Genomic DNA, 44,799 nt, shown 5'->3' with positions numbered 1-44,799 from the left:
AGTGGAAAAAAATTTGATTTTTTGTTGTTTTTTTTTTTTTTGTTTTTTTTTTTGTTGTGGGGGGGGGGGGGGGGGGGGGGGGGGGGGGGGGGGGGGGGGGGGGGGGGGGGGGGGGGGGCGCCCCCCCCCCCCCCCCCGCTTCCCAAGACGGCTTGCCTCGTCTCTCCTGCGTCTCAGAGTTCATCGCGCGTGTAGGACCGGATGACTCGGACGGAGCAATCGCGACAAGTCAATTGGATGTCGAGCCCGATATTCGGCATGAGGTCGAATCTGATCAGATCGTCTGGCGTTCTATAGAAGCGCAGCTCGGCGATCCATGCCGCTTCCAGCATTACATTCACATCGATTTCAGAGCTGGCTATGTCGAGCAGTTCGAGCATGATCAAGTGACCCTGGCTCCCGTCGTTTCTTGGTGGGCCATAGCGATTGTGCAGAACCTCCAATTCGAGATCCACCAATTCTCGCAAGTTTCCAGACGGATCACGCTTTGTCCTTCCCCGCTTGAGACAGAAGGTTCGCACTGCCGAGTCGTGGAAGGAGGGAAAGCCATCAAAAACTTCCAGCAGCGCTTCGCAATTTCGAACGAGTTCCCAGCCGCGACCATCATTCATAATAAGTCTGTCTAACGAGCGTTAATAGGGGACATCGGCAAATGCGCATTATCTCGTACTGCGCCATCGAAATTATGGCCGTGAGCGTCTCCGTGACTTTCATGGTATTGAGCGCATAGGTTGCCATCGCCATCGAAGTAGTCGACGTCAAGTCCATTGGCATTGATGCGGAAGCCGCCCGGTTCGTTTCCCGTCAGCCCGACGCCTCGCGCCGCAACTTCGAAACTGTCGTCGTCGCTCGCATTCTCCGCTTCATAGTCAAACGGCTCCGCATCACCGAAGCTTTCTTCCACCCAATCGCCGCCGTTCTTCTCATCGCTTAGACTGCCAATAGCCCGCGCAATCCTGCCATCCGGCAGCCTGTCACCCGGCTGTGCCAGCCAAGCCGCCATGCAGTCGTCGGCAAAGAGCCGGGGGGCAGGGCGCTGGTACGAGCGAACGGTCTGAGCTGGCGACGCACGCCTGAAAAGCTGCGATGGCGTGAACGTTACCGCACGTGGCTTCGGTATATCGATACCGCCGCTGCGGGAAACACCGCTTCCTCGCGAATCCGGTATCGTCACCAACTCGCCGGATTCGATAGCACGACGCACCTTCCAGCGCGCGTTCGAGACGTCGGCCTCGTCGATGCCTAAGACCGCTTGCAGTTTCGCCATCAACGCCTGATCGCACATCCAGTCAACCGCGTCCGCCAGGAACGTGCGTCTGCTGTCAGCGGCGCGCAGCTTCTCGTCCGCGTTGACAAAGTGTCTGTCGCGCCTGAGGTACAACGTAAGCGACCACTTGTCGACTCTTATTCCGCTATGCACGTGCGCGCGCTCCCCGATATCAGATCGGGAAGACAATTATCATGCGGGGAGGGGCGAAAAATAGTGCGTTAGTCTGAAATTGCATGCGATGGCAGTGAAGGCTTTCGGGGTGTTCGGGAAGCACATGCGCTGATCGGCAACTTGACCGTCGTTCACGAGTGCGGACGGAGCAGCAACCGCTGCTCTGGATGCGCGCAACCGCATGGCCTCGCCGAGCGACATGATCGTGTTTCCATGAGCCTGGCGTCGATCCGTTCGCATGCGCCACCTGCGGCGCGCCCCGCACAATGGCGTGGTGGCGGCGATACGGAACGACCGCTGCTCGGAAACACGAACTGACCACCGCGCTTGAATCTCACAAAGAAGCCCCGCCGTCGCGCAGCGCGGGGCCGTCTTCTCGACGCAAAGCAACGCTCAATCGAGCGCAGCCGCCGGGCCAAAGAACTCATAGCGGCTCTGCGCCTCCGGCACGCCGAGCACCTTCAGATATTTCTTCACCGCCTTCATGAACGACATCGGCCCGAGAAAGTAAGCATCGACATCGCGGTCCGCAGGCAGCCACTGGTCGAGCAACGTTTCGTTCACGAAGCCGACACCGTGCGGCTCGCTGTCGCCGTCGCGCCGGTTTTCATAGCAATAGAAGCGTTTCAGCTGCGGGTAACGCGCGGCCAGTTCGTCGATCGTCTCGCGGAACGCGTGCGCGCCGCCGTGCCGCGCCGCGTGGATGAAATGGATCGGGCGCTTCGTCGTGGCCAGCGCGGCGTGGAGCATCGCGAGCGTCGGGGTAATGCCCACGCCGCCGCTGATCAGGACGAGCGGCTTGTCGCCGTGTTCGAGCTTGAAGTCACCGGCAGGCGGATACAAATCGAGCGTGTCGCGTTCGTGTATTCGGTCGTGCAGGAAGCCCGACACCTTGCCTTCCTTCTCGCGCTTGACGCTGATGCGATATTCGCGGCCGTTGGGCGCCGCCGACAACGAATAGTTGCGACGCAGTTCCTCGCCGTCGATGAAAACGCGCAGCCCGATGTACTGGCCCGGGTGAAAATCGAGCAGACTGCCGCCGTCCTCGGGCACGAGATAAAACGACGTGATTTCATCGCTCTCCGCGACCTTGCGCGCGACGACGAAGCGCCTCGTGCCGCGCCATCCGCCCGGCGCGTGTTCGCGCTCCCTGTAAATTCCTTCCTCCAGGCCGATAAGCAGATCGGCTAGCTGGCCGTAAGCAGCAGCCCACGCCTCGATCACGGCGTCGGTGGCGATGTCTGCGCCGAGCACTTCGCGGATCGACCGAAGTAGGCAACTCCCGACGATCGGATAATGCTCCGGCTGAATATTCAGCGCGACGTGCTTATTGATGATCTGCCCGACCAGTCCGCCGAGCTTTTCGAGTTCGTCGATGTGCCTCGCGTACATCAACACGCCGTTGGCCAGCGCGCGTTGCTGGGCGCCGCTTGCTTGATGCGCCTGATTGAACATCGGACGCACTTCGGGGTGTTGGTTCAGCATGGTGGCGTAGAAGTGGCGCGTGAGCGCCTCGCCGCCGCTTTCCAGAAGCGGCACGGTAGCTTTGATGATGGCTCGGTGTTCTGCTGACAGCATGATGTAGTCCTCGTGACAAGGGCGGAGTTAAGAAGCTCCGCAGGGGGGTTGTGCCGTCTCTTTATACAGCTTCTATGCCAGTATAGAATTGTCGCATTTTCAATGGTTTGCGTATCCTTATGGTCGATTCGACTCTAGTCCAAAAGACTGCCGAAGTAGTCGCGATGACTTCACGCGTCGTCCTGGACGCCCTTGTGCCGCTGATCGAAGACCTGTCGCAAGACATCCCGGAAAGCGAGCGCTACCGCCGGCTGTTAAGCACGCTGCGCGCGCTTTTCCCGAGCGACGCCGCTGCGCTGTTGCGGCTCGATGGCGAAACGCTGGTGCCGCTCGCCATCGACGGTCTGTCGAGCGATACGCTCGGCCGACGCTTTCTCGTGCGCGACCATCCGCGGTTCGCGCGCATTCTGGCGCGCCCGGAGCCGACGCGCTTTCCCGCGCATTCGAGTCTCCCCGATCCCTACGACGGCCTCGTCAAGCACGCGGGCGCACACCTCGAAGTGCACGATTGCCTCGGCAGTCCGCTTTTCATCGGCGGACGTCCGTGGGGCGTGCTGACGCTCGATGCGCTCGACCCCGCGCGTTTCGACGGCATCGACATGGCTTCGCTACAGGCATTTCTGAGTCTCACGGCGGCGACGGTGAGCGTCGCTGAACGTATCGATCGACTAGCGCGCACGGGCGAGGCGGAACGCCAGCGCGCCGAGGTGTACCGGCAGGCGAGCGGCCCGCGCCGCCGCGAGATGATCGGCAGCAGCGCGCCGCAGAAGCATTTGCTGGAAGAAATCGGCATCGTGGCGTCGAGCGACCTGACCGTGCTGATTACCGGCGAAACCGGCGTCGGCAAGGAACTGGTCGCCTCGGAGATTCATGCGCGTTCGCCGCGCGCCGACAGGCCGCTCGTGAGCCTCAACTGCGCGGCGCTGCCGGATACGCTCGTCGAAAGCGAACTCTTCGGACATGTGCGCGGCGCGTTCTCGGGGGCGTCGTCGGACCGGCGCGGCAAGTTCGAACTGGCCGACGGCGGCACGCTCTTCCTCGATGAAGTCGGCGAACTGCCGCTTGGCGTGCAGGCCAAGCTGCTGCGCGTGTTACAGAACGGCCAGTTGCAGCGCATCGGCTCGGACAGCGAGCATCGCGTGGATGTGCGGCTGATTGCTGCAACGAACCGCGATCTGGCCGAAGAAGTGCGCGGCGGGCGTTTCCGCGCGGACCTGTATCACCGCTTGTCGGTGTATCCGCTCGTCGTGCCGCCGCTGCGCGAGCGTGGCCGCGATATTTTGCTGCTCGCAGGCTACTTTCTGGAGGAGAACCGGTCGCGGCTCGGCCTCTCGGGCCTGCGGCTCTCCGCCGATGCGCAGGCCGCCTTGCTTGCCTACCGTTGGCCAGGCAACGTGCGCGAACTGGAGCACCTCATCGGGCGAAGCGCGTTGAAGGCGCTCGCGGGGCATCGCGAACGCCCTCGCATCCTGACGCTGACCGCCGCGGACTTCGGCATCGGCGATACGGCGAGCGTCGCGCCGCCCGCGCCGCCCGCATCCGATGCGCCCGCTGCTGTCGGCTTGCGCGAAGCGGTCACGGCATACGAGCGCACGCTGGTTCTGGATGCGCTCGCGCGCAACCAGCAGAACTGGGCATCGACGGCGCGCGAGTTGGGCATCGACCGCGCGAACCTGAACCGGCTTGCGCGACGCCTCGGGCTCAAATAGAGATTCCGAATCTCGAAAAAAACCACGATCTCCGCAGAGTCAATCTTCAAGCACCACAGAGACCGTCCACCGCTCGATTGAGCATCTCGAAATAATGCGCGTCTTTGACCGAACGCAAAGTTTTGCGTTGTCTTGTCACGCGCAGCGATCGCATGTATTGAGACAATCTGAGGGCTGGAGAAAACGAAGCGTGTCTCCTACCATCTGAAGAGCCAAGCGCAGCCCGCCACCGGCAAGACCTTCAGCTTTGAAGAAGAGCGTCGCCGTGTCCATTGCATGGAATCCGTTGCATGCGACCGGCCGCGCGTCCAAACGAAAACGGCAACCTGAAACGGGGGATACGTGGGAAACGTGGCTCAGCGCAGCGCCTTGTTGCTGATTTCGGCGCTCTTCACGTTTTGCGGCTTCGAGGCGTGCGCCGCGGACGCGCCTCCCGAGCGCGCGCCCGACACCATGCAGGCGCGCGTCATGGGTTGCGCCGCGTGCCACGGCGCGCACGGCGAGGGCACGGACAACGATTACTTTCCGCGCCTCTCCGGGAAGCCCGCCGGTTATCTGTACAACCAATTGCTCGCGTTTCGCGACGGCCGGCGCAAGTATCCGCCGATGAACTACCTGCTTGCGTACTTGCCCGACGCGTATCTGAAACAGATCGCCGATTATTTCGCCGCCGAGCGCCCGCCGTTCCCGCCCCCGTCCGCCGTCACCGTCGATGCAAAGACGCTCGATCTCGGCAAGACGCTCGTCATGAAGGGCGATGCCTCGGGCAAGGTGCCGGCGTGCGTCAGTTGTCACGGGGCGTCGATGACCGGCATGGAGCCGGCGATCCCCGGGCTGCTCGGCCTGCATGCCGACTACATCAGCGCGCAGCTCGGCGCCTGGCGCTACGGCACGCGCTCGACTGTCGCGCCGGACTGCATGCGGCAGGTCGCCCAGCTTCTGAGCGAGCGGGACATCACCGCAATCTCTGCCTATCTGGCTTCGCTGCCCGCGCCGGCCAATCCGACGCCCGTCGCCGCCGGCTCGCTGAAGATGCCGCTCGCGTGCGGTAGCGTCCAACACTAGAGAGGGCCGACGTGCTTCGTTTCAGACAACTTGGGGCGCTTGCCGTAGCGGTCTTCTTCGCGGCGTGCGCCGTGCCGTCCGGCAACGCGCTGGCGCAGGGGAAGACCTCCGATGCCGACACGGTCAAGCGCGGCGAGTATCTGGCTCGCGCGGGCGATTGCATCGCGTGTCATACGTTGCCGGCGGGCAAGACCTTCGGCGGCGGGCGTCCCATGGACACGCCGTTCGGCACGCTCTACACGCCGAATATCTCCTCGGACAAGGAGACGGGCCTGGGTTCCTGGACCGCCGACGAGTTCTACAACATGATGCACACGGGCCGCTCGCGCGACGGCTCGCTGCTCTATCCGGCCATGCCTTTCGCGTCCTATACGAAAGTCACGCGCGCCGATTCGGATGCCATCTACGCATTCCTGATGTCCACGCCGCCCGTGCATCAGCCGAACCGTCAGCACGAGTTGCGTTTCCCGTTTAACCGGCGCGAGCTCCTGATCGGCTGGCGGTCGCTGTTCTTCAGGCAGGGCGAGTATCAGCCCGACCCGAAGCAGTCCGTCGAATGGAATCGCGGCGCGTATCTGGTCGAAGGTCTCGGGCATTGCTCGATGTGCCATACCGCGATCAACGCGCTCGGCGGCAACGTCAGCTCGAAGGCGTTCGAGGGCGGCCTCATTCCGATTCAGAACTGGTACGCGCCGTCGCTCACGTCGAACAAGGAAGCGGGCCTCGGCAACTGGGGCATGGACGACATCGTCGGCTTGCTGCACGCGGGCGTCTCCGACCGCGGCGCGGTGTACGGCCCGATGGCCGAAGTCGTCTACGACAGCTTGCAGTATCTGAGCGAAGACGACGTGCGCGCGATGGCCGTCTATCTCAAGGCGCTGCCCGCGCGCACCGGCGACAAGTCGGAGCCGCCGACTCAGGCCGTGGTCGAGCAGCGGACGAGTCTCTCGCCGCTCGGCAAGAAGATCTACGACGCGCAATGCGCCGTGTGTCACGCCGCGCAAGGTCAGGGCAAGCCGCCGCATTTTCCGCCGCTCGCGAACAACCAGTCGATCGTGATGAGTTCCGCGGTCAACCCTATTCGCATGGTGCTCAACGGCGGCTATCCGCCCGGCACGTTCAAGAATCCGAAGCCTTATGGCATGCCGCCGTTCGCGCAATCGCTGTCGGACGTGGAGGTAGCGGCCGTGGTCACGTATATCCGCACGACGTGGGGCAATAACGGCACGCCGGTCTCCGTGAAGGAAGTCAACGAACTGCGCTCGGCGCCCCTTTACTAGTCTCGACACGACCATGAACGACGATCCGAACGAAGACGCCAGACTCGACGAAATCGTGCGCAGCGGGCCGGGCGGTGCGCTGGCGCTCGCGGGCATCGCGACGGCCATTGTCATCGGCATCTGGTTTGTCTTTTACTTTGACGTATTCCTGCCTCGCGGCGTGATCCAGTGACTCATTGATCCACTACTCATTGACCCATTCAGCAGCGATATATGGCCATTCATCCAGGTTCACATGAAGTCGCGGAGCGCGTCGAGAAACGCTGGGCGATGCTCGTGCTCGCCATCGTCGCCGTGCTGGTCGCGATGGTGGTCTACACCGGCCTGCACTGGGCGATGATGCCGCCCTCGCGCGTCGAGACGGTACGGCCCGAAACGCTGCACGTGTCCGGCGAATTCGTCGAAAGTAATCTCGGCACGGCGCCCGAGGCCGACGGCTCGGTGACGGTGCGCGTCGTCGCGCAGCAGTACTCGTTCACGCCGCAATGCCTGCTCGTGCCGGCAGGCGTGCCGGTCACGTTCCGCGCGACGAGTTCGGATGTCGTGCACGGCTTTCTGATCACGAAGACCAACATCAACTCGATGCTGGAGCCGGGCTATGTCTCGACCTTCAAGACCACGTTCGATGAACCGGGCGACCATCTGATGCCCTGCCACGAGTTCTGCGGCGTCGGGCATCACGGCATGTGGGCGCATGTGAAGGTGATCGATCGCGCCGAATTCATGCAGATGGCCGACAAGCTGCCGGCCCATTCGCGGAGACTGTCCTGTGTTAAATAGCAAGCGCCTTATCCTCGCGCACTTCTGGCTTGCGTTCGCGGCCTTCGGCGTCGCGCTGTTGCTCGGCGCCTGGCAGATGTTCGCGCGCAGTCCGCTGTTCATCGGGTTGCAAAATCCCGAGATCTATTACCGTTCGGTGACGGCGCACGGCTCTGCGATGGGCTACGTGTTCCCGACGCTCATCGCGATGGGCTTCGGCTACGCGGTGAGCGAGCTTGCGCTCAAGCGCGCGCTCGTGGGCGTGCGCTGGGCGTGGCTCGGCTTCTGGCTCGTCGCGGTCGGCTCCGTCATGGCGATGATCCCGGTCGCGATGGGCCTGGCCTCCGTGCTCTACACCTTCTATCCGCCGATGATCGGCAACGCGTTCTACTATCTCGGCGTGGTGCTGGTGGTAGTCGGATCGTGGATCTGGGTCGCGCTGATGTCGGTGAATCTGCACGCGTGGAAGCGCGACAATCCCGGCAAGACCGTGCCGCTGCCGATGTTCGCGACGGTCGCGGGCGCGTATCTGTGGGGCTGGACGGCAGTGGGCGCAGCCATCGAAGTGCTGTTCATGATCCTGCCGGTAGCCATCGGCTGGAAGAGCACCATCGACGCCGGTCTTGCCCGCGTCTTCTTCTCGTGGACGCTGCACGCCATCGTCTACTTCTGGCTGATGCCCGCGTACATCGCGTATTACACGATCATCCCGCGCGCCATCGGCGGGCGCCTGTACAGCGACGCGATGGCGCGCATCTCGTTCATCCTGTTTCTCGTCGTGTCGATGCCGATCGGCATTCACCATCTGTTCGCCGACCCGCAAGTGGGTTCGGGCTTCAAGTTCATGCATTCGGTGTTCACCGCGCTCGTCGCCGTGCCGACGCTTCTGACCGTGTTCACCATCTGCGCGTCGGTGGAAATCGCGGCGCGGCTGCGCGGCGGCCGCGGCGCGCTCGGCTGGATTCGCGCGCTGCCGTGGGACAACCCGATGATGCTCGCCGTCGCGTTTTCATTCGTGATGCTGGGCTTCGGTGGGGCGGGCGGCATCATCAACATGAGCTATCAGCTGGATTCGACTGTCCACAATACGCAATGGGTCACCGGCCATTTCCACCTCATTTTCGCGGGCGCAATCGTCATCATGTACTTTGCGATCGCTTATGACCTGTGGCCGCATCTCACGGGGCGCGCGCTGCGTGACGTGAAACTCATGCGCTGGCAGTTGTGGCTGTGGTTCATCGGCATGATCGTGCTGACGTTCCCGTGGCATTACGTCGGCGTGCTCGGCATGCCGCGACGCATGGCGTTCTACGATTACAGCGATCCGCAAATCGCGGCGCAGGCGGCCTCTGTCGTGACATCGACCATCGGCGGGTTCATTCTGGTCGTGTCCGCCATTCTGTTCTTCGTCGTACTGATACGGGCGCACGGCGCGCCGCGCGTGAGCGTCGAAGAGTTCCGCTTCAGCCGCGCGGTGCACGAACCGCGCACCGTTCCGGTCGCGCTGAACAGCTTCGGACTGTGGCTCGCGCTGATGATCGGCCTCACGCTCGTCAACTACGGCTATCCGATCGCGCAACTCGTGGCGCGCTCCGATACGTCGGTGCCGGCCGTTCCCATCGGAGCGCAGCGATGAGCGACGAACGTCTCTTCACCTTCCGCAATCGCTGGTTCTCGACCAGCGTGATCGGTACGGTCGGCGTCGCGGCAGTGTCGGCGCTGATCGGCTTCGTGTGGCTGCCGTCCGCGCAGCGCGACGCCTCGTTCACCGGCGTGTGGAACGCCATCTGCAGCGCGGCGGGCGTGCCGCGCGTGTGGCACAGCGGTGACACGACCGTCCAGCCGACAATCAGGCTGTCCGCCGTCGAAGTCACGCCGCAAATGCTCGCGCACGCGAGCGCGAACTCCATCGGGCGCGGCGCGACGCTCGCCTTGCGCTGCACGATGTGTCACGGCGAACGCGGCATGAGCGAAGCGAATTCGCCGAATCTGGCGGGGCAGTATGCGTCGGTCATCTACAAGCAGTTGATGGATTTCCAGACGGGCGCGCGCACCAATGCCGTGATGTCGCCGATGGCCGCGAACCTCAGCGATCAGGACATGCGCGACCTCGCCGCCTACTATGCGAGCCTGCCGAGGCCGCCCGCGCAGCGCAAGGTCAGCGATTCGCTCGCGCCGGGCATCGTCTCGCATGGCGCGCCGATGCGCAATGTCGCGCCGTGCGCGGCGTGTCACGGCGGTATCGACAACAAGGCGGGCAGTCCGTGGATCGACGGCTTGCCGGCGGCGTACACGAAGGCGCAACTGATCGCGTTCGCCAAAGGCACGCGCACGAACGACATCAACGAAGTCATGCGCAACGTCGCGCGCAACATGACGCCGGAGGAGATCGATGCCGCATCCGCCTACTACGCGCGCGAGTTGAAGAAGCAGTAGGCCGCAGCGCGGAATCGCCGCCCTGAGCGCAGGGGCTTCGTTGCCGCGCCCGGATGCTTTCTGTATCGTGGACCGTTGAATGCTGGCATAGCAGGAGAGCCGGCACAACGGAAGACGACTACATGAACGCATCGAGCAGTCCCATTCAGACGGATGTATTGATCATCGGCGCCGGGCCCGTGGGCCTTTTCGCCGCGTTCGAGGCGGGCGTCCTCGGGCTCTCGTGTCATATCGTGGATGCGCTCGGGCGCATCGGCGGCCAATGCATCGAGCTGTATCCCGACAAGCCGATCTACGACATCCCCGCGATTCCCTCGTGCACCGCGCGAGATCTGGTCGACCGGCTCCTCACGCAGATTCGCCCGTTCGACGTGCCCATTCATCTGGATCAGCGCGTGCAGTCCGTCGAGCAGCGCGAGGACCAACGCTGGACGGTGCGCACGGAACAGGGCATGACTTTCGATGTGGCCGCCATTCTGATCGCGGCGGGCAACGGCGCGTTCGTGCCGCAGCGTTTGCAATTGCCCGAAGCGGCGGCGCTCGAAGGACGCGACGTGCTCTATAGCGTCGCGCGCATCGCGGATTTTCAGGACCGGGAGGTCGTGATTGCGGGCGGCGGCGATTCGGCGCTGGATTGGGCGAACGCGCTCGCCAGCGTCGCGCGCAAGCTCACGCTCGTGCATCGGCGCAACGGCTTTTCGGCGGCGGCGGCCTCCGTCGCGGCGATGAAGGCGAAGGTCGAGGCGGGCGAGATGAGCTTCGTCGTCGGCATGATCGATTCGCTCGATGCGCCCGATGGCGCGCTGCGCGGCGTGCGCATCAAGCACGTCGAGGGCACGACGGATATCGCGGCGGACAAGCTCGTCGTGCTGTATGGACTCGTCGCGGATCTCGGGCCGATCGCCGGCTGGAATCTCGATGTGCGCGGCGGGCGCATCGAAGTCGATACGTCGAACTACGAATCGTCGCGGCCGGGCATTTTCGCGGTCGGCGATATCGCTAACTATCCGAACAAGCAGAAGCTGATTCTCTCGGGCTTTCACGAAGCGTCGCTCGCGTTGCGCCGTGCCTATGCGTACGCGTATCCGGACAAAAAGCGCACGCACATCCATTCGAGCTACGACGCCAAGCTCGCCGAGCGCGTGCAGGCCAGTGCCACGGACGCCTCGCATCCCGCGGGTTGACGGCAAGCGCGCCGGAATGCGGAGAACAGGGTGATCGGGCGAATCATCCGCTGCCTGTTGCTGCTCGCGTTCGTCGCGGCGCTGGTGCTTGCGTACGGCGTGTACACGCGACGCATCGCCGTGCCGGAACGCTACGATCCGTTCGCGCCGCTCGACGTGCGCGCGCCGCCCGGCCCGCTGACCGAATTCAAGCTCTGGCGCACGACCCGCGACCCGCAACTCTGCGATGCCGCGCTCGCGCAGTCCGGCCTTCAGTATCGGCCGATGGCGGACACGTCCGGGCCGGGCGGCTGCGAGCTGACGAACGTCGTGCGCGTCACGCAATCGGACGACGTGCGCTTCAGCGCGCCGTTTCTCGCGACCTGTCCGCTCGCGCTCGGCATTGCGTTCTTCGAGCATCAGTACCTTCAGCCCGCCGCCATCGACGTGTTCGGCGAGCGCGTGACGCGCATCGAGCATGTCGGCAGCTACGCGTGCCGCAACGTGAATCATCAGAAGGACGCGGGGCTGAGTCAGCATGCAAGCGCGAACGCCATGGACCTGACCGGCTTCGTGCTCGCCAATGGCCGGCGCATCACACTCGCGCGCTGGGAGGACACCGCTTCGCCCGACGCCGTGTTCCTGCACCGCGTTCACGACGGCGCGTGCCATTCGTTCGACACCACGCTTGGGCCCGACTACAACGATTTGCACAAGACGCACTTTCACGTCGACATGGGCCCGTATCGCATCTGCCGCTAACGCACGCGCGAGTCGGAATCCAACGTGAGGTTCGCTAGAATCGGGATGAACGCGGCGTGCGTCATGTGATGCGCGCCGTCCGCATCTCATCTCCTACCGGAAGGAAAGAGCGCATGACGAACCAATCGGCCCCGATACGAGAACCGTATGAACGACGCGCCTTGCTGCTGCATCTGGGCGATGTGCTGGAGACGGTGTTTTGCCTGAGCCAATGCGCCGACGAGTATGCGAGCATCGGCGACGCGGCGCGCGGCAACGACGCGCTCGCGAGCTTCACGCTGCTCGGTTTCGTCGATGCGCGCATGACGCCGCGCGAGTTCATCCGGCGCGCATCGGGCGCGTTTTTCGTGTGGCCGAAGGCGCTGCTCGACGAATCGCTGAATCGTCCGATGCTCGCGAATACCGTGAAGCACGATCTCTTCGAGGACAACCCGACCGGCTGGCGCGCGTATGTGGACGAGAGGCGCAGCGAAGTGCCGTGGTTCGGCGAGGACTTGCCCGAGACCGCTGAGAGCGCGGCGCCTGCGCATGCAGCGCGCGACGACGCGCCGAAGCAGAAGAGCGAGGACGCGCCGAAGCAAAAGAGCGAGACGCAAAAGCCGTCTCGCTATCTCACGTGGCCGTGGCCGAACAAGACGAACTGAGCGCCGCTCGGCTCCTTTAAACGATCAGGGCTTCTTGCCCATGCTGCCCGCGTCGCTATCGAAGCCGAGGCCGTTCGGGCGCTTGGGTGCCGGCGCTTTTCCCGCCGATGTCTTGCCCGGCTGCGTTCTCAGCACGCCGCTCGCGTGCTCGGCCGCAACGGCCGGCGGCGTGACGTTCTGTTCCTGATACGCGGGCGTGCTGTCGTTGTCGAGCCGGCTCGGCTTCGTCTGGTTCGGCTGCGTGTTCTGCTGACCGCTCGGGTGGCCTTCCGGCCGCGCCGTCGGATTCTGCGCGTTTGCCGCCAGCGCGAACGCGGCCCCTGCCAGCATCGCCGCCAGTCGAGCCGCTGCTCCAAAAGTGGGTCTCATCTCGTTCTCCCAATGTTCTGTCCTTTGCCCCCTTAAAAAGCAAGCGGCGGACCCGGCCGCGTGTTCCTTGTCGATGCGCAAGGTGTCGCGTCGCCGGATAAGTACACGCCGAGATCCGTTGTCCGCTGTCAAAGAGGCGCGCGCAGGGCGCCGGGACAATCGGGCTTTCAACCGGGAAAGCGAAAAATGAGAACGAAACTTCGGGCGATGCTGCTGGCAAGCGCAGCGATAGTTGCGGGGACGGCACATGCGAGCCATGCAGCACCGGCCAGCGATGCAGCGATGACCGGCATCGACGCCGGCGACGTGCTCGTGCGGCTGCGGGCGATCAGCATACAGCCGCAGGTGTCGGCGGGCGGCACGCTCGGCTCGCTGGGCGTCGACGTGAACAACGCGATCGTGCCGGAGCTCGACTTCACGTACATGATCCGCGATCAGATCGGCGTCGAGTTGATTCTCGCGAGCTCGCGGCATCAGGTGACATCGAACATCGGCGGACTGGGCGGCGTGGGCGTGCTCCCGCCGACCGTCCTGCTGCAATATCACTTCAATCATCAGAGCCGTGTGCGGCCGTACGTCGGCGCGGGACTGAACTACACGTACTTCTACAACGACAAGCTGAAGGCGGGCGACGCGCCCGTGTCCATCGAGCGCAGCAGCTTCGGCCCGGCGTCGCAGGCGGGCGTGGATGTGGACGTCGCGAAGAACGTCTTCGTCAACGCGGACGTGAAGAAGATCTGGATGCGCACGAGCGCGTCGGCGGGCGGCGCGAATCTGGGTTCGCTCAAGATCGATCCGTGGGTGCTCGGCGTGGGCGTCGGCATGAAGTTCTGACGCGGCAGGGGCTCGCCCGATGCGGATTTTGGCGGAAGATGCCGGTGCTTCTGGCGTGGCGCGGTGCGTGAGCGCGGTATCCTTGACAGCAGGCCCGGCGCAGACTCGCGGCCATACGCGCGAGCGACGCGGTGGCGAGCGAACTGCAACGACTAAAAACACCGCATCGGGGAACGCAGTCAATGAAACCTTCACATCTCGCGGGAATCGCCTTGCTCGTCGGCTCTTGCGCCGCTCTCGCGCAGCAGCCGATGACCTTGCCCGGCCGCAGCCAGAGCGCCGGACAACAGGCCGTGGACAACGCCGCCTGCTATGCGTACGCCAATCAGACGACGAAGGTCAACATGGCGCGCGAGTCGCAGGCCGCGCCGAAACAGAGCACAGCCGACACGCGCACGATAAGCCCGCCGCGTGCCGTCGAACCGCCGCTGCCGCCGACCGCATCGGGCGCGCTCGCGGCATCGGCTGCGTCGCCGGCTTCGGGGGCATCGGCCGCCGTGGCGGCGTCCGGGGCATCGGCGGCGGTCGTCGCGGGCGCATCCGCGCCGCGCGGCGCGTCGGCGCCGATGGCGGCGTCCGGCACCGGAGGCACGGGCGTGGCAGGCATGCCGGCGATGCCGGGCATGGCGAGCGGCGCATCGGATGCGCTCTATGGCGGCGACATGAAGATGCCGCCGCTTCCGCCGCCCGAGCCGCCGATGGTCCGCTACTGGCGCGCATACGGCGAGTGCATGCAAAACCGCGGATACTTCGTGCGATGAGCGCCTGAGCGCGCTCGTGCTTCGTCGCGAGATTGCGGCGAGGCAGGCAACGCCGGGAGCGATGCATGAGCCGCGTTTTCATTCACGAAGGACATTGCGCGTGTGGCACGGTTCGGGTGCGCGTGTTCGCCCAGCCGAAAGAGGTCAATCTTTGTCACTGCATGACGTGCCGCCGCATCCACGGCGCGCCGTTCGGCGTGTACGCGATTTTCGAGCGCGACGCGGTGGAGGTTTCCGGCGACACCATCGCGTGGGAAAGCTCCGCGACGGGCCGCCGCCATCACTGTCCGACGTGCGGTTCGCCGGTCTATCTCGCATTCGATGGCGTGCCGGAGATCGAAGTGCCGACCGGCATCTTCGACGAAATCGGGCTGTATCCGCCCGAGTATGAGATCTGGTGCAATACCGCCGAACCGTGGCACGACGCTCAAGGCCGGCCGCGTTACGTGCGCAGCCGGCCCTGATGGCAATCCGGCAGTCCACAATCGAGTTGACGCCGTCCGCTTCGGCACAGACGGCGCGGCACAACGGATAAAGCCGGGCGCGTTCATTAGCGGGGCGGCACGTTACGATCGGTGCGACGACGCCAGCCTAGAGACTCAGCGGCAACAGTCGGGCTATATCCGCCCGAGTATGGATCTAGTGCAATACCGCCGAGCCGTGGCACGACGCTCAAGGCCGGCCGCGTTACGTGCGCAGCCGGCCCTGACAGCAATCCGGCAGTCCACAATCGAGTCGACGCCGTCCGCTTCGGCACAGACGGCGCGGCACGACCGATAAAGCCGGGCGCGTTCATTAGCGGGGCAACACGTCACGATCGGTGCGACGACGCCCGCCTAGAGACTCAGCCGCAACGAAAACTGCGCGGGCAAGACGATCGAGGCCGCACGGAGCTACGTTCGCAGCCGGCCAGATCAGTGCCTCAGCACTCCACGATCGCCTTCACGACGCCGGCCTTCGGGTCGAGCAACGACGAAAACTGCGCGGGCACATCGTTGAGCGCCATGCGATGCGTGTTGAGCGCATCCGTCGGCACGTCGCCGCGGCGCATCGCGGCGAGCACCGTCTCGAAGTCCTCGGGCGTGGCGTTGCGGCTTGCGAGCAGCGTCGCCTCGCGCTTGTGGAACTCGGGATCGGCGAAGGAGATGCGGTCGGGCACGATCGACACGAGCACGTACTTGCCGCCATGCGCGATAAATTCGAAGCCGCGCTCCATCGCGCGTGAGTTGCCGGTCGCATCGAACACCACGTCGAAGAACTCGCCATCTGTCAGTTGCGACAACTCCTCCTTGTCGCGCTCGCCGATCTGCACGGTGGCGTTCACTTTGAGTTCGCGCCTGCAGAACGCGAGGCGGTCTTCGCGCGTATCCAGCGCGGTGACGTTGGCGCCGCGCAGCCGCGAAAACGTGATCGCCGCCATGCCGATCGGTCCCGTGCCGACCACCAGCACGCGCTGGCCCGGCTGCACGTCGGCGCGGCGCACCGCATGCGCGCCGATCGCGAGGAATTCGACCATCGCCGCCTGATCGAGCGTGACGCCTTCGGCCTTGTGGACGAACTGCGCCGGCAGATTCAGATATTCCGTGAACGCGCCGTCGCGATGCACGCCGAGCACCTGGATATTCACGCAGCAGTTGGTCTTGCCCTGACGGCACGCGATGCACTTGCCGCACGACAGATACGGCATCACATAGACGGTGTCGCCCGCTTTCAGGCCGCTCGCGGCGTCGGCTTCCTCGATCACGCCGGACAACTCGTGTCCCATCACGCGCGGATACGACAGATACGGCTGATTCCCGGTGAAGATGTGCAGGTCCGTGCCGCACACGCCGACGCGCTTCACGCGCAGCAGCACTTCGTTCTCGGCGCGCTGCGGCTTCGCGCGTTCTTCGGCCTTGAGGGTGCCGGGGGTTTCGCAGATGACGGTCAGCATCGTGTCTCTCGTTCGAATAAGGTGGGGCAGCGCATCAATCTATCGGCGCGCCGCCGTTTGGTCAAGCCAATTCCGGAATCGACGAAGTGGTAAGGCCGGTGCATCGGCGGGCGTTTCGCCTTATATTTTCAAGATACCGCACCGGCAACTACCGCGCGTTTTTTTGCGCACCAAGGACGGCACGTGCTTTCACTTCACGACTTTGTCGAGCGGCATCCGCGGCTCTTCGTACTTTCCGGCGCGGGCATCAGCACCGAGTCCGGCATTCCCTGCTATCGCGATCGCGAAGGCCAGCGTACCGGCCGCGCGCCGATTCTCCTGAAGGACTTTCTCGGCTCCGATTACGCGAGGCGGCGCTATTGGGCGCGCAGCCTGATCGGCTGGCCGGTGGTGGCGAGCGCGCGGCCCAACGCGGCGCATCACGCGGTGCGGGCGCTGGCGGCGCGCTCGCGCGTGCATCGGCTGGTGACCCAGAACGTCGACGGGCTGCACACGCGCGCCGGAAATCCGGACGTGATCGAACTGCACGGGAACATTGGCCGCGTGCGCTGCATGGACTGCGGCGCGCGGCACGAGCGGGCGGACGTGCAACGTCTGCTCGAAGCGGCAAATCCCGACTTCGTGGGCTACACGGCGCCTGCCGTGCCGGACGGCGACGCGCTGATCGAAGACCTGGACTTCGGCGCGTTCGACGTGCCCGGCTGCACGCGTTGCGGCGGGCTGCTCAAGCCGGACGTGGTCTTCTTCGGCGAAGGCGTGCCGCGCGAGATCGTGCAGGACGCGGCAAGGGCGCTCGACGGCGCGGACGCGATGCTCGTGATCGGCTCGTCTTTGATGGTGTATTCCGGCTACCGCTTCTGCGAGTGGGCCGCGAAAAGCGGCAAGCCGATCGCGGCGATCAACATCGGCAAGACGCGCGCCGATGCGCTGCTCGCGTTGAAGGTGGAAGCACCGTGCTCCGAGGCGCTGGGCGAGCTGATCGCGGGGCTCGATGCGCGATCCGCAGGCAGCGAAGCCGCGCCTGCCTAGCTCGCCTCGCGCGACAGCACGCCGAGCGCATCGGCCAGTCGCTCGGCATCCGACATCCGCGAGAAGAGCGCGGGCGTCACGCGCACGACGTCTCCCGCGTCGGGGCCGGGCCGCGTCACGGTGAAGATGCCGAAGCGTTCGCGCAGCGCATCGCACGTTGTCCGGGCGCTCTGGCCGTCGAGCCGGAAAGCGGTGATGCCGGCCGTCATCGACGGATCGTCCGGCGTCAGAATGCGCACGCCCGGCAGCGCGCGCGCCGGCTTCACCCATGCATCGCGAAGCGCCCGCAGACGCGCTTCCTTCGCATGTGCGCAGATGCGCGCGTGCAAGTCCAGCGCCGCCGGCACCGTGAGCCACGCGGCGAAATTCGGCGAGCCGGTATGCACGCGCGAGCGAATGTCGTCGGCGGGCCAGGTGCGGTCGCCGAGATACGCATCGATGTTGCTCAGATTTCCGCGGCGGATGTAAATCGCGCCGCAGCCGAGCGGCGCGCCGATCCACTTGTGCAGATTCAGCGCGGCGAATGGCACGTCGAGCGCAGGCACGTCGAAGTCGAGCGCGCCCCAGGAATGCGCGGCATCGGCGATCACGTCTGCGCCCGCTTCTTTTGCCAGCGCCGACAGTTCCGCGACCGGCATCACGAGGCCGGTGGCGAAGCAGACGTGCGAAACCAGCACGAGCCGCGTTCGCGGATGCTGGCGCAGCGCTTCAGCGTAAGTTTCGATGACCGCGCGGTGGAAATCCTCGCCCGCGCGCGGTTCGGGAATCGTGATCCGCACCGGCGTCACGCCGCGCCGCTCGCGTAGCCATTCCATCGCGTCCTTGCCGCACGGGTAGTCGAGGTCGCTGTAAAGCACGGTGTCGCCCGGTGACAGGCCGTTGTAGCCGCTGATGAGCGCGAGCAGCGCCTCCGTCGCGTTGCGCGTCAACTCGATTTCCTCGACGCCGCAGCCCATCGCCGCCGCGACGCGCTCGCGCAGGCCGTCGTGGATCGCGCCCCAGCGCGGGCGCACCAGCGTCGTGGTTTCGTAATTCAGGCGGTCGATCCAGTGATGGAACACCGACTTCACCGGCTCGGCCATCGCGCCCCAGTAGCCGTTCTCCAGATTGACGACCGCATCCGTCTGCCGATACAGCCCGCGCAGGGCGTCCCAGTACGTCTCGTCGGTGGCGACGGCGGCGGACGATGCAGGCGTGGGCGGCAGCGTGCGCAATGCGGCGTCGAATTCGGGCGTGCGGATATCGAGCGGATCGGTCATGAGCAAAGTGAAGGCGGAAAGCCGTCATTATCGTCGACGAACAAGATATGGACGATGACGACCGCAGCCCTTCAGACGAGCGCCCGCCGCGCCGTAATCAAACCTAGAGCACCGCGACGCGATGTCAGCAAACGTTCGCGCGTGCTTTTCACGCCGAAGAGCGTGAGCGCCATTCACATAACGAATTTTCCGGACCTGAGAGAGCCCCAAGCGTGAATCTCCGCAATATCACCATCAAGAACAAACTCATTGCCGGCTTCGGTTTGCTCGCCGTGCTGCTCGTGCTGGTCGCGGGCATGTCGCTGCGGGCGCTCTCCACGGCGACCGACGGCTTCGCGCATTACGTGCACGGCATCAACGCGCGCGCCGACGTGGCCGCGCAGGTCCGCGCCGCCGTGGACCGCCGCGCCATCGCAGCGCGCAATCTGGTGCTGGTCGCGAAGCCCGCCGATGTCGAAGTGGAGAAAGCCGACGTCGAGCGCGCGCACGCGGACGTCCAGGCGCGCCTCAAACAGTTGCAGGACATGGTCGCGTCCGCGAACGACACGAGCGACAAGGCGCGCAGCCTTGTTGCCGAAATGACGCGCGTCGAGGCGCTGTACGGGCCGGTGGCGACCGCCATCGAAGCGCTCGCGCTCGCGGGCCGTCACGACGAGGCCATCGCGAAGCTCGACGATGATTGCCGCCCGCTGCTCGCGCGCCTCGTGAGGGCCACCGAAGACTACGCGACGTACACGAACGTGCGCCGCGACGAAATGGTGCGCGAATTCGAGGCGAACTATCAGGCGCAGCGCAACGTTTTGCTCGCGCTGTGCGTGTTCGGCGGGCTGTTCGCCGTGATCGCGGGCATCGCGGTCACGCGTTCCATCACCGCGCCGATCGCGGAAGCGGTCGGAATCGCGCAGACCGTGGCGCGCGGCGATCTGCGCAGCCGGATCGTCGCCGAGACGAAGGACGAAACCGGCGATCTGCTGCGCGCGCTCGCCGACATGAACGCGCGCCTGACCGATACCGTGAGCCTCGTGCGTGAAAGCGGCGGTGCCGTCGGCAGCGCGGCGAAGGAACTCGCGATGGGCAATACCGACCTGAGCCAGCGCACCGAAGAACAGGCGGCATCCCTCCAGGAGACGGCGGCGAGCATGGAAGAGCTCACGTCGACGGTCCGTCAGAACGCGGACAACGCGCAGCAGGCGAGCTCGCTGGCATCGAATGCGTCGGAAGTCGCGCGCAAGGGCAGCGATGTCGTCGGCCGCGTCGTGTCGACGATGCAGGGCATCAGCGACAGTTCGGCGCGGATCGCGGAGATCACCGGGATGATCGAGGGCATCGCGTTTCAGACGAACATTCTGGCGCTCAACGCGGCGGTCGAGGCCGCGCGCGCGGGCGAACAGGGACGCGGCTTCGCGGTCGTCGCAACGGAAGTGCGCAGCCTGGCGCAGCGGTCCGCGACGGCGGCTAAGGAGATCAAGGAACTGATCGCGGAGTCGGCCGACAAGGTGCGCGACGGCTCGGCGCTCGCGGGCGAAGCGGGCTCGACGATGAGCGAGGTCACGCAGGCTGTCGCGCGAGTGACCGACATCATGGAAGAGATCGCGGCGGCGTCGGTGGAGCAGGGACGCGGCATCGAGCAGATCAATCAGGCCATCACGCAGATGGACGAAGTGACGCAGCAGAACGCGTCGCTCGTGGAGGAAGCGGCGGCCGCGTCGCAGGCGCTCGAAGAACAGGGGCGCAAGCTGAACGAAGTGATGGCGTTCTTTAGCGTCGAAGCGGGCGGTTCGGGTTTTGCGGCGCCTGCGCCGGTTGTCGCGCGCAAGGCAACGCGGCCCACGCCAGTGCGCAAGGAAGTGGCGAGCGTGGCTGCGGATGGCAGTGGGTGGAGCACGTTCTAAACGCGAAGCGACGCGTGGCAAGTCGCTGTGCTGTGCTTCGCGTTCGCATGCACGATCGCGCGCCGGCGGGTCTCGCCGCGAAGCAGACATAGGGCGTTTCCGGCGCGTCGGCGGGTGAATCGTGCTCGCGGCGACGCGCGCCATGCGAAGCGCCAATCGGTGACGCGCATGGCAGTCCACGCCACGCCGCGCTCCACGTTCGCAACGACGAAGACGCACCCTTTAACTCGTCGCGAAGCTCGCTCGTGCGCATTCAGCGCGTCGGCGAGCGAGATGTTGACGGCGACGGCGCGTCGGCAGCACGGATTGCAAGTCACGCCGCGCCGCACGCACGCCCTGCCAATCGACGCTCACGCGCCTCTGGTTTCGCCACGCGGCAGACTCCGGGTGCATTGACGCGCGTGCAATCGGGCTCGAAACGTTGGATGGTCAGGAGGTGCTAACCGACGAAACTCACCGTCTGCGCCCCCGCCGCGTTCATGCATTCACATCCACGATCACGCGCCCTTTGATCTCGCCGCGCAGCAGGCTCGCCGCGCTGTCCGGCGCATCGGCGAGGGGAATGGTGCTCGCGACGCGCTCGATCGTCTCGACGGGCACGTCCGCAGCAATCGCGTTCCACGCCGCGATGCGCCGCTCCCGCGGCACATAGACGCTATCGACGCCGAGCAGCGCGACGCCGCGCAAAATGAACGGCGCGACCGTCGCCGGAAAATCCATGCCCTGAGCGAGCCCGCACGCCGCGACCGCGCCGCCGTACCGCAAGCTCGCGCAGACGTTGGCGAGCGTGTGGCTGCCGACGCAATCCACCGCCGCGGCGAACCGCTCTTTCTGCAGCGGCTTGCCCGGCGCGGATAACGTCTGCCTGTCGACAATATCCGCCGCGCCGAGTTCGCGAAGCCGCGCCGCTTCCTCCGGCCGGCCCGTCGATGCCATTACGCGATAGCCGCGCTTGGCGAGAATCGCCACCGCGAAACTGCCGACGCCGCCGTTCGCGCCGGTCACGAGCACGTCGCCGTCGCCGGGCGCGACGCCGTGCTGCTCCAAAGCCTGCACGCAGAGCATCGCCGTATAGCCGGCCGTGCCGACGGCCATCGCCTGGCGCGTCGTGATGCCCGCAGGGAGCGGAATCAGATGCCCGGCCGGCACGCGCGCCTTCTGCGCGAGACCGCCCCAGTGCGTTTCGCCCGCGCCCCAGCCGTTCATCACGACGAGGTCGCCCGGCTTGTAGTCCGCGTGCGTGCTCTCCTCGACGACGCCCGCGAAGTCGATGCCGGGCACCATCGGAAAGGTCCGCACGACCGGCCCTTTGCCCGTGATCGCGAGCGCATCCTTGTAATTGAGTGTCGAATATTCGATGCGCACGAGCACGTCGCCCTGCGGCAAACGCGACTCGTCGATTGACTGAATGGACGCAACCGTGCGGTCGTCCTGTTTGTCGAGCAGCAGCGCGTTGAACATAGGAGTTCCGTCGAACGTAAGAGGGATGCAGCGGCGGCCGCGCCGCTGCATCAATCAATTGCCAGGTCAGTGGTGTTCGGAGTCGGCGCGCGGCGCCGGCGCGGACTTCACCTTCGAGTACTGGAATTCGGGCAGCGCCTTGATGGCGTCCTTGGTCGCGCCCGGCAGCACGAGCTTGCCGCTCTTCACGTCGAACTGTTCGATCGGAATCGCCACGTCGTGGTGCGACACGCCGAGGAACTGATTGGCCGCGATAATCGCGAACGAGACCGAATGGTCGGGTGCGATGATGATGTCGTGGATCACGCCGACGCGCGCGCCTTCGTCATTGACGACGGGCTTGTTCAGAATCGACTTTTTGACGCTCCATCCGTCGATGATCGCGGTCGAGACCTGGACGGACACGCCGAGCGGCTGCGCGCCCGCGACCTGCGCGAATGAAGACGTGGAAGCAAGGCCGATGGCCGACGAAGCGAAGAGCGATGCCACGAGTTTCAAGTTCATATCTATTCCTCAAAAGATTTGGCAAGACGGTTCTGCGAAAAGGCGCAATAACGGCGCGGTAGCAGTTTGACCGTTTACCGGGGCTTTTGCATGAACCGCGTCGCCGCTCCTTTTCTTTCTTTCCCCACTCAGTGCGATATGTGCTTGAGCGCGTTGCCTTTATGGACCGCGCGCTTGCCGCTCTTGTCGCTTTCGACTTCGTAGTGGGGATCGTCTTTCGACGCGTTGACCGTGTGACCGTCGAGCGTGGTGCGCTCGGAAATGACGCGCACCACGCGGCCGGTGGTTTCGCCCTGCGGCGTATTCCAGCTCACGTGGTCGTGGACTTTCAGCGATCGGCTCATGTCAGGCTCCGTTGAAGTAGACATGCGCAAGCTGCAACGGCCATGCCCGTCGCCCGAAATCAGCGCAGGCGCATGAGCGTCGCTTCGTCCGGCTGGCCGTCGAAATGACGGCGCAGCGTTTCGTCGAAGATCGGCTCGTCGGGCGCGGCGCGCGCGAAAAGCGTCATCGACGAATGGAATTTCATGTGGTCCGGATAGCCGAAAATGTCCTCGACGCTGCGCCCTTCGACGCCATTGACGATGCGCGTCAGCTCGACGAGCCGCGCGCCCAGCACCGGATGCGCGAGATAAGCCTGCGCCTCGGCAAGCGACTGAATTGCGTAACGCTGCGCCATCGGGCTGTGCCCGAGGCCGGCGATCTGCGGAAACACGAACCACATCCAGTGCGTGCGTTTGCGGCCGGCCGACAGCTCGGCGCGCGCTTCATCGATGACGCTTTCCTGCGCATTCACGAAGCGTTGCAGGTTGAACGGATCGCCCATCGATTGTCTTTCTCCCATTGAACGTCACGCGACGGCTTCCTGAATTCGCCGTCTCAACGCCGCATCCGGATAGACGCCGATGCCCGCGCGAACGTTGTCGATCATGTACTCGCGGCGGCCCGTGCCCGGAATGACGCACGTGACCGCCGGATTGCCCAGCACGAATTTCAGCAGAAGCTGTGCCCAGCTCGCGCAGCCCAGTTCGGCCGCGGAAGCCGGCAGCGGCTTGCCGCGCAGTTCGGCGAGCAGCGACCCGCCGCCGAACGGCTGATTGACGATCACCGCGACGCCGCGGTCCGCCGCGAGCGGCAGCAAGCGCGCTTCGGCGTCACGGTCGTTGGCGGCGTAATTGATCTGCACGAAGTCGACGCGCTCGGCGCGCAACACGGCTTCGACCTGTGGGAACGCGCCCGACGTGTAGTGCGTGATGCCGATATAGCGCACGCGCCCGGCGGCTTTCCAGTCGCGCAGGGTGGCTAGCTGCGTGCGCCAGTCGAGGAGATTGTGGATCTGCATCAGGTCGATGCGAGGCGCGGCGAGGCGCTGCATCGACTGCTCCATTTGCGCGATGCCTTCCTCGCGGCCTTCGGTCCAGACCTTAGTGGCGATGAACGCCTTGTCGCGCGCGTGCAGTTCGGTGAGCAGCGCGCCGGCGACGGCTTCGGAGGTGCCGTACATCGGAGAGGAATCGATAACCGATCCGCTGGCCGCGAACAGCACGCGCAGCACGTCGGCGAGTTCGCGGCGGCGGGCGGCGTCATTGCCGACATCGAACGTGCGCCAGGTGCCGCATCCGACGACCGGCAACGCTTCGCCGGTCGAGGGAATCGGGCGCTTGTGAATGGGCTCGATGGCCGCGTCCGTGGCGAATGCGGCAGCAGCGGGCACGGCAAGCGCGGCAGCCGCAGTCGCGCGCAAAAAATCGCGCCGGCCGGGCGAGCGCCGCGTGTTGAGAGGCTTCATGACTCCGACTCCCGCTTTCGTGGTGCAGGAGCCACAGAATAAACCGCGCGGCGCCGACCCGCGCGCTACTTCTTTCTTGCTTCCTCCAGACACGCGGCGAGCTTTTCGAAGTAGGCGAGCGCCTTGGCGGTCGGCACTACCGATTTCGTGCGCAAGTCCGCGCCGGTTTCATCGAGCGTGACGAGACCTTGCTGTTTGAGGCGCGTGAGCTTGCGGTGGACGGTGGCGGGCGCGCCGGCGACCGACAGCGCCATTGTTTCGGTGACCGTCAGCGTGCGGCCCGCGTGCCAGGCCGCCGTCAGCGCTTCGAGAAGGCGCTCCTCGGCCGCGTCGAGCTTCGGCACCGAAGGCAGCGCCTGCACGGCCTGCGCGAGATTCAGAAAGCGAAAGTAAGCGTCGACGAGCGGTTTCTTCGTCATTGTCATGCGCTTGCTCCAGCGTCCAGGGAATTTGACATCGTAGTGCACTGAATCATACTTGTCTGCGCGGGGCGCTCCGCCCACAAAAAACTTATCAAGCTGATAAGCAAATGCTATGATGCGAAGTAATCGAGTTGGCAATGAATTGCTGAATATGGCTGATTGCTACGCGAGAACCTGAGAGAGATGAGAAGCAGTTAAAACAGGCGCCGCCCGGCATTCAAGCCGGGCGGCGTCATTCCTCGACCGGTTCACCAGTCGCTCAAGCGTCGCCGCAACGGCGGGAGTGTCACCATTCCCCATAACGCCAGTTTGATCGCGTAAATCACGATCAGACTACCGGACAAATCTCCCACCACCATGACCACGAAGCGCTTGCCCGCGCCCGCGGCTTCGCCATGCATGGCGAGCCATAACTGATGCAGGGCGGGACTGGCAATCGAATACAGCAGAATAAGCAGCAGAAGTCGCTTCGCCGTCAAATTAGATAACGACGTGCGCAAGCCGAGCGCGCCGGTCGCGAACAGATAAATGAGATAAGGCGCGAGCGCGGAAATCGTGCCGTAGAAAAGCGACCGCACCGGATCGTCGGGAAAATACAGGAAAACACAACTGACCCAGGCGGCGCACAGCATGCCGATTGCGCCGGCTTCGCCGAAGAGCAGCGTACAGAGCAAGCGCATGCCGGCGGGCAAATAAATCCAGTTAGCGCCGGGCACGTACTCGGAATGCGGAAACAGTAATTCATTCCCGACAAGCGTGATAAGAAAGAGCGCGGCCGTGCCCGCGATTATCGGCACGCGTTGACGAATATATTTCATGACATGTGATAGCGGTGAGGCAGGGGCGAGGCCGCATAGCCGCGCGGCTTTCAACGCGGCTGATATGCGCAAACTGCAAACAAGCAGCGCTATTTTATTGATCGATTCCGGCCGCGACATGCCTATCATTTAAGTCACCACCTTTTATGACATCCAAAGAAGCGGTCGATCTGGCATCGTGCGCTGTCATTTCGCTCTCGTTCAGAAAATGCACGTCCAATCCGACGCCCAACTCGCGGTCACCATCGACAATGTTCGCGCATTGCGCATGGCACGGCGGGCACCCGAAGCGCAAGCCATGCTGCGCGAGATCGCCGCGCAGCCCGATGCCGGCGGCGTGTGGGCGGGGCAGATGGGCATCGACATGAACTATCTCGGCATGTTTGCCGAGGCGGAAGCGTGGCTGAAGCGCGGCCTTCACTACCCGATGTCGGACGTGCTCCACTATCAGCTCACCGAAGAGCTGGTCATGGTGCTGCTGAGTCGCGGCAAATATCACGAAGCGCACGAACTCCAGCGCGCCAATCGCGATACCGGCCGCGCGGAGGCGCTCCTCGATACTTTGTTCCGCGGCGACAGGCCGTGGATCGAGCGGCTCAAGCATAAGATGCTCGGCATGGACGAGCCGGTCGCGGGCAAGTCGATTCTTCTGCTCGGCGAAGGGGGCTTTGGCGATTTCGTGCTCTTCTCGCGCTATGTCGATGCCCTGTTGCGCGAGGGCGCGCGCGAGGTGGTCTTCGAGATGTTCGATTCCTGGCGTGATGTCGTGCGGCCGCGAGAGGGCGTGCGCTTTTCGGTTCCGACGGTCGAAGTGCGCACGGTGGAAGCGCAACGCTGCGACCGCGTCGCCTCCGTGTTCCATTTGTGGGCGCGCTATCAGCCTTCGCCCTACGCGCCGCAAGCCGATCCGGCAGCGCTGATCGGCCTCGATGCCGCAAAGCCTCTGCCCCCCGAAGCGAGCGCGCTATTGCACGCAAACGGCCCGCGCCCGAAAGTCGGCCTGATCTGGCGCAGCGCTAGCACTGCGCGCCACGAGCCGTATCGTTCGATGCAGCCGGGCAACCTTGCCAGCCTGCTCGCCGATGCGTCGTGCCGCTTCTACTCGCTGCAAGTGGGCGAACCCGGCGAGGCCGAGCGCGCGCTGATGCAGGCGCACGGCGTCGTCGACATGGCGCCGTATCTGCACACATTCGGCGCTACCGGCCGCGCGTTCGAGGCGCTCGATCTCATCATTTCGATCGACAGCGGTCCGGCGCATCTCGCCGCCGCGCTGAATCGCCCGGTGTGGGTGCTGCTTGCGCAGGCCTGTGATTGCCGCTGGTACGACTGCGCCCGCTTCACGCCGTGGTATCCGACCATGCGCCTCTATCGACAGAAGCAACTCGGCGACTGGTCGCATCCGCTCGCGGAATTGCACGCGGACCTGCATCGCTTTTGCCGCGTCGAATGACGCTTACGGCTTGCGCAACGCGTGAGTGCGCCGAAAGCCGCGGAAGCGTTCGCGTTGGTGCTCTTCGTCGAAATGCGCGCGCGCCGGCTTCACGAGATCGCTGCGCGAGACGATGCCGACAAGCCGCATCGACTCCTTGTCCGCCACGACCGGCAGGCGTTCCAGGTCATGCACGGCAAGGCGCGTGGCAGCCAGACGACACGGTTCGCCGGGCAGCGCGACGGCAGGCGCGGCTTCGTTCTTCTGCGCGAGCGCCTCGCCGACCGTGACGGCGCCCGCTTGCGACGCCTCGCCGAGCGCCGCCAATGCCGCGCGATCCAGCATGCCGACGAGCGCGCCGTCGCGCACGACCGGATACGCCCGGTGCGCCTGCTGCGGCCCGAAATGCCGCGCGAGCACGTCAGCGAGCGGCGTCGCGGCGTCGATGGTGTTCACGTCGCGCGTCATCACTTCATCGACATGGTGACGCTCCAGCGGGTCCACCCCGTATTCGCGATAGATGTGATAGCCGCGCCGCGCGATCTTCTCCGTCATGATCGAGCGGCGCATGACCACGGTGGCGAAGCCGTGCGCGACGAGCGTCGCCGCCAGCAGCGGCAGGAGCGCGTTGCTGTCGTGCGTGAGGCCGAACGCGAAGACGATGGCGGTGAGCGGCGCGCCGAGTGTCGCGCCGAGCGTCGCGGCCATGCAGACGAGCGGCCAGAGCGCCGTGTCGTGGCCCGGCAAGACCGCGCCGAGCACGGTGCCGAGGCCCGCGCCGAGCATCAGGAGCGGCGCGAGCACGCCGCCCGACGTGCCGGACGCGAGCGCCACGACCCAGATCACCGCTTTTACGGCCAGAATCGCGAGCGCCATCTGAATGGCGATGTGCTGATGCAGCAGATCGCCGATCACGTCATAGCCGACGCCGAGCGCGCGCGGCTCCAGATATCCGCCGATGCCGACCACGACGCCGCCGATGGCCGGCCACCACATCCAGTGCAACGGGAGCTTGGCGAACGCATCTTCCAGCTTATAGAGCGCCGCCGACAGACCCGACGCGAGCACGCCCGACAACAGCCCGGCGACGAGGCACGACAGCAGCGAAATCATGTGCGGCGGCTGCGTTTGCATCGGGAAAAGCGCCCCGGTGCCGAACACGAACGCCCGCGCGAAGCCGGCCACGGCGCACGCGAGCGCCACGGGCAGGAAGCTGCGTGGCCGCCATTCGAAGAGCAGCAGTTCCACGGCGAGCAGAACCGCCGCGACCGGCGTGCCGAACACGGCGGTCATGCCCGCCGCCGCGCCCGCCACGAGCAGCGTCTTGCGCTCGGCGGCCGTCACGTCGATGCACTGCGCGATCAACGAGCCGAGCGCGCCGCCCGTCATGATGATCGGGCCTTCCGCGCCGAACGGCCCGCCGCTGCCGATCACGATGCCCGAGGACAGCGGCTTCAGCACCGCCACTTTCGGCGACATGCGGCTCTTGCCGAACAGAATCGCTTCGATCGCTTCGGGAATGCCGTGGCCGCGAATCTTCTCGGAGCCGAAGCGCGCCATCAGTCCGACGATCAGCCCGCCGATCACCGGAATCACGATGACCCAGGCCCCAAGCGTATTGAGCGCGGGCGAGCGGTCCTCGATGGAGAAGGTCTGGAAGAAGAACAGATTCGTGAACAGATGAATGAGCGCGAGCAGCACGACCGCCGCAAGCGTGCTGATGCCGCCGATCACCGCCGCGAGCCCGCAGATGCGCAGCAGCCGGTCGTTCACGGAAAAGTCGCGTTTATGATGATTCATGCCTGTCACTCCAGAAAACTCCGCGAGACTCAGAGATCGATTTGCGGGACGCGGAACGCGCCGTCGAGCGATTTCAGCTCCGCGCGATGCAGGGCCGCGAGGCGCGCGAGGACCTGCTCGCCGCGCGCTTCGAGATGCACGTGCACGTGCCGGCGATCTTCCGCGCTCTGCTCGCGCCGCACGAGCCCGAGCGCTTCGCAGCGCGTGACGAGCGCCACGACGCCGTGATGATGCGATTGCAATCGCTCGGCCAGCTCGCCGACCGTCGCCCACGCGCGGCCCGGAAAGCCCTTGATGTGCAGAAGCAGCAGATATTGCAGCGGCGTGATGCCTTCTTCCTGCGCGGCGCGCTCCGAGAACCGCTCGAAGCGGCGCATCTGATAGCGGAATTCCGAAAGCTGCTCGAAGTCCGGCTTGGTCAGCGTGCGTGCGTTTTTCATTTTTTCTCAGGCGCTCCTGCGCTCACCCGCGAAGCTCTGGCGATACAGCCCCGAGATCAGATCGGTTTCGGTGATCATGCCGAGCAGGCGCTCGTCTTTATCGACCACCGGAATGTGGTGGTGCCCGAAGTCCGCGAACATCGGCACGAGTTCCGCAATGGAGGTGCGCGAGTCGATCGTGCAGACATCGGTGGTCATCAGCGAGCCGACGCGCGCCGGCGCTTGCGCCGGGCCGCGCATGATGCGCTCGACGGCGCGCGCGAAGGCATCGCGCGGCGCCGACCGGTGGGCGGGCGCGAGGTCCGCTCGCGTGACGATGCCGCGCACACGTCGGGTCATGTCGATCACGGGCAGCGCCTTCACGCGATGCCGCGCGAGCAGCGCGAGCGCCTCGTCGACGGTGGTGTCGGGCGTCACGGACACCACGCCCCGCGACATGATGTCCGCGCAACTGAATTCGGTGAAGCGGCGCGCGTAAGCCTGCAACTGCGTTTCGCGCAGCAGCGCTTCGAGATCGTCCGGATCCACGTCGAGCATTTCGCTGCGGCGCGCGAGCACGGCTTCGAGATCGGCGCGCGTGAAGGCCGCGCCGTCCGGCGTTTTCGGCGACGCCTGCGCGACGTGCGGGTAACGGTGCCCCGTCAGCGCGTGATAGACGATGGCCGAGCACAGTAGCGCCGCCGACTGGATGGCCACCGGCGCGAGCACGAAGCCGTAGCCGAGCGCGTGAATCGACGGGCCGCCGAGCACCGCGGTCAGCGCCACCGCGCCCGAAGGCGGATGCACGCAGCGCAGCGCAAACATCCCGCAGATGGCGAGCGCAATGGCGAGCGCTGCGGCATCGACGGGATCGTGGATCAGCGCGGCGCACGACACGCCGACGATCGCCGACACGAGATTGCCGCCGATGATCGACCACGGTTGCGCGAGCGGACTGGCGGGCACGGCGAAGAGCAGCACGGCGGAAGCGCCCATCGGCGCGATCAGCAACGGAATCGCCGAGGTATCGCCGACGAGCAGACGCGCAATGCCGCCCGTCAGCGCAATGCCGATGAGCGCGCCCGCGCCCGCGCGCAGCCGTTCGGTCCATCTGAGCGTGACGGGAGCGGGGAGGAAGCCATGTAACCAGCGTAAGAGGACGGTGCGCGACACGTTTTCAGCGAGGAGTTCTTGTGAGAGGTTCAATGAATCGCGCGTGAGGCACGCGGCGAAGCGTAAAATTATATCGCAACGTGATACAAATTGTCGCGGCGACACCGGCTCGGGTACGATGAACGTTCGCGCGTTTCCTCGTGAGTCGAACATGAGCCGGTTCTTCATGCGAATCCCGTACGCATTGGCGCTGTGCCTGGTCGCGATCGGCGCGTGGGCCGCGCCGGCGCCGGACGCCGACGAGCCGTCCACCGTCGTGAGCGACGTGCACGAGTTCGTCGTCGCGGACGACGGCTCCGTCAGCGAGGACGACCGCACCGTGCTGCGCGCGAACACGGCGGCGGGCGTCGACGAGATCGCGCAGCGTTACGTCTGGTACGACCGCAGCGTGTCGAAGGTGGACATCGTGGAGGCGTATTCCGTCGACGCGAACGGCGCGCGCCACGACGTCTCGCCTGATCAGATCCGCGATATTCAGGAGCCGCGCTCGGCGGGCGCGCCGACGTTTCAGGACGCGAAGCTGCGCGCGGTGATTTTTCCGGCTGTCGGCGTCGGCTCGACGGTGCACCTGCATTCGCGCAAGAGCCAGGCGAGCCCGGTCATTCCCGGCCAGTTCGGCTATTACGTCGAGCCGGGACAGCGGCCGGTGCTGGATCAGCAACTCGTTTTCGATCTTCCCGCGACGAAGCCGCTCTACGCCGATACGCGCGGCTATGTTGCGCGCGCGCCTGTCACCGGAAACGGCCGCACGCGCTATGTGTTCGATTACCGTCGCGAGCAGATTGCGCGCATCGAGAGCGGCTCCGTCGGCTATGCGCAATACGGCGACCGGCTGATGGTCTCCACCTTTCCCGATTACGCGAGCTTCGCGGCGAGCTACCGCGCGTCGGCCGCCGATGCGAGCGCGCGCGATCCTGCCGTGCGGGCGCTCGCTGAAGCGCTGACCGCCAACGACGCCGACGCGCGTGCGAAAGCCCGGACCCTGTACGACTGGGTGCGCCGCAACATTCGCTACGTCGCGATGTTCATCGGGCAGAGTCCGGCCGTGCCGCATCGCGTGACGGACGTGCTCGCGAACCGCTACGGCGACTGCAAGGACCACGTCGCGCTGTACGGCGCGCTGCTCGACGCGGTGGGCATCCGCAACGAGCCCGCGTTGATCGGCCTCGGCTCGGTCTACTCGCTGCCCTCGGTGCCGGGCTACGGCGCGGGCGCAATCAATCACATCATTACCTATCTGCCGGACTTGGGGATGTTTGCGGACAGCACGGCGTCGAGCGTCGAGTTCGGCTTCTTGCCGCTCGCGGACATGGACCGGCCGACGCTCCTCGTCGGTAGCGGCGCGCTGTCGCGCACGCCCGCGACGCAGCCGCTTTCGCGCACGGCGCGGCTTCAGATCGATGTCGCGCCGCAAGGCGAGGCGACGTTCGCGTATTGGGTGCAAGACGCGGGATGGAGCGCCGAGCTGGAGCGCATGAATCTGCGGTTCGCGGGCGCGCAGCGGCGCGACCAGATCGCCGCGGACCGCCTGCGCTTCACGAACTTGCGCGGCGCGGGGGCGTTGACCACGAGCGATGTGGATGCCACCAGCGGCCCGTTCGCGACGACGCTGCGCGGCACGCTGGATGATGTCGTCTGGCCGACCGGCACGACCGCCTTGCCCGCGCTTACGAGCCTGTCGGGCGGCATCGCCACGCAGACGCGCAACTGGCTCGCGGAACGCTCGCGCACGCAGCCGTATCTGTGCGTGGGCGGCGCATACGACGAGGTATCGCAGATCGCGCTGCCGAAGACGATGCGAGTCGCCGAAGTGCCCGACGATCTCGAACTGACGAGCGGCTTTTTCCGCTATCGCTCGCGCTATGTGTTTGATCCGGCGAGCAATGTGATCCAGGTATCGCGCACGCTGGATGCACGCTTCGGCAAGCAGGTCTGTTCGCCGGAAGACTTCGAGGCTTCGTTGCCGGCGCTTCGAAAGATTGAACGCGATACGCAGGCGCAAATCATCGTGAAGGTATCGGCCCAGTGAGAGCGGTCACTGCGTGTCGCGCGCCACGCGAAAACCGTTCTGCGATTGACGCACGCTCGCGCTGTACTTGAAGCGCGTGGCCGATTGCATATAGTCGCCGCCTTCGCGCCAGGAACCGCCGCGAATCACGCGCACCGAACAGGAGGGCTCGTCCCACACGCGGCCATCGGCGGGCGCGCCCTTGTATGAGCTATGCCAGCAGTCGGCCACCCATTCCCACACGCTGCCGTTCATGTCGTAGAGGCCATACCCGTTGGGCGCGAACGAACCCACGGGCACTGGCGCATCCGCGTGATACGGCTCGCCGCAGTCCTTGCAGTCGGCCGTGCCTTTTTTCATCTGATCGCCCCACCAGAAGGTGCTTTGCGTGCCGCCGCGCGCGGCGAACTCCCATTCTGCTTCGCTCGGCAGACGATACGGCTTGCCGCCTACTTTGCTCAACCACTTCACGTAGACCTGCGCATCGTCCCAACTGACGTTGCGCATCGGCGAATTGGGCGGCGGCGGGGCGCTCGCGTTGCTGTCCGGCGCAATGCGGGTGCAGGCGCCCGCATCAGCGCACGCATTCCATTGCTCGACGGTTACTTCGTATTTGCCGATGGCGAACGGCCGCCCGAGCGTCACGCGATGCGACGGCTTCTCGCCGGGATCATCGTTATTGCTGCCCATCGTGAAAGCGCCTGGCACGATCGGAATGAGCAACGGACACTGCGGGCAGTCCTTGATCTCGTTGCCGGTGGGCTTGGCCGTAGTGTTTGTCGGTGCCGCCGAAACAGCGCGCGCCACGGTACTAGCCGGCTTGGCCGGAGCAGATGCAGGAGCAGATGCAGGAGCCGACGCAGGAGCCAACGCAGGAGCCGCCACAGAAGGCCTCGCGCTCGCTGTCGCTTTGAGCCGGTCGATGCGCGCCTTCGCAAGCGCCGCGAAACGCCCGTTCGGATACGACTTCAAGTACGCCTCGTAATCGCTCGGATACGTGCTGTCCTTGATGGACTCCCAGAATGCCAGTTCGTATTGCTCGCTGCTGTCCTTCGGCAGAATGCCGCGCATGCGGATCGGTCCGCCAACGGTGCCGGCGAATTCAGCCATTGCCGGGAGAGCCGCTGTTACGCGTCCCAGCGTGACATGGCCGGTCAATGTCGATGCCACCCACGGCCGCTGTGCGCCACGCGAAGCGTTGGCGACGGCGGACGCGGCAGTATCGAATGAAGCGGACGTTATCAGCTTGTCCTTGCCGAAAGCGCGTAAAAGGGCTGCGGTGTAGCGACCGTTGCGTCCGTCTTCGGCTGCGCCTGCATTGGGTTGCGCGGCGAATGCGATCAGCGTTCGCGGCGGAAGCTGAACAGGTCCGGCCAAGACTTGAGGCGATGAATCGTCTAGGCACATGTCCAGTACGACGATGTTGGTAGCGAGCGGCCTCGCACGCGCCATGCGCGCCGCGAGATCCTGCGCCGCGATGCCTTTCTCGATCAACGCGGAGGCGTCGATGTTGCTCGCATCGATCGGCAAGAGCAGCGCCTGTCCGCGCGCCTCTACGCCGTGCCCGGCGAAGTACACCAATGCGGTGTCGAGCGGACCCAGATGGTCGATGAATGACTGAATGGTTTGCCGCATTGCATCGGCATTTAGATTCGTGCGGCGCGTCACGTCGAAGCCCATCGCGGAGAGTGCCACGCTCATGTCTCTCGCGTCGGTGACCGCGCTGCTCAGTGGCTGCTCGCCGTAACGGTCGTTGCCGATGACGAGCGCGACGCTATGCGCTGAACCGTCGTGATCGATGAGTGCGGGAGCGGGCGACTGTCCGGACTGCGCGAAGGTCGCGCTCATGGCGACGAACACAGTCGCAACGAAGAATATCCGCCACATATTCATACCCTGTCCGTATGGCGTTGAGGGAGACGCACGTGTGCCGCACAAACAACGATAGCACGCTGTCCGCCACGATTTGATCCCCTAAACGTAGGTATCCGCATGCAGCGTCTGCAACCCCTCGCACGCATGTATCTTTTCAAACCGTTAAGTCCTAATCTGAACGCAGAGCTTGATCGTTGGCCTGTGAACGGCCTTTCTTTGAAGAGGCATCCGAAACATGCTGAGAAGAACTGTGCTCGGCGCGCTCGCTTCGATAGCGGCGCTGGCCGCGGACGCGTCGTTTTCCGCCGGGCGTACCCGCAGTCCGGCACCCGCGAACGCAGAGGCGTACATCATCTGGCCGCCCGATGGCGCCGTCCTTTCAGGCGGCAAGCTATGGGTGCGCATGGGCCTGCGCAACATGGGCGTGTGTCCGAAAGGCATCGATATGCCTAACGTGGGCCACCACCATCTGCTGATCGATACGGACCTTCCGCCGCTGGATCAGGAGATTCCGTCGGATCGCAATCATCTGCACTACGGCGCGGGCGAAACCGATGCGCGCATCGAGTTGCAGCCCGGAAAGCACACGCTGCAATTGCTCATGGGCGACTACAACCATGTACCGCATGATCCGCCCGTTTATTCGAAGAAGATCACGATCACGATGAAATGAGCCGAGACGTCGCTTGGTCCGATGCACACCGTCCGGCGCACATCCTGAAGGTACACGACATGAAACGACGCACTGCCGGCGCACATTCGTGCGCACGTTCGATTCTGCTCGCCGCCGCGTTGGCCGCGCCATTCCATGCGAGCCACGCGGCGGGCGGACCGACGCCCGCACCAGCCAACGCGCATGCATATATCGGCTATCCCAACGACGGGCAGACGCTTCCGGCGGGAAAACCCTTCCGCGTGTGGTTCGGCCTGCGGTTCATGGGGGTCGCTCCGCGCGGCGTGAAGTTTCCGAACACCGGACATCACCATCTATTGATCGATACGGATTTGCCGCCATTGGATCAGGAGATTCCGTCCGACCGTAATCATCTGCATTACGGCGCGGGCGAAACGGAGACCATGCTCGAATTGCCGCCGGGTAAACATACGCTTCAACTCTTGATGGGCGACGACCGGCATATTCCGCACAATCCTCCCGTCTATTCGAAGAAGATCACGGTCTACGTCAGGTGAACGGTGTCGGTGAAAGACAAACAGTCGGACTCCGAAGTGTTTGTCTGGAACCGATCACGAACGGGAACCGGCATTGGGCAATTGGAGTGAAAAGCCTTGTACCGCAAGGCATTGCAGGAATCAGCGCAAAGATGGCATACCCCGTGCATTGTACTGGCCCGAGCAAACAGATTGCTCGAACCCACCCGACGCGCAATGCGCACCCAAGGAGAACCACCATGAAGACGCTGACGATCCTCGACATTCCCCTCACCGAAGAACTCGACCGCCGCGCGATGTCGGCTGTACGCGGCGGCACCTCGTTCTATTTTCCCGGCTATGACGTCTCGAAGGTCGAGCTCTCGTTCGATACGCAGCAGTTCATCGGCCAGACGCAGAACACGCAAAGCCAGAACGGCGTGAACGTGGCGTTCGGCGGCAATATCGCGGCCCACGTCGCGCCGAAGCAGCAAGCCAGCAACACCAGCACCATCAACATCGGATCGGGCTTCGAGCTCCGCTGATCGACCGCCATCCACCCTCAAGCCAGGAACCCGACATCATGTCTACGCTGACCATCCACGATCTCGTCCATCACGCCGAACTGGGCCGCCATGAAATGTCCGCGGTGCGCGGCGGCACCGGCTTCTATTTCCCGAGCTACAAGTCGAGCTTCGATCTGAGCGCCACTACGCAGCAACTGACTAATCAGGCGCAGAACACGCTCAGCGCAAACGGCGTGAACAACGCTTTCACGTATGACACGACGGCGAAAGTCGCGCCGCATCAGAAAGCGGACAACACGAGCCACATCAACGTCTATGGGCCGTATGCGTTTTGAAGCAGGAACACGCCGGATAACGGCGGCGTAGGTGTTTCATGTTGTTGGCAGCAGAGGCGGAGCACGGGGAGCTCCGCTGCATCAACCGCCTGTCGCAAGGCGGCGCGGATCGCTCGTCGTTCCCGAGACGGCGAGCGATCCGCACCCGAGCGCGGTGATGGAGTGACGCGCAATCCTCGTACTAGCGTGATCGTCGGAGCAGATCGTGCCAGCTTTATTCCCCTCGTCGCGCCTCATGACCGCATGCTCGATCCTCTGTGCCGCCTTGCTGCTCGCCGGCTGCATCGATGTCAATGTGCCGGTCTATAAGCGGCCCGATACGCCGGAGAAGACGGCGTTCACTACGATGAGCGTCCCCAAGGCTGCTCCCGCTGAGACTATCCGCCCCGATTGGTGGAGGCAGTTTCAAGATCCGTATCTCGACGGACTGATCGACAAGGCGATCAACGGAAACTTCGATATCAAGGTGCTTGCAGCGCGGATTCAGGTAGCCGGTGCGCAAATCGGCGAGGCGCGCGCGGGCGCGCTGCCTTCGATGGATGTGGGCGCGGGCGCCAGTTTCGAGAAGACCACGGGCCAGCCGTTCACCAAGCAATACAACCTCGGCACGCAGGTGAACTGGGACATCGACATCTGGGGCGCCGTGGAAAAAGGCGTGCAGGCGCAAAAAGCCGAGTATCGCGCGAGCGAGGCGGACTGGCGTGCCGGCTATCTCGAACTCGTCGCGAACGTATCGACGACGTACTTCCAGATCCTTCAGTTCGATGACCAGATTCAGCAGCAGACGCTGACCATTGCGACGAACCAGAAAATACTGACGATATTCGAGGGCATGGAAAAGAATGGCCTGGTGCCGCATACGCAGGTGCTGAATCAACGCGCCGAATTGAATCGTCTTATGCGTGATCTGCTCGAACTGCGCCGCGCCCGTGACCTTGCGGACAATGCCCTGGCTACGTTGACCGGCGTGCCGGCTGGCGAATTCAAAGTGCCCGACGGCCAATTGCAGAAGCGCGTGCAGATTCCGCCTGTGCCTTCCGGACTGCCGTCGCAGTTGCTTGCGCGACGGCCTGATCTGATTGCCGCTGAGTATCGCGTCCTCGAGTCTTACGATCTCGTCGGACAAGCGAAGCTCGCTCAGTTACCCACGATCAGCCTCACGGGCCGTGGCGGCACCGCGAGCTTTGCGTTGACGGACTTATTGAAGTCCTTCACGTTCAGCTTCCTACCCAGCATCAATATTCCGATTCTCGACCCGAGCGTGCGCGCGCACGTCAAGACCACCGAAGCGCAAAGCACGGTCGCGGAACAGCAGTATCGAAGCACGGTGATCAACGCGTTCGAGGAAGTGGAAAATGCGCTCGTCAATCTGGATTCGCATACGAAGCAGCGAGAAGAATTGCAGCAGGAAGTCGCGCATCTGACGATCGTCGCCGCGCAGATCGATGCGCAACTCAAAGAAGGCGTGATTTCACAACTCGAAGTGTTCGAGACCGAACGCACGCTGCTCGCGGCACAACTCGCGTTGCTCGCGAACCATCAGCAGATCTTGTCGGACACGGTCACGCTCTACAAGGCGCTCGGCGGCGGATGGCCGGCGGTCGACGTACAGAGCGCCGCCGTTGGAAAGAATGAGTGAATCGCATGGCTAACGATCGTACCGGAATGCGCGACGTCCACACGATGGCGTTCGCTCATCTTAACGCCCAATTGACTAAGCGAATGCGTGTCTTACACTTCCAACAGCCGCTCTTTTCGAGCGGTCCGACGCATCCTGTGAACTGACATGGCTCCAGGCGAACCGATAGCCGAACCGCAGCCGCGCGTGGACGAAGCATTCGATGTCGTCCTTAAGCCGGCGTCGCGCGGCACTCCGGCGCATGCGTTGAGCGAGATTCGCATCGAGGACGACCTGTTCGCAATCGGCCGCGGCGAAGCGCCGTTCGACGAGAGCCCGCCCGAAGCCGTCGCGCAACTGTCGCGTCGTCATGCGCGCATATTCATCGAAAACGGCTGCGTCTATATCGCGGACCTCGGGAGCAAGAACGGGACGACGTTGAATGGCACGCCCGTGCGTGATGTTCCCGCTCGCGTCAGAAACGGTGACGAGATCGCATTCGGTAGCCGGCTCGCGTATCGCGTGCAATGCGTGCCCCGCAGGCGTCGAATTACTGCGGCAAAGCAGGTCGCGCTCACGCTCGTGCCAGTGCGCGAAGAACTCGGTCTCGAACCGATCGAGCTCACGCAGTTTCCTTTTCTCGTCAGCAAGACCGACGACGTCTTCGCGCGTTATCGGCCGCGTTACCCGCATCAGGTCAATTACGTGTCGCGCCGTCACGCGCATGTGTTCATACGGGGCGGCGCGCCGTTCGTCGAAGATCTCGGCAGCACGAACGGCACTTTCGTCAACGGTCAACGCATAGGCGACTCGGCTATCGCACTCAAGGACGGCGACTCGGTGGCGTTCGGCGGCACGCATTTCGTCTATCGAGTGAGTTTGCACGGCGAAGAAAGCGAGTCCACGTTGACTGAAATGGCGGTCGCAACGCAGCCTGACGCGCACGACGAGCGCGACAGCGACAAAACGACGTTCGTCGGCTCTGCGCATTCGTTTCTCGACATCTTCTGCGTGGATCATGTCGAGCCGGGTGATGATGAGATCAACGCCGACGCTCACGCCGACTCCGCTCAGAAGGAACAACGCGGCGAGGCCAAACCCAAACGCGGCAAGTGGGCTCTCTTCATTCGCGAGTTGCAACGGGCGTTCATGGGCGAGGATCAGCGCGCCACGCTGCGCGCACGCGTCGTCACTGTCTGTGTGTTGCTGGCGCTCGTCGCCGGAGGCTTCGCAATTTTTCATGCCGGATCAGTAGAGCGCCGCGCGAAGTCGCTCATGGCAAGCGGCGACTATGCGCAAGCTGCGGTGTTGAGCAACGACTATCTCCGCATGCATCCGCACGACGCGCCGTTCACTTCGATGAATACGGAGGCCGTACTGAAGGCCGGCGTGCCGCGTTGGCTCGCCGCGTTGCGCAAAGGCGATTATGCGCAGGCCGAGAGCGTCATCGCGCAGATGGAAGCGTTGAGCGAGCACAACACGGAGGTCCGTTCCATGCTCGATGAATTGCGCTGGATCGGCAAGCTCGAACGTTTCGTCATGAGCCGTGGCGGCCCTGACGCGCCCCTTCGAATATACGCAGACGAACCGCGCATTGTGGACATCCTGAAGCCTTGGGAAGCGGACGCGGGAAGTCATCAGCGCGATCTGGACCGCATCGCGGGCTACGTGCCCGAGTTCCGCGATCCTTACGCGCTCGCGCTCAGCCATCTGCGCAAGCTGCAAAGCGATGATTCGGTCTATCTCGCGGCCATCGATCGATTAAATGCGAGTGTCGTGAAGAGCCTCGCTACGGACGACCTCGATGCGATTGATGCCGCGTTGAAAGACTATGCAGACCGGTATCCGCGTCTGGGCGGTCTCGAACGCCTGCGCGCCGATGCGAATGCCTACGCGAGCCTCAAGCACGCGATGACCGCAAAGAGCCTCGCACCGCTCGCCGACTGGATCGGAACGACGACATTCTCGACGCCGCCTTTCAAGGACAAGTGGGCGGAACTGAGCGCGCACCAGTTGCCGCCTGCCGCTGTGTTGGCGCAATACGCGGCTGTATCCGATGCCTGGCGCAATGGTCGCAGCGCTCAGGCAATTTACCTACTGACCAAGATTCCGCAGGGCAATTGGACTCCGACCTTGCAGGGCGAACTGGCGCACAAGAAGGCCGTGGCCGCCCAGTTTGACGAGTTGCAAAAGACACGCGGCTCGGGACGCTATGAAGACGCACTGCTTTCGTTCTATGAATCGCTCGACCCACAGAGCGACGGCTTTTTCGTTAAGGCTGTCGCGCCCGACATTGCGGCGCTCAACGGCAAAGCAGCCGCGCGAGGGCAAGCGTTGATGACTCAGGCGCAGACGCTTTGGGAGCAGTACCGGACGAACGGAGGAATAGGCGGGTCGCAACGGCTGGAGTCGGACGTGTCGGATGGCTTTCGAACGCAGGCCAAGCGCTTGTCGGACGCGCGGGACGCTTCGGTTCGTGGCATGCGCATGCTCAGGCAAGCGTCGCAAAATGGCGCGGCGGATCAAGGCAGATGGAATGCGCTGAGCAAAGAGATAGATGACGAAGCGGCTCTGCAACGGCGCTCTCTGCAAGAGCTTCGCATGGTGCTGGATCCGTCGCTGCTGCAAACAAAACTAAATCTGATTGGAGGAACGAGCGGTGAAGCGCAACGCACCCCTTAGGCCATTCTCAGAGGCACTCGGCGATCACGGCGCCGAAGGCGTCGCGATTCTCACCGCGGAGCCGCTCAAGCTCACGCAAGCCGTGGTGCTTGCCATGGTCGCGCTCGTCGTTGCGGCGCTCGCGTGGTCCTTCATCGGTCACGCGGACGTCCTCGTCACCGCGCAAGGCACGCTTGCGCCCGAGTCCGAGGTTAGGCGCTTCTACGCGCCTATCGACGGGGAACTGGCCGACCTCTATATAGCGGAGGGGCAACCGGTGCGCAAAGACGACGTCGTGGCGCGCCTGAACGCACGCGGTGCGATAGAAGCCGCGACGAACGCACTGGAAGCGCAACTCAAGCTCGACGACGCCGAGCGCGAATGGAAGCAGTTTCCCGAGAAGAAGTTGTTGATGGAACGAAGAATCGCCGCGCTCAAGGACCAGATGGAAGTCGAGGAACATCAGCATCAGCAGCGAGTGAGCGAAGGCACGAGCAAGCTCGCCGAAGGGCAGAAGGCGCAGCTTCAGGAGCAGCGCAGCGTGCTGGAGAATGCGCGGCGCGCGCGCGATGCCGCAAAAAGCGAACTGGATCGCTTCGCGCGACTCTTCGCTTTGCCGGGCGGCGGCGGCGTGTCGGAATCGCAAGTGGAAGCGAAACGCAACATCTATCTCGAAGCGGATGGCGCCTATCGCGTCGAACAGGCGAAGCTCGCTGAACTCGACTTTCGCTTGAGCCATGAATTCAAGCAAGCGAAGGCGCAACTCGAAACGAGCGGTCAGGAAGCAACCAGCCTCAGGCTGCAATACGAGTCGGCCATGCGCGAGGTGACGAGCACAGAAGACAAGCTGCGTTTGCAATTGCAGACCGCACGTCTCGTCGCGGACGCCGCCGCGCGCATCCGCTTCGAGAACATCGACAAAGATAACTTCCTGCTGATTCTGGCGCCTGTGTCGGGTGTAGTCACGGACGTGACCTCGACTCAGCCGGGCGACAAGATTCAGGCGAATACGCCGCTCGGCGGCATCGCGCCGGCAAATGCGCGGCCGGTCCTGAAGATAGAGATCGCCGAGCATGATCGCGCGTTTCTGCGCGAAGGACAGCGCGTGAAACTCAAGTTCAATGCGTTTCCTTATCAACGATACGGCGTGATCGACGGCACGCTCGCCTTCATCTCGCCAGCGACAAAGCCGGGCGCAGTCGCCAAGCAACCGGTCTATGAAGGGCGAGTGACGCTGGACCGCGACTACTACCAGATTGCTGATACGCGATATCCGCTTCGCTATGGCATGACGGCTTCCGCGGAAATCGTGGTGCGCGAGCGCCGACTGATCGACCTTGGCCTCGATCCCTTCCGAAGCGTGGCAGGCTAAACCGAACGGAGAACGACATGACGGCGATTGTGCGAATCGACGATGAAGTGGTCGATGTCGACGAATTTCTCAGGCTCCTGAAACTCAACGGACAGTTCGACGGACTCGTCGAGCAACTGGTTCGCGACAAGCTCACGGTGCGCGCGGCGAAGAAGGCAGGCGTCACGCTCACGGCGGACGAGATACAGACCCGTGCCGATCAGTTCCGGCGCATCCGCGGATTGCACCGCGCAGCGGACATGAACAACTATCTTGACGCGCTCAATGTGAGCCTCGACGAATTCGAGGCCTATATCACCGACACGCTCTACCAGGAGAAAATGCTGGAACAGGTGGGCACGCAACGCGCAATCGAAGAGTATTTTCAACTCAATTCGCCGCGATTCGACGGCATCGAGGTGCGTCATATCGTTCTGGATTCCGAAGGAAGCGCGAAGGAGATGATGTCTTATCTCAACGACGATCCCGACAGCTTCGCGGACATGGCGCGCGAACATTCCCTCGCTGATACGCGTGACGGAGGCGGACTCATCGGCCGCGTGATGCGCGGGCAGTTGCGGGCGGATATCGAGGCCAAGGTGTTCAATGCCGAACCGGGCGACCTGCTCGGTCCGTTCGTCTCCGCAGACGGCGCCTCATACGAGATCTTTGCGGTGACGTCAAAGTATCCGGCACAGCTGGACGAGGAGACGACGGCGGAAATCCGTCGGCTATTGCGGGAAGAATGGCTCTTTGCAAGAGCGCAGGAACATGTGATTCAGGCGCGCTGAAAATTGCACACGGACATGGACGCTCCATCAAACCTCGACTCGCTCGCCAGTTTCCTTGCGACAGTGGAGATTTTGTCACCGCTTTCTCGCGATGAAATCGAGCAGTTGGCTCAGCACGCGGAGTCGCGCCGCTACGGCTTTGGCGAAACCGTGTGCAATGCCGGCGACGTGGCTGATGGCCTCCATGTCGTAAGAGCCGGCTCCGTGCGCATATTCACCGAGGAGCATGGCAAAGAGATCAGCATGGGCCTGAAGAAGGAGCGCGAGACTTTCGCCGACATCGCGATGCTGCGGGACTATCGGCATGAGTCGTCCGTGCGGTCTTCGGGCAAGACCGAACTTTTGTTCATTCCTCGTCGCGCGATCGAACCCGTCATCGCGAAGAATCCCGCGGCGCTCGCGTTCGCGACCAGCTATGTCGCCATTGCTTCAGCAGGCGGTTTCGTAGCCAAGCTGTTCGATCTGCGCGGCAAGCTCGACAAGGCAGAACTCGAAGAATGCGTGAGGAGCGTCGGCGTCAAGCGGATCGGTGAAGGCAAGGAGATTCTCAAGCAGGATGCTCGCGACGACAGGCGCCTGTATGTCGTGCGTCAAGGCGAAGTGCGCATCGTGCGTGAAGAAGGCGGGCATCAGTACGTGCTGGCAACGCTCGGCCCCGGCGAAATTTTCGGCGAGAAGGCGTGCGTGATGCGTCAGGAGCAAATGGCCTCGGCCATTGCGAACGCCGATACGCGCCTGCTCGTCATCCCTGAGAAGACAGTGCACTTCATCATCGAGCGCAACGTCAAGCTGCGTGAAGTGCTCGAAGAACGCATCCGCTTCAGCGAGCGCGAGTTACAGCGGCAAAAGAAACTCGCCGAACGCCGTAGCCTACCCGCGATGCTCGATTTGCACAGCAAGCCCGAACTCGGCGAACGGGTCATCAAACGGTTCGCATGGGTGCAGCAAGCCGAGGAGATGGATTGCGGGGCCGCGTGTCTTGCAATGATCTGCCGGCATTACGGCATCGGCATGACGCTCGGAAAGCTGCGCGAACTGGCTAACGTGACGACGCAAGGCGCGACGCTCGACAGTCTCGCGCGCGCGGGCGAGGCGCTCGGCTTCACCACGCGCGGCGTGCAGTGCACCTATGAATCGTTGCGCGGCTTCGAATTGCCGTTCATCGCGCACTGGGAGGGTTATCACTACATTATCGTCTACGGCATCTCGAAGGCGAACGTGTGGGTGGCGGACCCGGCGATAGGCTTCAAAGAGCTGACCGTGGACGAGTTCGAACGCGGCTGGAGCGGTACCTGTCTGGTCTTTTCACCAGCGCAGGATCTGGTGGAGAAGGCGGTCTCCAGTTCGCCGTGGATACGCTTCGTCGGATATATGAAGCCGTACCGCACCATCCTCCTGCATCTCTTTCTCGCCACATTCGTTATACAGGTTCTGGGCGTCATCCCGCCACTTATCATCCAGAACATTCTGGACGGCGTGATCGTTCACCAGAACGTCGGATTGCTCCATGTGCTGATTGCCGGACTCATCATCTCGAACGTCTTCTCGCAACTCATGTCCACGATTCGCGCGTATCTGGCGAACTTCATGATGCGCAACATGGACTTCGCGATGATGTCGCAATTCTTCAAGCATACGTTCTCACTGCCATTCAGCTTCTTCGCCAAACGCAAGACCGGGGACATCTTCGCGCGTTTTCAGGAGAATCACACCATCCGCGCTTTTCTGACTGAATCCACGGTCACGACAGTGCTG

The 44,799-nt window shown here is 64.0% G+C and carries 44 protein-coding genes (1 of these 44 only partly in view); 26 read left to right on the top strand and 18 right to left on the bottom strand.

Features of this window, described 5'->3' with window-relative positions:
• The 4 genes from NCR37_RS16880 to hmpA all read right to left on the bottom strand — a co-directional run.
• The coding region (locus NCR37_RS16880) for a hypothetical protein (protein ID WP_250473993.1) at positions 1–184 on the bottom strand (184 nt) is incomplete at its 3' end.
• A complete protein-coding gene (locus tag NCR37_RS16875) occupies positions 174–611 on the bottom strand; it encodes an immunity 50 family protein (RefSeq protein WP_250473992.1) in 438 nt (145 codons plus the stop codon). The genes NCR37_RS16880 and NCR37_RS16875, both read right to left, overlap by 11 nt.
• 11 nt (positions 612–622) lie before the next feature.
• Positions 623–1,381: a hypothetical protein gene (locus NCR37_RS16870; RefSeq protein ID WP_250473991.1), complete on the bottom strand. Its 759-nt coding sequence runs from the start codon at positions 1,379–1,381 to the stop codon at positions 623–625.
• Between the two features lie 453 nt (positions 1,382–1,834).
• A complete protein-coding gene (gene hmpA / locus NCR37_RS16865; protein WP_250473990.1) occupies positions 1,835–3,019 on the bottom strand; it encodes an NO-inducible flavohemoprotein in 1,185 nt (394 codons plus the stop codon).
• Between the two features lie 119 nt (positions 3,020–3,138).
• Between hmpA and norR the strand changes: the two genes are divergently transcribed.
• The 10 genes from norR to NCR37_RS16815 all read left to right on the top strand — a co-directional run bounded on the left by norR (position 3,139) and on the right by NCR37_RS16815 (position 12,837).
• On the top strand, positions 3,139–4,728 hold the full coding sequence (gene norR / locus NCR37_RS16860; protein WP_250473989.1) for a nitric oxide reductase transcriptional regulator NorR: 1,590 nt from the start codon (positions 3,139–3,141) through the stop codon (positions 4,726–4,728).
• 372 nt (positions 4,729–5,100) lie between these two features.
• Positions 5,101–5,793 carry a c-type cytochrome gene (locus tag NCR37_RS16855; protein WP_502800541.1) on the top strand — a complete coding sequence of 231 codons (693 nt, stop codon included), beginning with the start codon at positions 5,101–5,103 and terminating at the stop codon, positions 5,791–5,793.
• 11 nt (positions 5,794–5,804) lie between these two features.
• On the top strand, positions 5,805–7,073 hold the full coding sequence (locus tag NCR37_RS16850; protein ID WP_502800539.1) for a c-type cytochrome: 1,269 nt from the start codon (positions 5,805–5,807) through the stop codon (positions 7,071–7,073).
• Positions 7,074–7,086: 13 nt separating this feature from the next.
• Complete coding sequence (locus NCR37_RS16845) at positions 7,087–7,245, top strand: hypothetical protein (RefSeq protein WP_250473988.1); 159 nt, start codon at positions 7,087–7,089, stop codon at positions 7,243–7,245.
• Positions 7,246–7,286: 41 nt separating this feature from the next.
• Positions 7,287–7,853: a cupredoxin domain-containing protein gene (locus NCR37_RS16840; RefSeq protein WP_175941646.1), complete on the top strand. Its 567-nt coding sequence runs from the start codon at positions 7,287–7,289 to the stop codon at positions 7,851–7,853.
• Positions 7,843–9,468, top strand: a complete 1,626-nt coding sequence (locus tag NCR37_RS16835; RefSeq protein ID WP_250473987.1) for a b(o/a)3-type cytochrome-c oxidase subunit 1 — start codon at positions 7,843–7,845, stop codon at positions 9,466–9,468. Before NCR37_RS16840 ends, NCR37_RS16835 begins: the two co-directional genes overlap by 11 nt.
• The gene (locus NCR37_RS16830) at positions 9,465–10,268 is read left to right on the top strand and encodes a c-type cytochrome (RefSeq protein WP_250473986.1); all 804 of its coding nucleotides are present in this window, start codon (positions 9,465–9,467) and stop codon (positions 10,266–10,268) included. The genes NCR37_RS16835 and NCR37_RS16830 overlap by 4 nt, the downstream gene beginning before the upstream one ends.
• Before the next feature lie 122 nt (positions 10,269–10,390).
• A complete protein-coding gene (locus NCR37_RS16825; RefSeq protein ID WP_250473985.1) occupies positions 10,391–11,452 on the top strand; it encodes an NAD(P)/FAD-dependent oxidoreductase in 1,062 nt (353 codons plus the stop codon).
• A 30-nt stretch (positions 11,453–11,482) separates the two neighbouring features.
• A complete protein-coding gene (locus NCR37_RS16820) occupies positions 11,483–12,193 on the top strand; it encodes an extensin-like domain-containing protein (RefSeq protein WP_250473984.1) in 711 nt (236 codons plus the stop codon).
• A 113-nt stretch (positions 12,194–12,306) separates the two neighbouring features.
• The gene (locus NCR37_RS16815) at positions 12,307–12,837 is read left to right on the top strand and encodes a hypothetical protein (RefSeq protein WP_250473983.1); all 531 of its coding nucleotides are present in this window, start codon (positions 12,307–12,309) and stop codon (positions 12,835–12,837) included.
• A 24-nt stretch (positions 12,838–12,861) separates the two neighbouring features.
• Here the strand turns inward: NCR37_RS16815 and NCR37_RS16810 are convergent, their stop codons facing one another.
• Complete coding sequence (locus NCR37_RS16810) at positions 12,862–13,206, bottom strand: hypothetical protein (RefSeq protein WP_250473982.1); 345 nt, start codon at positions 13,204–13,206, stop codon at positions 12,862–12,864.
• A 186-nt stretch (positions 13,207–13,392) separates the two neighbouring features.
• Here NCR37_RS16810 and NCR37_RS16805 point away from each other — a divergent pair, with 186 nt between their 5' ends.
• The 3 genes from NCR37_RS16805 (at position 13,393) to NCR37_RS16795 (ending at position 15,265) form a co-directional block, all read left to right on the top strand.
• Positions 13,393–14,040 carry an OmpW/AlkL family protein gene (locus NCR37_RS16805; protein ID WP_250473981.1) on the top strand — a complete coding sequence of 216 codons (648 nt, stop codon included), beginning with the start codon at positions 13,393–13,395 and terminating at the stop codon, positions 14,038–14,040.
• A 182-nt stretch (positions 14,041–14,222) separates the two neighbouring features.
• A complete protein-coding gene (locus tag NCR37_RS16800; protein ID WP_250473980.1) occupies positions 14,223–14,801 on the top strand; it encodes a hypothetical protein in 579 nt (192 codons plus the stop codon).
• A 65-nt stretch (positions 14,802–14,866) separates the two neighbouring features.
• On the top strand, positions 14,867–15,265 hold the full coding sequence (locus NCR37_RS16795) for a GFA family protein (protein WP_250473979.1): 399 nt from the start codon (positions 14,867–14,869) through the stop codon (positions 15,263–15,265).
• A 458-nt stretch (positions 15,266–15,723) separates the two neighbouring features.
• Here the strand turns inward: NCR37_RS16795 and NCR37_RS16790 are convergent, their stop codons facing one another.
• The gene (locus NCR37_RS16790) at positions 15,724–16,734 is read right to left on the bottom strand and encodes a zinc-binding alcohol dehydrogenase family protein (protein ID WP_250473978.1); all 1,011 of its coding nucleotides are present in this window, start codon (positions 16,732–16,734) and stop codon (positions 15,724–15,726) included.
• A gap of 183 nt (positions 16,735–16,917) precedes the next feature.
• On the opposite strand from NCR37_RS16790, the gene NCR37_RS16785 reads away from it, so the two are divergent.
• A complete protein-coding gene (locus NCR37_RS16785) occupies positions 16,918–17,763 on the top strand; it encodes an NAD-dependent protein deacetylase (RefSeq protein ID WP_250473977.1) in 846 nt (281 codons plus the stop codon).
• On the opposite strand, the gene NCR37_RS16780 is transcribed toward NCR37_RS16785, so the two are convergent.
• Positions 17,760–19,022, bottom strand: a complete 1,263-nt coding sequence (locus NCR37_RS16780) for an aminotransferase class V-fold PLP-dependent enzyme (RefSeq protein WP_250473976.1) — start codon at positions 19,020–19,022, stop codon at positions 17,760–17,762. The two genes, NCR37_RS16785 and NCR37_RS16780, sit on opposite strands and share 4 nt — an antisense overlap.
• A 212-nt stretch (positions 19,023–19,234) precedes the next feature.
• Here NCR37_RS16780 and NCR37_RS16775 point away from each other — a divergent pair, with 212 nt between their 5' ends.
• A complete protein-coding gene (locus NCR37_RS16775; protein WP_250473975.1) occupies positions 19,235–20,914 on the top strand; it encodes a methyl-accepting chemotaxis protein in 1,680 nt (559 codons plus the stop codon).
• Between the two features lie 477 nt (positions 20,915–21,391).
• On the opposite strand, the gene acuI is transcribed toward NCR37_RS16775, so the two are convergent.
• From acuI to NCR37_RS16740, 7 genes are all read right to left on the bottom strand, one after another.
• Complete coding sequence (acuI, locus tag NCR37_RS16770; protein ID WP_250473974.1) at positions 21,392–22,375, bottom strand: acrylyl-CoA reductase (NADPH); 984 nt, start codon at positions 22,373–22,375, stop codon at positions 21,392–21,394.
• 66 nt (positions 22,376–22,441) lie between these two features.
• Complete coding sequence (locus NCR37_RS16765) at positions 22,442–22,879, bottom strand: PRC-barrel domain-containing protein (RefSeq protein WP_250473973.1); 438 nt, start codon at positions 22,877–22,879, stop codon at positions 22,442–22,444.
• Positions 22,880–23,007: 128 nt separating this feature from the next.
• The gene (locus tag NCR37_RS16760; RefSeq protein WP_159833678.1) at positions 23,008–23,223 is read right to left on the bottom strand and encodes a hypervirulence associated TUDOR domain-containing protein; all 216 of its coding nucleotides are present in this window, start codon (positions 23,221–23,223) and stop codon (positions 23,008–23,010) included.
• Between the two features lie 59 nt (positions 23,224–23,282).
• A complete protein-coding gene (locus NCR37_RS16755; RefSeq protein ID WP_250474004.1) occupies positions 23,283–23,705 on the bottom strand; it encodes a DUF1810 domain-containing protein in 423 nt (140 codons plus the stop codon).
• 24 nt (positions 23,706–23,729) lie between these two features.
• Entirely contained in the window at positions 23,730–24,668 is a 939-nt protein-coding gene (locus NCR37_RS16750) for an aldo/keto reductase (protein WP_250473972.1), read from the bottom strand.
• Between the two features lie 65 nt (positions 24,669–24,733).
• Complete coding sequence (locus tag NCR37_RS16745; RefSeq protein ID WP_175941611.1) at positions 24,734–25,093, bottom strand: winged helix-turn-helix domain-containing protein; 360 nt, start codon at positions 25,091–25,093, stop codon at positions 24,734–24,736.
• A gap of 245 nt (positions 25,094–25,338) precedes the next feature.
• Complete coding sequence (locus NCR37_RS16740) at positions 25,339–26,037, bottom strand: hypothetical protein (RefSeq protein ID WP_250473971.1); 699 nt, start codon at positions 26,035–26,037, stop codon at positions 25,339–25,341.
• A gap of 79 nt (positions 26,038–26,116) precedes the next feature.
• Here NCR37_RS16740 and NCR37_RS16735 point away from each other — a divergent pair, with 79 nt between their 5' ends.
• Complete coding sequence (locus tag NCR37_RS16735) at positions 26,117–27,358, top strand: glycosyltransferase family 9 protein (protein WP_250473970.1); 1,242 nt, start codon at positions 26,117–26,119, stop codon at positions 27,356–27,358.
• Between the two features lie 3 nt (positions 27,359–27,361).
• Here NCR37_RS16735 and NCR37_RS16730 read toward each other — a convergent pair whose 3' ends face one another.
• The 3 genes from NCR37_RS16730 to NCR37_RS16720 are packed head-to-tail and all read right to left on the bottom strand — an operon-like array spanning position 27,362 to position 30,729.
• Positions 27,362–29,137: a chloride channel protein gene (locus NCR37_RS16730; RefSeq protein WP_250473969.1), complete on the bottom strand. Its 1,776-nt coding sequence runs from the start codon at positions 29,135–29,137 to the stop codon at positions 27,362–27,364.
• A gap of 29 nt (positions 29,138–29,166) precedes the next feature.
• Complete coding sequence (locus tag NCR37_RS16725; RefSeq protein WP_250473968.1) at positions 29,167–29,577, bottom strand: MarR family winged helix-turn-helix transcriptional regulator; 411 nt, start codon at positions 29,575–29,577, stop codon at positions 29,167–29,169.
• Positions 29,578–29,583: 6 nt separating this feature from the next.
• A complete protein-coding gene (locus NCR37_RS16720; RefSeq protein WP_250474003.1) occupies positions 29,584–30,729 on the bottom strand; it encodes an HPP family protein in 1,146 nt (381 codons plus the stop codon).
• Between the two features lie 166 nt (positions 30,730–30,895).
• Here NCR37_RS16720 and NCR37_RS16715 point away from each other — a divergent pair, with 166 nt between their 5' ends.
• Positions 30,896–32,758 (top strand): DUF3857 domain-containing transglutaminase family protein, encoded by a 1,863-nt coding sequence (locus NCR37_RS16715; protein WP_250473967.1) that lies wholly within the window; start codon positions 30,896–30,898, stop codon positions 32,756–32,758.
• Positions 32,759–32,764: 6 nt separating this feature from the next.
• On the opposite strand, the gene NCR37_RS16710 is transcribed toward NCR37_RS16715, so the two are convergent.
• Entirely contained in the window at positions 32,765–34,585 is a 1,821-nt protein-coding gene (locus tag NCR37_RS16710; RefSeq protein WP_250473966.1) for an SUMF1/EgtB/PvdO family nonheme iron enzyme, read from the bottom strand.
• Between the two features lie 262 nt (positions 34,586–34,847).
• Between NCR37_RS16710 and NCR37_RS16705 the strand changes: the two genes are divergently transcribed.
• The 9 genes from NCR37_RS16705 to NCR37_RS16665 form a co-directional block, all read left to right on the top strand.
• Positions 34,848–35,285 carry a DUF4399 domain-containing protein gene (locus NCR37_RS16705; protein WP_175941598.1) on the top strand — a complete coding sequence of 146 codons (438 nt, stop codon included), beginning with the start codon at positions 34,848–34,850 and terminating at the stop codon, positions 35,283–35,285.
• A gap of 59 nt (positions 35,286–35,344) precedes the next feature.
• Complete coding sequence (locus NCR37_RS16700; protein ID WP_175941597.1) at positions 35,345–35,803, top strand: DUF4399 domain-containing protein; 459 nt, start codon at positions 35,345–35,347, stop codon at positions 35,801–35,803.
• A 218-nt stretch (positions 35,804–36,021) separates the two neighbouring features.
• Entirely contained in the window at positions 36,022–36,306 is a 285-nt protein-coding gene (locus NCR37_RS16695) for a hypothetical protein (protein WP_250473965.1), read from the top strand.
• Positions 36,307–36,344: 38 nt separating this feature from the next.
• Complete coding sequence (locus NCR37_RS16690; RefSeq protein WP_250473964.1) at positions 36,345–36,623, top strand: hypothetical protein; 279 nt, start codon at positions 36,345–36,347, stop codon at positions 36,621–36,623.
• A 235-nt stretch (positions 36,624–36,858) separates the two neighbouring features.
• Positions 36,859–38,262 carry an efflux transporter outer membrane subunit gene (locus NCR37_RS16685; RefSeq protein WP_250474002.1) on the top strand — a complete coding sequence of 468 codons (1,404 nt, stop codon included), beginning with the start codon at positions 36,859–36,861 and terminating at the stop codon, positions 38,260–38,262.
• Between the two features lie 147 nt (positions 38,263–38,409).
• Complete coding sequence (locus NCR37_RS16680) at positions 38,410–40,923, top strand: FHA domain-containing protein (RefSeq protein WP_250473963.1); 2,514 nt, start codon at positions 38,410–38,412, stop codon at positions 40,921–40,923.
• Positions 40,901–42,274 carry a beta-barrel domain-containing protein gene (locus NCR37_RS16675; RefSeq protein ID WP_250473962.1) on the top strand — a complete coding sequence of 458 codons (1,374 nt, stop codon included), beginning with the start codon at positions 40,901–40,903 and terminating at the stop codon, positions 42,272–42,274. Before NCR37_RS16680 ends, NCR37_RS16675 begins: the two co-directional genes overlap by 23 nt.
• Positions 42,275–42,291: 17 nt before the next feature.
• Positions 42,292–43,044 carry a peptidylprolyl isomerase gene (locus NCR37_RS16670; RefSeq protein ID WP_250473961.1) on the top strand — a complete coding sequence of 251 codons (753 nt, stop codon included), beginning with the start codon at positions 42,292–42,294 and terminating at the stop codon, positions 43,042–43,044.
• A 15-nt stretch (positions 43,045–43,059) separates the two neighbouring features.
• Positions 43,060–44,799 carry the 5' portion of a peptidase domain-containing ABC transporter gene (locus tag NCR37_RS16665; protein WP_250473960.1) on the top strand. It continues 1,320 nt past the right edge of the window, so the window shows 1,740 of its 3,060 coding nt (coding positions 1–1,740); its start codon is at positions 43,060–43,062; its stop codon lies beyond the right edge, outside the window.

It is taken from the genome of Caballeronia sp. GAFFF1, from assembly GCF_023630705.1.
GTDB lineage: Bacteria > Pseudomonadota > Gammaproteobacteria > Burkholderiales > Burkholderiaceae > Caballeronia.
Note: the sequence above shows the minus strand (reverse complement) of the source record. Positions and strands in the feature narration are given on the sequence as shown.

Bases quoted from the DNA above. Each gene is read 5' to 3' on its own strand.
- hmpA (WP_250473990.1), bottom strand. From the start codon at position 3,019: ATGCTGTCAGCAGAACACCGAGCCATCATCAAAGCTACCGTGCCGCTT.
- NCR37_RS16795 (WP_250473979.1), top strand. From the start codon at position 14,867: ATGAGCCGCGTTTTCATTCACGAAGGACATTGCGCGTGTGGCACGGTT.
- NCR37_RS16670 (WP_250473961.1), top strand. From the start codon at position 42,292: ATGACGGCGATTGTGCGAATCGACGATGAAGTGGTCGATGTCGACGAA.
- NCR37_RS16685 (WP_250474002.1), top strand. From the start codon at position 36,859: ATGACCGCATGCTCGATCCTCTGTGCCGCCTTGCTGCTCGCCGGCTGC.
- NCR37_RS16745 (WP_175941611.1), bottom strand. From the start codon at position 25,093: ATGACAATGACGAAGAAACCGCTCGTCGACGCTTACTTTCGCTTTCTG.
- NCR37_RS16845 (WP_250473988.1), top strand. From the start codon at position 7,087: ATGAACGACGATCCGAACGAAGACGCCAGACTCGACGAAATCGTGCGC.
- NCR37_RS16680 (WP_250473963.1), top strand. From the start codon at position 38,410: ATGGCTCCAGGCGAACCGATAGCCGAACCGCAGCCGCGCGTGGACGAA.
- NCR37_RS16810 (WP_250473982.1), bottom strand. From the start codon at position 13,206: ATGAGACCCACTTTTGGAGCAGCGGCTCGACTGGCGGCGATGCTGGCA.
- norR (WP_250473989.1), top strand. From the start codon at position 3,139: ATGGTCGATTCGACTCTAGTCCAAAAGACTGCCGAAGTAGTCGCGATG.
- NCR37_RS16705 (WP_175941598.1), top strand. From the start codon at position 34,848: ATGCTGAGAAGAACTGTGCTCGGCGCGCTCGCTTCGATAGCGGCGCTG.
- NCR37_RS16825 (WP_250473985.1), top strand. From the start codon at position 10,391: ATGAACGCATCGAGCAGTCCCATTCAGACGGATGTATTGATCATCGGC.
- NCR37_RS16740 (WP_250473971.1), bottom strand. From the start codon at position 26,037: ATGATAGGCATGTCGCGGCCGGAATCGATCAATAAAATAGCGCTGCTT.
- NCR37_RS16815 (WP_250473983.1), top strand. From the start codon at position 12,307: ATGACGAACCAATCGGCCCCGATACGAGAACCGTATGAACGACGCGCC.
- NCR37_RS16725 (WP_250473968.1), bottom strand. From the start codon at position 29,577: ATGAAAAACGCACGCACGCTGACCAAGCCGGACTTCGAGCAGCTTTCG.
- NCR37_RS16800 (WP_250473980.1), top strand. From the start codon at position 14,223: ATGAAACCTTCACATCTCGCGGGAATCGCCTTGCTCGTCGGCTCTTGC.
- NCR37_RS16875 (WP_250473992.1), bottom strand. From the start codon at position 611: ATGAATGATGGTCGCGGCTGGGAACTCGTTCGAAATTGCGAAGCGCTG.
- NCR37_RS16700 (WP_175941597.1), top strand. From the start codon at position 35,345: ATGAAACGACGCACTGCCGGCGCACATTCGTGCGCACGTTCGATTCTG.
- NCR37_RS16715 (WP_250473967.1), top strand. From the start codon at position 30,896: ATGCGAATCCCGTACGCATTGGCGCTGTGCCTGGTCGCGATCGGCGCG.
- NCR37_RS16710 (WP_250473966.1), bottom strand. From the start codon at position 34,585: ATGAGCGCGACCTTCGCGCAGTCCGGACAGTCGCCCGCTCCCGCACTC.
- NCR37_RS16790 (WP_250473978.1), bottom strand. From the start codon at position 16,734: ATGCTGACCGTCATCTGCGAAACCCCCGGCACCCTCAAGGCCGAAGAA.
- acuI (WP_250473974.1), bottom strand. From the start codon at position 22,375: ATGTTCAACGCGCTGCTGCTCGACAAACAGGACGACCGCACGGTTGCG.
- NCR37_RS16735 (WP_250473970.1), top strand. From the start codon at position 26,117: ATGCACGTCCAATCCGACGCCCAACTCGCGGTCACCATCGACAATGTT.
- NCR37_RS16805 (WP_250473981.1), top strand. From the start codon at position 13,393: ATGAGAACGAAACTTCGGGCGATGCTGCTGGCAAGCGCAGCGATAGTT.
- NCR37_RS16690 (WP_250473964.1), top strand. From the start codon at position 36,345: ATGTCTACGCTGACCATCCACGATCTCGTCCATCACGCCGAACTGGGC.
- NCR37_RS16765 (WP_250473973.1), bottom strand. From the start codon at position 22,879: ATGAACTTGAAACTCGTGGCATCGCTCTTCGCTTCGTCGGCCATCGGC.
- NCR37_RS16780 (WP_250473976.1), bottom strand. From the start codon at position 19,022: ATGACCGATCCGCTCGATATCCGCACGCCCGAATTCGACGCCGCATTG.
- NCR37_RS16830 (WP_250473986.1), top strand. From the start codon at position 9,465: ATGAGCGACGAACGTCTCTTCACCTTCCGCAATCGCTGGTTCTCGACC.
- NCR37_RS16695 (WP_250473965.1), top strand. From the start codon at position 36,022: ATGAAGACGCTGACGATCCTCGACATTCCCCTCACCGAAGAACTCGAC.
- NCR37_RS16750 (WP_250473972.1), bottom strand. From the start codon at position 24,668: ATGAAGCCTCTCAACACGCGGCGCTCGCCCGGCCGGCGCGATTTTTTG.
- NCR37_RS16840 (WP_175941646.1), top strand. From the start codon at position 7,287: ATGGCCATTCATCCAGGTTCACATGAAGTCGCGGAGCGCGTCGAGAAA.
- NCR37_RS16760 (WP_159833678.1), bottom strand. From the start codon at position 23,223: ATGAGCCGATCGCTGAAAGTCCACGACCACGTGAGCTGGAATACGCCG.
- NCR37_RS16755 (WP_250474004.1), bottom strand. From the start codon at position 23,705: ATGGGCGATCCGTTCAACCTGCAACGCTTCGTGAATGCGCAGGAAAGC.
- NCR37_RS16730 (WP_250473969.1), bottom strand. From the start codon at position 29,137: ATGAATCATCATAAACGCGACTTTTCCGTGAACGACCGGCTGCTGCGC.